This window comes from Heliomicrobium sulfidophilum, assembly GCF_057715735.1.
The window spans coordinates 401,631-459,301 of record NZ_JBVTZZ010000005.1 but is presented as its reverse complement, the minus strand read 5'-3'; the positions used below and the strand labels follow the sequence as shown (position 1 = coordinate 459,301).

The window sequence follows — 57,671 nt, the reverse complement described above, 5'->3', positions numbered from 1 at the left end:
TCCCGGGTCATCCTCGGGACGGCGGCGATCAAAAACCCCAACCTGCTCTCGACCGCCTGCAAGGAGTACGGCCAACGCATCGTCCTCGGCCTCGACGCCCGCGACGGCAAGGTGGCCACTGACGGCTGGGCCGGCACTTCTCAGGTGACGGCGCTGGAGTTGGCATTGGAGATGAAAGGGAGGGGCGTGCGCCGCGTCGTCTATACAGACATCTCCAAGGACGGCACCCTGGCCGGCCCGAACCTGGCGGCAACGGCGGAACTGGCCCGTGCAACGGGGCTGAAGGTCATCGCGTCGGGCGGGTTTGCCACCATCGATGATGTGAAGGCGGCCGCCGCCCTGGAAGGGGACGGCATCGAAGGCGCCATCCTGGGCAAATCGATCTACACCGGCTCCATCGATGTGGTGGAGGCCATCCGTGTCGCCAGGGAGGGAAGATCATGCTAGCCAAACGGATCATCCCTTGCCTCGATGTCCACGGCGGCCGCGTCGTCAAAGGGACCAACTTCGTCAACCTGCGCGACGCCGGCGATCCCGTCGAACTGGCCGCCGCCTATGACAAGGAAGGTGCCGACGAGGTGGTCTTCCTCGATATCACCGCCTCTTCCGACGGCCGGGCGATCATGCTCGACGTGGTCCGCCGCACCGCTGAGGAGGTCTTCATCCCCTTCACCGTCGGCGGCGGCCTCCGCTCTGTCGAGGACATCCGGGAGATGCTCAAAGCGGGGGCTGACAAGATCTCCTTAAACACCTCGGCTGTCCAGACGCCGAAGCTGATCGGCGACGGCGCCTGGAAGTTCGGCTCCCAGTGCATCGTCGTCGCCATCGACGCCCGCCGCCGCCGCGACGCCGAAGGCAACCTGGTGGAGGGCTGGGAAGTCTACACCCATGGCGGCCGCAAGCCCACCGGCATCGATGTGCTCGAATGGGCGCGCCGTGTCGAGGAACTGGGCGCCGGCGAGATCCTGCTCACCAGCATGGACAAGGACGGCACCAAGGACGGCTATGACATCCCTTTGACGCGGGCCGTCAGCGAAGCCGTCACCATCCCCGTCATCGCCTCCGGCGGTGTGGGGAACTTAGACCATATCGTGGAAGGCTTGACAGCGGGCAAGGCTGACGCCGCCCTGGCCGCCTCGATCTTCCACTACAAGGAATACACCATCCGCGAGACGAAGGAATACTTGCGGGAGAGGGGAGTGCATGTGCGGAAATGGCGGGACTAAACGTTGCCCCTTCCTTTATCGATGAACTGAAGTTTGACGCCCATGGCCTGATCCCGGCTGTCATCCAGGACGCTGCTTCGGGCCGCGTTCTGATGGTGGCCTACATGAACCGAGAATCCATAGAAAAGACCCTGGAGACGGGCCAGACCCATTTTTACAGCCGCAGCCGCAAGGAACTGTGGCACAAAGGGGCCACCTCAGGCCACTTCCAGCAGGTAACCGCTGTCGAGTATGACTGTGACCGCGACTGCCTGCTCTGGCAGGTGGAGCAGGTCGGGGCGGCCTGCCATGAAGGGTCTTTCTCCTGCTTCCGGGGGATTGGGGAAGCGGCGGGGAAATCGGTTGTTGACAGCGCCGAAGGTGTGGCTGGTGCGGGCGGCAGCGGGATCGGCGCTATCCTCGAAGACTTGGCTGCCGTCATCGCCTCCCGCCAAAAGGAGATGCCCGAAGGATCCTATACCACCTACCTCTTCACCAAGGGGCAGGACAAAATCCTGAAGAAGGTCGGGGAAGAGGCGGCTGAGGTGATCATCGCTTCCAAGAACAATGCGCGGGGCGAGATTGTCTATGAGGCTTCGGATTTGATTTATCATCTGCTAGTGCTGTTAAGGAACCATCAGATTGAGTTAGACGAAATCGCTGAGGAATTACAGCGCCGAAGATAATTAGTTTATTACGATAGAAACATTGTTTAGAACTATTAGACGACGCTAGATTATATCTGAAGCGTCGTCTGCCTTTTTATTTGAGATGATTAGCGCTAGAGCAATTCGTTCATTATTTAGGAACAAAATCAAAATATTAGAAGGTATTTTTGTTTAGACATTGAATAGCTCTCACAACTCTGTTTGACGATGTATTCCTTTTTCACTCGTTTTGGTGCATTGGGTTGCGTCATGTTCCTTCCCGGTGTACAGTTATTCGAGGAGGTGGACCAAAATGAATCTAATACAAACAAACACGCACCGTCCCTCGGTTATCGAAAAACCGGGTGTATCGAAGGACACCTTCGTCCGGGGCTTTGCCAAAGGGCTAAAGACCCTTTGGCTGATGTCCAAATTCATGTTACCTCTCATCATCCTCGTGACTGTTCTTGGCAAAACACCGTGGCTTGGAATGCTGGGGAATGCCTTCGCTCCCGTCCTTGCATTAATTGGCCTGCCGGGAGAAGCATCAGTGGGCATCCTGCTCGGAATGGCAACGAACCTTTACGCCGCCATCGGCGCGGTAGCGCCGCTCAACCTGACGGTGAAGCAGGCGACGATTTTCGGCTTTTTCCTCTTGATTTCTCACGGTCTGCTGATTGAGGGGGCCATCACCAAGAACTTCGGCGCGCCCGCCTGGAAGCTGACGGGCTTGCGCTTATTGACATCATTCCTGTTCGCTTTCCTGCTGAATGTGCTTTGGCCGAGCTAGAAGCGCGTCGATTATTTCCATAGAAAACGAGTGACTAGCCCAGACGAAGCCAAACGGAGGAATGACCCATGGACATCGGCGCCACATTGCTTCAGGGGGCGCAAAACGCTTTTTATCAGGTCGGAAAAATGGCCTTGATCCTGATCCCGATCATTATCTTTCTGGAGATCCTCCGCGATTTGCACATCGTCCAGAAGGGATCTCGTCTGTTCGCGCCTCTGATGCGGATCTTCCGCCTGCCTGGCGAGGCCGCTGTTGCCATCGTCGTCGGTCTGGTCTTCGGCATCCTTTACGGCGCCGGTGTCCTCATTCAGGCGGGGAAGGATGGGTCGCTCAACGCCAAGGAGATGACCGTCATCGGCCTCTTTCTCTCCTTAAACCATGCGATCATCGAGGACCCGCTGCTCTTCACCATGATCGGCGCCGACTATCTGCTCTTGCAGGCGTTGCGCCTGGTCGCGTCGGTGGTGATCACGGCGCTCTTCGCCATGTGGATCTTGCCGCCCCTTTCCGTTCCGGTGCGTCAAGCGGCTCAATCAAACTCGTAAAAACTGCCCATACTAGTTTCATCACAACACATCGTTGGGATGAGGCGAGGAGGGGAGTTTGTGGCCAGAGCCAGAGTCGTTACGATCGATCAGGCTGTCAAGGAACTGTCCGGCGTCATCAAGCAGTTGGAAGAGGGCGCTTTTCGGATTGGCGACGCGGAAATCGAGGTTCCCAAGCAGATCCTGTTGCAGACCAAGTTTGATCGCGGCGAACACCAGGGGATGAGCATCCGCCTGTCCTGGGACATCATCGAGGAAGAGGAAGCCATCGAGGAGGATCCTGAAGATACCGAATGGCACGGGGAATTCCGGCACTGACGGGCGGTTCTTAATATCGCCGATACAGGCCGGTACAAACAAAAGGGCAGTTATCCGCAAAAATAGGCTCTAAATAGGCTCCATAAAAAAATCCCTGACGTATTGCGCGTCAGGGATTTTACGGATTGTGTTTCCTGGGCGGGCTGCAGGTCCCTTTCGACTACTTGCCCGATCCTTGCGCAGCATTGGCCCCAAAACCGGCGCCTGAACCAACGCCCATGCCGACGCCGAAACCTTGACCGGCGCCGAAACCGTTACCTTGCCCGGAACCTCGACCGCCGGCGCCCCGGCCCGCGCCGTTTCCGATACCCAGACCGGCCCCTGCGCCATTCATTCCGAATGACCCCTGCCCTCCCAGGGCTGCGGTACCACTGCTGAGCCGGCAGTTCTGGCCGGGTATCCGGTCAGCAAAACCTTCTTGCAGGCGAGTCAAGAAGCGGGTGTCCATCTGGTCGGTGATGGTTTTCGCCTGGTCCGCTGTGAGCTGGCCGTAGTCAGCGTACTGTTGGACCGCCTGCTTGCGCAAAGCGTGCATCTGGGTGCGAAGGGCCGTCATTTCACTCGTCTGCTCTGGTGTCAACGAGACCCCGGCGGCTGAAGCGATACCGGCAGCGCTCAACAGGAGTGTTCCGGCCAGGCCGGCGATGAGCCACTTTTTCTTGAGGTTATCCATTGTCTTTTCCATTTTCATTCGACTCCTTTCAGAATACGGGTTGCATCCTCTTTGTGGTTTCAGTATACCCCCCGGTGGTGTCATTTCCGCGACAGCACGGTGACGGGGAGGTCACATCTCTGTGACAGTTTTGTTACCAAAACCCTGTTGCCGAAGCCCCGTTACCGAAGCCCCGTTACCGAAGCCCCGTTACCGAAGCCCCGTTACCGAAGCCCCGTTACCGAAGCCCTATAGCCGAAAGCCCTGATGAAAGGCGGAATCCCCTTGACGCTGGACAATAAAAAAGCCCCCCAACTCTGGGGGGACAAGCGCTATCATTCCTGGAACCATCACCTGCGCGCCCGCTTCGGCGAGAAGGTGATGAAAGTGTCCTTGAACGCCGGACTGACCTGTCCCAACCGCGACGGGACGGCGGGCTCAGGCGGTTGTGTTTTTTGCTGCCCCCAGGGTTCGGGGGCTTGCGCCGGCGATCCCTCCGAGGCGATCCGCGATCAGTTCCGGCAGGTCCGGGAACGGCTGAAAAACAAGTGGTCTCAGGGCAAGTACATCGCCTATTTCCAAGCCTTTTCCAATACATACGGCGATCCCCGGCTGCTTCGCCAACTCTACGAAGAGGCGCTGGCCCAGGAGGGCGTCGTCGGGCTTTCCCTGTCGACCCGGCCTGACTGCCTGCCCGATGATGTGCTCGACCTGTTGGCGGAACTGAACGGACGAACCTATCTTTGGGTGGAGTTGGGGTTGCAGAGCATCCACGACGACACCTTGCGGCGGATCAACCGGGGCCATGACGCGGCAACCTTTTATCAAGCCTTGGAAAAGCTGCGCGCGCGCGGCATCCGCGTCTGTGTTCACATCATCTACGGTCTCCCCGGCGAAGGGGAGGAGGCGATGCTGGAGACGGGAAGGGCCGTGGCCGCCATGGATGTGCAGGGCGTCAAGTTCCACTCCCTTCACGTGATGAAAGGCACCCGTCTCGCCGAATGGCATGCGGCGGGAGAGGCGCCTCTCTTGGACCGGGACAGCTATATCCGGCTCGTCGTAGACACTTTGGAGATCCTGCCGCCGGAGATGGTCATTCAACGGCTAACGGGAGACGCGCCTTCGGAGTTGCTTGTGGCGCCCCAGTGGATCACCCGCAAATGGGGAACTCTACAGGGGATTGATCGGTTGCTGGAGGAGCGAGATAGCTGGCAGGGGAAGCGCTATCATCCTTAATAGCATCCATTCCTGTATCCCTGTCTTCCTTTCTGTATCCATCGCCTCATCGCTCTATGCTAAATATATCCAAAATTCTTTCTTGAATTTATCCCTCGATTCCTTCATCAATTGCGCCCTGATCCTCAGAAGCGCTCACCCGGTCCAGCCGCTTCATCGCCAGCCGGATATAGTCCTCGTTCGTCTCAAAACCGATGAAGCGCCGCCCGAGCCGGCGGGCCACGGCGGCCGTCGTGCCTGAGCCCATGAAGGGATCGAGCACCAGCGCGCCGGGATGACTGCTGGCCAGGACGCACCGCTCGACGAGTTTTTCCGGCTTCTGGGTGGGGTGAGGCGTGTTCTCCGGCATGGACCAGAAAGGCACTGTCAGATCGGTCCAGATGTTGGGCGGGCAGGTCATGCGGAAGCGTTCGCCTGTTTCCGTCTCCACCCAGTCCTTCGGCTTTCCTTCCGCCGTCGTATAGGGCGCGATGATCTCCTTGCGAAACTTCACATCCTCCAGATTGAAGATGCATTGCTTGCTGTCAACGACGGCAAACCAGATGTCCTCCATGTTGTTTTTCCAGTTCTTGGCGGCGCCGCGGCCCTTTTCCCGGCGCCAGGTGATCCGGTTCAAGACCTCAAAGGATTCGGAGAGCTGTTCTTGGAGGCGCCCCGAGTACTCCCAGTCGCAGCAGACATAGATGGCGCCATGGGGCTTCAATAACCGAGCCGCCTCGGCGAGCCAGGCGCGGTTCCATTTCAGATAGTCCTGAATGTTCTTCCAGGGGTTGGTGCGCTTCCCGGAGCCGTAATCTTTTTTCAAGCCAAAATAGGGCGGGTCGGCGAAGATGAGATCGATCGACTGATCTGGCAGGAGCGACATGCCGACCAGCGCGTCGCCACAGTAAATCTGGTCGACTTGCTGGCGGACAGTGGGGTCAAGGCTCAGTTCATCGATGGATGGGATCTTGCTATATCGCGCCCAGTCCTCGGGTTCGAGAAAAAGGGTGCGGTTTCTAGGCGCATTCGAGTTGCGCATGAGAGGATGGGGCAGTTCTTTGGCGCTTTTCTTGCTATGTTCCCGTGTCATTTTTCTCCTCCAAGGTCTTCCGTTCTCTTCCCACAGGGTGAGTTGCTGAGACGCTATTTCGCCGCCCCGCGAAGCTTTTCCTCTCACGCAGGAAATTTCCGTTTTTTTGACGAAAAGAAACCGATGAATGCGTTTTTGATTAGTGCGTTCTGAAGCGTTCTGACACAGGTCTTCGAAAGAATCTAGCGAAAAAGCGAAGCAATCCAGTCACAGCGATGCAAAGGGATAGAATTTAGCGCTAACCGCCGAAAGAAGGATTCTCATTGACCGTCCACCAGATTCGCATCCTCGTCACCTACTTGTCCGGCGTGTTTCTAGGAGCTCTTGATCAGGGCATCATCGGGCCGGCGCTGACGACGATTGTCCGCGACTTTAATATATCGCCCAAATGGGGCGTCTGGGCCGTCACCGTCTACACGCTCGTCTACGCCGTTTCGATGCCGATCACGGCCAAGCTGGCCGACCGCTACGGCCGGAGGCGCATCTTCATGACCGGCATGGCGCTTTTTGCCCTCGGTTCGCTCTTCAGCGCCTTGTCGGGCAACCTCTACCAACTGCTCGTCGGCCGGGCGGTGCAGGCCCTAGGTGGCGGCGGCATCCTGCCGGTGGCCGTGGCGGAGATCGGCCTCGCCTTTCCGAAAGAACAGCGGGGGAGGGCGCTCGGCCTCTACGGGGCCACCTGGGGCATCGCCTCCATCGTAGCGCCGATTTTAGGCGGCGTCGTCATCCAATACCTGTCCTGGCCCTGGTTGTTTCTGATCAACATCCCGGCGGCGGCGCTGATCGTCCTGATGGCGATCAGTGTGCCCGAAGATGTGGAGCCTCAGGTGAAGGCTATGGACTGGCGGGGGGCACTGCTCGTCGGGGCCGTCATCTTCTGTTTTATGCTGGGGCTCACCCATATTCAGGGGCAAAAAGGCTGGTCCGGCGTGTGGATGCCCAACGTCTATCTCTTTCTGCTGGGCGGTTTGCTCCTGATTCCGCTCCTCTTCCGGATCGAAGGGCAGGCGGAAGATCCCGTCGTCAACCCCGCTTACTTCCAAAATCCCCGGCTGGTGACCATCTTCCTGCTGGCGGCGCTGTCCGGCATGGTCATGCTGACGGTCCTCTTCGTGCCCGCCTATGTGGAATATGTCCTCCACTACCCGCCGGGGAAAGCTTCTTACATGGTCGTCCCGCTGGCGCTGGCCAGCGTCGTCACGTCGCCCCTCGGCGGCTTTATTGTCGACCGCTTCGGCGCTTCCCGGACCCTGTCTCTCGGTTTTGGCGCCACCGCCGTTGGTGCGGTCCTCCTCGCCTGCTTGGTCGAGCGGATCGGATCGCCGGCAGATGTCACGACAGGCCATATGTTGATTGTCACCTTCGGTTTTATCCTGCTCGGCGGCGGCTTGGGCCTCATCGTCGGCTCGCCGCTGAATGTGCTCGTCATGGGCGAAGTGGACAAGCGGGAGGTGTCCAGCGGTCTGGCCGTGATGACCGTCATCCGCTCGCTCGGCAACACCTTGGGGCCCGTCGTGATGGGCGGCCTGCTGGCGACGGCGACGAGCCTTGGACGGCCGAGGGATGGTTTTGTCGATATTTTCACGGTACTTTTCGTCATTGCTTCGCTCGGGTTGCTGTTGACGACGCGGTTGCGAGAGAAGTGAAAAAAAGCGGCCCCCAGCCAGGGACCGCTTTTTCTTATGCCTGCATCATGATGCTGTTCATCCAAATGGGGCTGCTCCGGTCACCGGACGTTCGGTATCGAGCGGAGCCGGTCGTATTCGCGCATCACTTCGTCGGCCAGGGCCGGATCGGTTTTGCGCAGGTTGAGGAGGAAGAGGACGGGGTTTCCCCGGTAGGCAAACAGGTCGCCATGGCTCGTCAGGGCGTACTCAAGACCGAGCCGGGCGACGTTGAGTTCGCACTCTTCCTGATGTCCGTTGCCGCATTGACAGCAGCGGGATAGGAAGAGCGCCAGCAGTTCGACCGCCTCATGGCGGCTGACGGAACTCGCTTCCCCCTGCGAAGCCAGTTTCACCCGGTTGCGTCGGCTTTCGAACTTGGCATGCTCGGAGAGCTTGCGGATCAGTCCGGTGACACACTGCTGAGGGTTGCAATGCTGGCAGGCTTCGAGAGAGAGGCATTGGGAAGAGAGGTGGGACGAGAGACTGGGGTGGATGGGACAGGACTGGTTCGTCGGGGTGGATGTCGTTTCTTGGGCCACAACGATCACCTCCCAGACACGCTCATGCGTGAATCCTTAATAATACCTTAGCATAAATAAGAGCATGTTACAATGTCTTAACAAATAATTCATCATATGGATTATTTGATGGTAATACAAGGAATGCCTTCCAGTTATAGAAAAATATCGTCGGGTGAAGCCGCGAACAGGTGGAACGAAAGCGCTCCCACGATCGTCTCAGAGGTGCAGAACAATCGATGGGAAAGGTGGAGAGTCCCTTGGCGGGCATTGTGAACAAGTCAAAGCGTTGGATGAGCCAGTTCCTTGTGGCTGCGCTCTTCAGCAGCGTCCTGATGGCAGGGTGCCAGGCCCTTGCCGCCGGTGACGGGGCAGCCGCTCAGGAAGACCTGCCGGTCGTCGGCTCCTATGGGAACTTGAAGCGGCTGATCGAGGAGGCCGCAGTGAACTCTGGCCGATACGGCGGGTACCTCGAAAAGGCGAACGGATCGATGGTGAAAACTGCACGCCCGGCAGCCCTAGCGGATGTGCCGGTGGAACGAAAAGCCGCCACATCAGCGCCCACTTCGCCGCCCCGGGCCTCCGCCTCCGATACGGCGAATAGCCCGGCGCCAGCCAGCGCGGCGCCGAAGGCCGACACAGCGCGGGATCATTCGACGACCAATGTGCAGGTCGAGGGCGTCGATGAGGCCGACATCGTCAAGACCGACGGCGAGCACATCTACCAGGTCAACCGGCAGCGCGTCATTATCGCCAAAGCCTACCCAGCTGGCGAGATGGCCATCGCCTCGGTGATTCAATTCGAAGACACTTTCTTTGCCCCTCAGGAGATCTATGTGGACGCCAACCGCCTCGTCGTCATCGGCAGCAGCCGCGACGAACTGTCGCCGGTCGTCTACGATGAGCCAGTCGCCAAGAAAAGAGCCATGATCGCGCCCCCTCACTACTACCCCTACCAGGGCACAGTCAAGGCGCTCGTCTATGACATCGCCGACAAAGCCCATCCGCAGAAGGTTCGGGAGACGACGGTACAGGGCAGCTACGTGTCGTCCCGCAAGATCGGCTCGTCCCTCTATCTGATTGCCAACCGCTATGTCGGTGTCAACCTCCCGGAAAAGGAGATACCCGACGTTGTTCCTTGGTACAAAGACACGGCAACGGGGGCCGACAAAGCGCGCATCGGCTATGATCAGATCCGTTGTTTCCCTGACTTTACGGAACCAAACTATCTGATCGTGGCCGGTTTGAATGTGGAGAACCCGAAGGAAGCGCCCCACTTCTCAACATACCTGGGCGCCGGTGATACGGTCTACGCCTCGACAGAAAACCTCTATGTGGCTTTGCATACCTACCGCGGACCTATCTACCGGATCATGGGCGGCGACGGCGTCTGGCCGCAGACAGTGCCGGAAGAAAAAACGGGCATCTTCAAATTTGCCCTCGAAGGTGCCAAGACCCGCTACGTGGGCAAGGGTGAGGTACTTGGTCGGGCCTTGAACCAGTTTTCCATGGATGAGCAGGACGGCTTCTTCCGCATCGCCACCACTGTGGGCAATCCCTGGGCAGAGGGCGAGGAAACGTCAAAAAACAACCTCTACGTCCTTGACGAAACCCTGAAGCCGGCCGGCAAGCTGGAAGGCATCGCGCCGGGCGAGCAGATCTATTCGGTCCGCTTCATGGGCGACCGGGCCTATATGGTCACCTTCCGGACCGTCGATCCCCTCTTTGTCATCGATTTGAAGGACCCGAAGGCGCCCCGCATCCTGGGCAAACTGAAGATCCCCGGCTACAGCAACTACCTGCACCCTTATGACGAGAACCACATCATTGGCTTCGGCAAGGACACGATCGAACAGTCGGTCACCGATGACGCCGGCCAAGTCATCGGCACGAACGCCTACTACCAGGGGATGAAGATGGCCATCTTCGACGTCTCTGATGTGGAACATCCTGTGGAACAGCACGTCGCCTATATCGGCGACCGGGGCACCGACTCGGAACTGCTCCACAACCACCGGGCGCTCCTCTTTAGCAAAGAGAAAAACCTGCTCGCCTTCCCCGTCCAATTGATGGAAGTGGACAAAAACGACAGCGCCTCCGGCAAAAAACCGTCCCCTGTGCCCGCCTACGGTTCCTTCGCCTTCCAGGGCGCCTATGTGTACTCTATCGGTCTGGAAAAGGGCTTCGAATTGCGCGGGCGGATCACTCATCTGAGCGACGAGGACTACCAGAAGGCCGGCCAGTACTACTATGACAATGAAAAATTCGTCAGCCGCATCCTCTACATCGGCGATTCCCTCTACACCCTGTCCAACCGCATGATCAAGGCCCATGGCATGGACGCCCTTGACGAGCGGGGGACCCTGGCGATTCCCGGCGAATAAGGCTGCAAGCCACCCCGGATACTAAGATCCGGGAGGTGTTTTGCCAGTGACAAAGGACTTGGATCCATTTGAACTGCCGAAGGGCAAGCTGGATGCGCTGCCCGACCCGGCCAAGGGAGAGACGCCGGGCGTCATCTCGGCCGGCACATCAGGTTTCAGCGGGGAGGGCAACTTCGGCTTCGGCATCCCCCATATGAAGGCGCGGGCCATTCCGGGACAGGATGCGGAAGGGCCGACGACCCGCAACGCCATGAACGACGCCGAAGCGCGAGCCGAAGCGGAACTAGGTGCCGACTTCATGCCCCGCGCCCGCAACAACCTGGAGACCATCCCGGCCCAGAAAGCGGATCTGGAGACCTTCGACGCCGTCGTCAAGGAGCACGAGACGGAGGAAGGCTTTCACAACAAGATCACCGTTGACGGGATGGGGGATAAGGACAAATTTAAATAAGGTTAGTACAAATTCAAAAGCCTCTGTTTATAGGACAGGGGCTTTTGAATGGAAAAATACTATGCATAAACAAATTAAAGATGATATAATATGATAAAAAACGGAGTAGCGAATAAATCTTGAATGGAGTGTGTGGGAAGAAATAGGCTTCCTAACTGTAACGTCAGTTTTCCGGTGTCATTAACAAAGGTAACTAGGGAGCTTCAGTTCTGTCGAAGTACAATTGTGAGAATGCACGAACAAATAAAAAGTAAGATAAACATGACGATATCGCTTTGTTTTTGCTATAATGATATAAAAGAAATGAGACCAGTTTGATTTTCTGTCTTTTGTGTAATTAATGAAAATTTGCTCTCTATCTTACAGTAACCGTGCATATCAAACCAATCGGGAAAGGAATGTGGTTATGCTTGAGTATATCCATATGAAAAATGTGGGTCCTGCGCAAGTGATGGAGATGAACCTTGCGCCCCGACTAAACATTATAACGGGAGATAATGGGCTTGGAAAAAGTTTTTTATTAGATATTGCTTGGTGGTCATTGACTCGACGGTGGCCGGCGGAGATCAACCCCAAACTAGCTTCCGGACTCATAGCGCGCCCAAAAGAAAAAGGCATTGCAACAATCGCTTTTGCTTTTACCGGAAGTTCGAAGCGTGGTGAGTACACTAGCACATTTGATCGTTCGCAACAGGCCTGGACTGGCCGGGTAGGTAGACCCGCAAATCCAGGCCTAGTGTTGTATGCGCAGGTTGATGGTAGTTTCTCTGTTTGGGACCCCGCCCGAAATTATTGGCGTGATAAGAAAAATACTGAAGGCGCCGGACGTCCCCCAGCCTATGTGTTTAGCCCACGCGAGGTATGGGACGGATTAAAAGGGGAACAGGGCGTTCTGTGTAATGGACTCATTAATGATTGGGCTAGTTGGCAAAAGGAGCGGGGGGAAGCTTATCAGTATCTCTTAAATGTACTGGAAGCGTTATCACCCGGTGAAGGGGAAAAGCTCACTCCTGGTGATTTAACTCGGATTAGTCTGGACGATGTCCGGGATATTCCCACGCTACGTTTGCCTTACGAAAAAGATGTTCCCGTACTTCATGTATCTGCTGGTATGCGCCGAATTATTGCCCTCGCTTACTTTTTAGTGTGGTGTTGGTTGGAGCATGTACGCGCAAGTAAACTTCTGGCTCAGCAAACTACAGATCAAGTTATATTTCTGATAGATGAAATTGAGGCCCACCTTCATCCTCGATGGCAACGAGCGATCGTTCGAGCATTGCTCGGAGTTGTTTCAAAATTAGCTCCGCAAGCGAATGTGCAGTTAATTGCCGTAACACATTCACCGCTTGTGCTCGCGTCAATAGAACCCCTGTTTGACGATCAACGTGATGCGTGGTTTGACCTTGACCTTATGGATGAAGAAGAGGAAGAACGAAATGTTGTTCTTGAGAGAAAAACGTGGATCCGTCAGGGAGATGTATCCCATTGGTTGATGAGTGAAGCTTTTGATCTAAGGAGCGCTAGGTCATTAGAGGCGGAAAAAGCGATAGAAGAGGCATCTATAGCATTGAGAGACGATCATTTTGATAAAGACAAAGCAAAAGAAATCGAACGTAAATTGCGCACTGTGTTGGGCGAAATGGATCCTTTTTGGATGCGTTGGCGTTATATTGGAGAAAAACGGGGGTGGCATAGTTGATCCCGGTCGAACGAAAACCTGAGCCTCATCCAAAGTTTGAAGAATTGGTTAGACGACCGGGCCGTGTTTGGATTGCAAAAAAAGGGTGGGACATGGAGGGAACTATACCTGATGACGAAGCTATTGAACCCTATTGGAGGGCTTGCCTTGATGATTTATATATAGCATATGATCGAGTATGTGCTTATGCGTGCGTTTTTTTCGAGCGTGAACTCGGCGGTTGTTCTGTAGACCATTTCGTCGCAAAATCTCGGTCACTTAAGTTAGCTTATGAGTGGGATACTTATCGCCTTTCGTCAACAACATTGAATGCTCGAAAACGTGATTATGAAGATGTACTTGATCCGTTTACACTTCCACCCGGAACATTCCGACTAGAGTTGGTGACTGGAGCAATATTCCCTAATCCAGAAATGCCCCAAGACCTTAAGGAAGCTGCTCAAAAGACGATTAATCGCCTCAAGTTGGACAGTCCGGGTTTAAGGGAAATGCGTGCGAGGCATTATCAAGAATACCGACAGAATGATTACAATTCTGATTTTTTGAGACGTCGATCCCCATTTGTTTGGGCGGAAGCGAATCGACAGGGATTGTTATAAGGTTATACAATGATAATAAATCCCCTTATCCCTCAATTGTATTAGATAAATACAAAATCGCTCTCTTGGCTATCGCTTTAGATCAAGGATAGCAAGAGGGCGATTTTTTGTTTACCCCCGCCCCCCCAGAATCTGCCGGCAGCGGCTCAGGCGGGACCGGTAATACTTGATCACTTCCAGATTCGGATCTGATTTTTGGATCTCTTCGTCCAGCAGGCGTTGATAGTTTTTCAGGCTGTTCATGGCCTGTATCTTCTCAAAAGCCGAATAGACCGGATTGTACCGCATGCCTTGTCTCTCCTCCTGTCACCTTCACTGCGCCTAGTTTTCCCTAGGGGTCCAGCTTTTTAAACCGCCGTTGCTACAGCCTTTTTTCACAGCCGTCCATTTTGTGGTACAATAAAAACCATGTTGGAGGGCATCCAGAAGGGGGAAAGCAATTGTCGACCGATTTTTTACACTCCCTGAATCCGGTTCAACGCGAGGCCGTCCTGCACCAGGAGGGGCCTCTTTTGATTCTTGCCGGGGCAGGTTCCGGGAAGACCCGTGTCTTGACTCACCGCATCGGCCACCTGATCGAACAGTGCCGGGTGAGTCCCTTTCATATACTGGCCATCACCTTTACCAACAAGGCGGCCGCCGAGATGCGGGAACGGTTGGACCGGCTCATCGGATCACGGGCCCATGATGTCTGGGTGTCCACCTTTCACTCCACCTGCATGCGCATCCTGCGCAAAGACGGGGAAAAGCTCGGCTATGATCGAAGCTTCGTCATCTATGACAGCGACGATCAGCAGCGCCTGCTCAAGGAGTGCCTGAGAGAGCTCAACATCGACGAAAAGCGCTTCAAGCCACAGGCGGTGGGCGCCGCCATCAGTTCGGCCAAGAACGTTCTCATGGGTCCCGTCGCTTATGAAAGGCAGGCCTATGATTATTTTGCGCAAATCACTGCTAAAACGTACCATATTTACCAAAAGAAATTGCAAGCCAACAACGCCATGGACTTTGACGATCTCCTCGCCAACGGTGTCCGCCTTTTTCAGGAGTTTCCCCATGTCCTCGACTACTACCAGGACCGTTTCCAGTACATCCACGTGGACGAGTACCAGGATACGAACCATGCCCAGTACATCCTGGTGAAGCTGCTCGCCGAAAAGTACCGCAACCTCTGCGTCGTCGGCGATGACGACCAGAGCATCTACGGCTGGCGGGGCGCCGACATTCAGAACATCCTCGACTTTGAGCGCGATTACCCTGAGGCGGTCGTCCTCAAGCTGGAGCAAAACTACCGCTCCACCGCCAAGATCCTCGACGCGGCCAACGCCGTCGTGCGCAACAACCGGGGGCGCAAGGCGAAAAAACTCTGGACCCAGAACAACGCCGGCGAGCCCATCGTCTCCTATCAGGGCGAGACGGAACATGACGAGGCGCGTTACATCGTCAAGACGATCAATCGCCTCTCTGAGGCGGAAGGCCGGCCCTACCGGGACTTCGCCATCTTGTACCGAACGAACGCCCAGTCGCGGGTGCTGGAAGAACACTTCATGTACGCCGGCATCCCCTACCGCATCTTCGGCGGCCTGCGCTTTTACGAGCGCAAGGAGATCAAGGACATCGTGGCCTACCTGCGCTTCATCTCTAACCCGGCCGACGCCATCAGCTTCCGGCGTGTCGTCAACGTGCCCAAGCGGGGCATCGGCGACGCGACGGTGCAAAAGCTGCTCGACCATGCCGGCAGTGAGGGCTGGACCGCCGGGGAGGCTTTGGCGCGGTCCGGCGAAGTTCCGGGGCTGTCCCGGGCCGCCAAGGCGCTGGCCGCCTTCGGCCAAATGGTCGAGGAATTGCGCCGAGAGTCGTCGTCGCTGCTCGTCACCCAGATCGTCGAAGCCATCCTGGACCGGACAGGCTATGTGCGCGAGTTGGAGGCTGAGCAGACAGAAGAGGCGAAGGGCCGCATCGAGAACATCAAGGAATTCCTCTCCGTCACCCAGGAGTTTGACCGGACGGCCGATGAAAAAACGCTCGATGAGTTCCTGGCCGGTGTCTCCCTAGTGTCGGATACAGACAATTATAATGAAGACGAGGATGCCGTCGTTTTGATGACGATGCACTCGGCCAAGGGGTTGGAGTTTCCCGTCGTCTTTGTGGCGGGGATGGAAGAGGGGGTCTTTCCCCACAGCCGCGTCCAGTTTGAGGAGGCCCAGGTGGAGGAGGAGCGCCGCCTCTGCTATGTGGCGATCACGCGGGCGCGGGAGCGCCTCTACCTGGCCCGCGCATGGAGGCGGACCCTTTTCGGCAATACTGTCTCTAACGGTCCTTCCCGGTTTTTGGAAGAAATCCCGCCGTCTCTGCTTGTAGAAGAAGAAGACCGGCCGATCCGGGAGTCGCCCTTTGGCGGATCTGCCTCCGGTTTTACTGACATCAGAGGGGGCTCTTCCTTCGGAGGGGGCTCTTCCTTTGGAAAAGATACATCGTCGGGTAGCAGCCATCGCATGAGCTACTTTGAACCGGCTTCGGTAAAGGCCGGGGCAGGGGGGAGGAGCGGCACAGGCGGCTCCGGTGCTGCAACGGGCGGCGCTGGAGCGGGTCGCTCTGGTGTGCCCGCAGGCGCGAATGCCGCTCCAGCAGGCTCCGGCGGCGGCGCCCCTGCTCCTACTGGCGCAGCCGGCGCGGCTGGCGCTTCCGGTTCAGGCGCTCCTGGTTCAGGCGGCGTCGAGTACAACGTGGGCGACAAGGTCCAACACGGCAAATTCGGCCTCGGCATCGTCGTCAAAACATCGGGAAGCGGCGAAAATCAGGAGCTTTCCGTCGCCTTTCCCCAGCAGGGGATCAAAAAATTGCTTGTCAAGTATGCCGGGTTAAAACGGGTGTAACAAACGGGGAAAAACTGTGGAGGTGTTCCCATGGTCGCCAGAGAGGGCGGCCCCGCCCCGGCCGATGCGGCCAAAGGCATCGCCGAACTGCGGGAGCAGATCCGCCACCATGACTACCTGTATTATGTGCTCGACTCGCCCAAGATCAGCGACGCCGACTATGACCGGCTGATGGGGGAACTTGTCGAGTTGGAACAGGCCCATCCCGAACTGGTCACGGCTGACTCGCCGAGCCAGCGCGTCGGCGGACAGCCCTTGGCGGCTTTTCGCGCCGTCAGCCACCGTGTGCCGCTTCTGTCGCTGGCCAATGCCGTTGACGACCGGGACCTGCGCGAGTTCGACCGTCGCGCCCGCGAACGGGCCGACCGTCCCCTTACATATGTGGTAGAGCCCAAGATCGATGGCCTCACTGTCGTACTCTCCTATGAAGAGGGCCGCTTTGTCCGGGCCGCCACACGGGGGGACGGCGTGACAGGGGAAGACATCACAGAGAACATCAAGACGGTTCGCGCCGTGCCCCTCCGGCTGAAGAGCGACCTGGCCGTCTTAGAGGTGCGCGGCGAGGCCTACCTCCCGAAAGAGGCTTTCGCCAGGCTGAATGAGGAACGGGAAGAGGCGGGCGAACCGGCTTTCGCCAACCCGCGCAACGCCGCCGCCGGTTCCTTGCGCCAACTGGACCCCAAGGTGACCGCCTCGCGACCCCTGCGGGCCTACCTATACAACATCCTGCACCTCGAAGGCGAGCGCGTCGGCGAACAGGTGGAAGCGCTGCAAAAGCTGGAGGACTGGGGTTTGCCCGTCAACCCGGTGCGGCGCCATTGCCAGACCATTGACGAAGTCATTGAGCACTGCCAGTACTGGACCGAGCACCGCCATGACCTGCCCTACGAGATCGACGGCATGGTCGTCAAGGTGAACGAACTGGACCAGTACCCCCTCCTGGGCGAGACGGCCAAAAGTCCCCGCTACGCCATCGCCTTCAAGTTTCCCCCGGAACAGGCCGTCACCCGCGTCCGCGATATCACCGTCAAGGTGGGCCGCACCGGCGTGATCACCCCGACAGCGGAGCTGGAGCCGGTGCGCATCGCCGGCACGACTGTCAGCCGGGCCACCTTGCATAACGAAGACATCATCCGCGAACGCGATATCCATATCGGCGACTATGTGGTCATTCAAAAGGCGGGCGACATCATCCCCGAGGTGCTCTCGGTCCTCAAGGAGAAGCGGACCGGCGAGGAGCGGCCTTTCGTCATGCCTGGGACCTGCCCGGAATGCAACAGCCCGGTCAGCCGGCTGGAAGGGGAGGTGGCCATCCGCTGCACCTCATCGGCCTGTCCGGCCCAGGCGAAGGAGGGCTTGATCCACTTCGCCTCCCGCGACGCCATGAACATCGAGGGCCTCGGCCCGGCTGTCGTCAACCTCCTCTGGGAGGCCGACCTCGTCCACGACCCCGCCGACCTCTATGAGTTGACGGCCGAGCAAGTCGCCCCGCTGGAACGGATGGGCAAAAAATCGGCCACCAACCTGATCGCCGCCATCGAAAACAGCAAATCCCGAGGCCTGGCCGCGCTGATCTTCGCCCTGGGCATCCGCCTGGTCGGGCAGACGGCGGCCAAGACCCTCGCCCGCCACTTCGGCTCTATGGAGCGGCTGATGAATGCCACCGTGGAGGAACTGCAAGGGGTGAGCGAGATCGGTCCCAAGATGGCCGAGTCGCTCCAGCGTTGGTTCGCCGTACCGGCCAACCGGCAGGTCATCGCTCGTCTCGCGGAAAAAGGACTGCAGATGGAAGCGGAAACGGCGAGCGCCGGCGTTCCCCAGATTTTCGCCGGCAAGACCGTCGTCCTGACGGGGACGCTGCCGACCCTTGATCGCCGCGAGGCCCAGCAGTTGCTGGAAGAGCGCGGGGCGAAGGTGGCCTCGTCGGTCAGTAAAAAGACGACCATGGTCATCGCCGGCGAAGCTGCCGGATCCAAGCTCGACAAGGCGAAGGAATTAAACATCCCCATCCTCACGGAAGCGGAATTTTTGCAGATGATCGACCTGGGCTAGCAGGGAGGAACTGGCGTGACGGCGAATAGAAAACAGAATGAGGACATTCTGCTCAGAGGCGGCAAGGTGGTCAACGTCTTCACGCTGGAGATCGAAGAGGCGGACATCGCCATCGCCGGCGGGATGATCACCGGCGTCTATCGCCGAGGAGAAGCCCGGGCGGGGGATTTGAACGCTGTGGACTCGACTACGATGGACGCCACCAGTGCGGATTCCACCGCAGTGAACTCCACCGCTGCTAACTCCATTGCGGTGGAATGTAAAGAGGTCATCGACTTGCAGGGCGCCTTCGTCACGCCCGGCCTGATCGACGCCCACATCCACATCGAGAGCACCCTCTTGACGCCGCCTGCCTTCGCCGGCGCCGTCATCCCCCAGGGGACGACGGCCGTCATCGCCGACCCCCATGAGATCGCCAATGTCCTGGGCGTCGACGGCATCTACGCCTTTGCCGGGATGGCTGCCGGACTGCCCCTGGATGTCTATATCATGGTCCCTTCCTGTGTGCCCGCGACGCCCTTGGAGACGAGCGGCGCCGTCTTGGACGCCGAAGCTGTCTCCCGGATTTTTGACGACCTTCCCGGCGCCATCGGCCTTGCCGAGGTGATGAACGTGCCCGGCGTCCTGGCCAGTGACGCCGATCTGTTCCAAAAAATCGCCGCCGCTCGTTCGCGCCGGTTGCCGGTGGACGGGCACGCGCCCGGTTTGGCGGGGGAGGCGCTGCAGGCCTACATCGCCGCCGGCGTCTCTTCTGACCACGAGAGCGTCACCCCTGAAGAAGCCTGGGACAAACTGCGCCGGGGGATGCACCTGCTGATTCGTGAAGGATCGGCGGCCCAAAACCTGGCCGATCTCATATCCTGTATTGTGCCGTCGGTATCGGAAAACATTTCCTTTTGCTGCGATGACCGTCACCCTGAGGACCTCTTGCATGACGGGCACATGAACGCCATCCTGCGCAAGGCCGTCTCCCTCGGCGTACCTCCTGCGCTGGCAGTCAAACTGGCAACATTAACCACCGCCCGCCATTACCGTCTGCCCGGTCTGGGCGCCGTCGCCCCGGGATACCGGGCCGACCTGGCCGTCTTTGACGACCTGGCTGGCTTCCGGGCACAGGCGGTTTTCAAGGATGGCCGGTTGATCGCTTCCGATGGGAAGTTATGCGAGAGACTGGACCGAGGGAGAATTTATGCTCAAACTTGCGCGGACAGCGCTGAAACCACGGAAGAAGTTAACATAAACGTCTGCGAAAAGACCGGTGGAAGCAACTGCGCAGAAGCCTGGGAAGCAACCGCAACAAAGACAGATAGCGTTAAACGTAACCGAAGCTTTGGCTTAGGTTCCGTCTTTCTCCCCGACATGACGGGCCGTCTCGCCCCCGGCTACCATCCAACCGCCAAAGTCCGTGTCATCGTCATCCAACCCGGTCAGATAGTCACCGGTCAGGAGATCGCCTCCGCCGCTGACATCGGCCCGGCAAAAGATATCCTCCCCATGGCCGTCGTCGAGCGCCACGGCAAGCGCGGCGCCATCGGCTGCGGCCTTGTCCGCGGTTTCGGTCTGAAAAAGGGTGCTGTCGCTTCGACCGTCGCCCATGACTCCCACAACCTGATCGTCATCGGCGTCGACGACGCGGAGATGGAATTCGCCTGCCGCATGCTCGCCCAGATGGGCGGCGGCATGATCGCCGTCTCCGGCGGCGAGGTGAAGGCGGCCTTGCCGCTTCCGGTGGCCGGCCTCATGGCCGATGACGATGCGGCGACGGTCGCCGAGCGCCTCCGGGCGCTGCACCAGGCCGTAAGCGACCTCGGCTGCCCATTGCCGGCGCCCATGATGACCTTGTCCTTTTTGGCCTTGCCCGTCATCCCCGAACTGAAGCTGACCGACCGGGGCCTTGTCGATGTCCATCGTTTCTCCGTAGTTCCGGTTCTCTGTTGACGGACCGCTTGTCCCAACAACGCACTATGCTAGATTCAACACTAGGAAAGGCAGGCCGTCGAGCGTGAAGGTTGTTCCAATGTTCCGATTTACCGCCAAAGCGGCGCCTTTTCGGCTCCAGGGCGTCATCTCGATGATGATGGTCTGGGAGACCCGTCGGATCGGCGCACAGGGAATATATGTCCATTTTGTCGTGGCCAATCCTGTCGAATCCCAGATCGACTGGTTTGACCAGGTGCCCTTTGGCCAAGGAGACAGCCTTTTTACCGGTTTGCCTGACCATACGGTCGATCTCACCATCCAGGAGGCCCTGAACCTCTTCGATCAGATCTGGCGCGAACTCGAACAGGCCGACGTAGAGATCCCCACCGAGATCACGGCGCTCCGTAAAACGCTACAAAACCAGGACCCCTTACAGCCCGACGAATGGCACGACCTGATGATGCGTCTTTTTGACCGGCCCTTAAAGCCGCGCGAATTGGTGCACGCCTATTTTCAGGCCAGGGCGGTCGATGACTGGTCCCTCGTCTATTTCCTCCTGCCTCGCCGGGTCCGGCAGCGGGATCGAAACTGGGAGGAATTTTCCCAGCGCATGCTGAAAAAACACGAGGGGGAGAGCGTCCTCCGCGGCGTCGTCGTTGAAGAATCGCCTAGCGTCAAGGGGGTTCACCTGATCGCCGAGTCGCTCATCGGCCGTGATCAGTTTCTCCTCACCTTTCGCGCTCACTTTTACCTCATCCAGGAGGAGGGGCGCTGGGTCATATCGAGCATCCGCCGCGAGCCCTCTCTAAAGGTGCCCTTCGGCCAGGATCCCTTCTTCCAGGGATTTTGGTACTGGCGCGTCTTTCCGACGCGCAACACCGAACTGATCCTGGAAAACCTGCGCAACGAAGACGGTTGCCATGTGGAAGAAGGCGAGCGGGGAACAGCCGTCGTCTACATGAGCTACATGAATGACTCCATCGAGATGGGCGTCGATGTGGCCCGTGACGCCCGCGGCCAGGTCTGGATCGGCCGCCGGGAGATCGTCGTCGGCACCGTATCGGAAGAGCGGCTCAACGCGTTGATTCGAGACCTGCGCCGCAGCCGCCTGATCGGCCACAACCCGGGGCGGGGACCTTACCGCCTGCCCGAGATCGCCAATTACGCCTTCCGCGAAGGCAGCTATACGAACTTCGAAGAACTGCTCGACGCCTGGGAAGTGAAGCTCGACGACCCGCTCATTGGCCCCGAAGGCTGGGGACGGGACACCGATAACGACCCAGTCGCCCGGGCGGTCGCCGAGACGGCCCAGATCGGCTCGTTGCTGACCCAATTTATTCACTGGCGCTTTGCCGAACAGTGGAAGCGTGAGTGGAGCCAGTTTGCCCGCCATACGGACGAACCGGAGACATCCTTTGCCGACCATCCCCTGGGCGCTCTCTTTTGGGAGTGGTTCGTCTTCGACCGTCGCCTCCGCGGCGGCAGCACGACCTTGGACGCTTTCGAGCAGGAGGTGGCCAGCCACCTGCCGCCCACCCTGCGGGAGGCCCTGCAAAACTGGATGAAAAACCGGCCGGGCTTCTACGTGATCCTCTCCCTGGAAGAGAAGGGTTACTGGGTCCGCGATGTCTTCGGCGAAGATCGGTTTTTCATTCGCGACCCTGAGTACAACCCGAAAACGCCGCCCTATGAAGCGGGCTTCCTCCTCTTTTGCCGGCTCATGCCCTGGGAAGAGGACTACCGCTACGGCGGCATCGCCTTTTTCTTCCCCCCCTGGTACCGCTCGCCTGTCGTCAGCTATATCCGTGAGCTGGGCCTCAACACCGGCGCCGAAGTGCCCTTCGAGTGGCTCAGCCTGTGGCGTCGAAAGTCAAGGCAGATCCTCTACTTTGTCATGGAGCTGCGGCGCAAGCAGATTCAACCGAAGCTGATCACCGCCGAGGGACACCGCGCCAGTTCCTGCCGGGCCATCTACCGGATCACCGATCAAGCCGCCTTACAGGTGGCGATTGAAAAGTTGCCTGATCTGTCGGCGCCGGAGCAGGACTGGCAAAAGGGGCAGGGCGACATCTTCCGCTACAAGTGGTTAGAAGCGGGGCTGACGGCCCAACTGATGAATGCCTTGCGCGCCATCGATGTGGAGCATACTGTCGACGGCATCCCCTTGACCGACATCCACTGCCTGAACCCTGGCGGGGAGATGGTGCGGCAGGTGGGCAATCTCACCTTATACCGGCACTACGTCGTCATCGATACAATCTCGAAGGAACGGCTGGAGATCCTGAAGCGGGTGTTGCTGAAGTTTTGCGGCGTCTTCCTCACCCATGAGGAGGATGTCTTCGAGGAGCCCGAAACCCTTGGCTCGAACCTCGTCAAGAATAAGATGAAGTGAAGTTTTTTGATAAGGAAGGTGAAATCGATGGCCCTTACCAAAGCGGAAGTGGAACATGTGGCCAAGCTGGCCCGCCTGGAACTGTCTGAGGCGGACGTGGAACGATACATGACCCAACTCAACGCCATCCTCGATTACGCCCAGCGCCTGCAAGCGCTGGACACGAAAGACGTCCCCCCGACAGCCCACGTCTTCCCGCTCCACAACGTCATGCGCGACGACCGCATCGACCCCTCCATGGATCGGGAAAAGAGCATCGTCAACGCCCCTGAAGAGGAAGACGGCTTTTTCCGCGTTCCCCGGATCGTATAATCTGCCTACGTTTTAATCATTAACCCCCAACCATCGAACATCAGACCCGGAACCGCTCGCCGGAACCGACGAATGGAGGATCCCCGTGAAGCTGTACACGAAAACGGCCCATGAACTTCACGACCTGCTCGTCCGCAAAGAAGTCAGCGCCACCGAACTGGTCAAGACCCAGGCGGAGCAGATGCAGGCCTTGGAACCGAAGATCCGGGCTTTTGTCACCCCCACCGTGGACAAGGCTTTAGAACAAGCCGCCCACGTCGATGCCAAGATCGCCGCCGGCGGAGCCATCGGCCCCCTCGAAGGCATCCCCATGGCCATCAAGGACAACATGTGCACCGACGGTGTGCGCACCACCTGCTCCTCGAAAATCCTCAACAACTTCGTGCCGCCCTATGACGCCACCGTCGTCACCAAGCTGAAAGAAGCCGGCGCCGTCATGATGGGCAAGACCAACCTGGACGAGTTCGCCATGGGTTCTTCCACAGAGAACTCGGGCTTTTTTGCGACCCGCAACCCCTGGGACATCGAGCGGGTGCCCGGCGGCTCCTCGGGCGGTTCCGCCGCCTCCGTCGCTGCCGGACAAGCCGTCTTCTCCCTCGGCTCCGACACAGGCGGCTCCATCCGCCAGCCAGCCGCCTTCTGCGGCGTCGTTGGCTTGAAGCCCACCTATGGCGCCGTGTCCCGCTTCGGCCTCATCGCCTTCGCTTCTTCCCTCGATCAGATCGGTCCCTTCACCCGCGATGTGCGCGACTGCGCCCTTGTTATGAACGCCATCGCCGGTCATGACGCCAAGGACTCCACCTCGGCCCCAGTCGACTATCCCGACTACACGTCGCTCCTTGGCAAATCGATCAAGGGCTGGCGCGTCGGCCTGCCGAAGGAGTACTTCGGCGACGGCATGGACCCTGAGGTTAAGGCGGTCATTGAAAAAGCCGTCAAGACCATCGAGAGCCTTGGCGCCGAAGTGGCCGAATGCTCCCTGCCCCATACGGAGTACGCCCTGCCTGTCTACTACCTGATCGCCCCGGCCGAGGCGTCCTCCAACCTGGCCCGCTATGACGGCGTCCGTTACGGCTACCGCTCCGAGTCGGCCGACGACCTGATCACCATGTTTAAAAAGACCCGCGCCGAAGGCTTCGGCGACGAGGTGAAGCGGCGGATCATGCTGGGCACCTACGCCCTCAGCTCCGGCTACTATGACGCCTACTACCTGAAGGCGCTCAAGGTGCGCACCCTGATCAAAAACGACTTTGACCAGGCCTTTGAGAAGTTCGACGTCATCCTGTCGCCGACGACGCCCTCGGTGGCCTTCAAGTTCGGCGACCGGACCGACAACCCCCTCCAGATGTACCTTTCCGACGTTTACACCCTGTCGGTCAACCTGGCGGGCATCCCCGGCCTCTCGATCAACGCCGGCTTCGCCAACGGCATGCCGGTAGGTCTCCAGATCATCGGCAAGGCCTTCGACGAGGCGCGTCTGCTCCAGATCGCCTATGCCTATGAAGAGGCGACCGGTTGCCACAGCAAAATGCCCGAGTTGGGGGTGTAACCGATGAGCAAGGAAACGATGGAAAGAGATTTCGACTTTGAAATCGTCATGGGCCTGGAGGTCCATGCCGAACTGCACACGAAGAGCAAGATCTTCTGCGGTTGCACGACCGAGTTCGGCGGCGAGCAGAACACCCATGTCTGTCCCGTCTGCCTCGGCCTGCCCGGCGTGCTGCCCGTCCTCAACCGGCAGGTGGTCGACTATGCCATGAAAGCCGGTCTCGCCCTCAACTGCGAGATTGCCGAGTTCTCCAAGTTCGACCGCAAGAACTACTTCTACCCTGACCTGCCGAAGGCGTACCAGATCTCCCAGTATGACCTGCCGATTGCCAAAAATGGCCACATCGAGATCGAGGCGGGCGGCCAGAAGAAACGCATCGGCATCACCCGCGTCCACATGGAAGAGGACGCCGGCAAGCTCGTTCATGCCGGCGCCGTGAACCTCTCTGGCGCCGATTACTCCCTCGCCGATTACAACCGGACCGGCGTACCCCTCATTGAGATCGTCTCCGAGCCGGACATCCGTTCCATCGAAGAGGCCATCGCCTATCTGGAGCAACTGAAGGCGATCCTTGAGTATACCGAAGTTTCCGACTGCAAGATGGAGCAAGGCAGCTTGCGCTGTGACGCCAACGTGTCTTTGCGTCCCTGGGGGCAGAAGGAATTCGGCACCAGGACAGAACTGAAGAACATGAACTCCTTCAAGGCCCTCCAGCGCGCCCTCGAATACGAGATCGAGCGCCAGGCTGAGATCCTGCGCGAAGGCGGCGAAGTCGTTCAGGAGACGCGCATGTGGGATGAGGCGAAGGGCATGACCATCTCCCTGCGTAGCAAGGAAGAGGCCCACGACTACCGCTACTTCCCCGATCCCGACCTGGTTCCCCTCGTCATCTCGCGCGAGTGGGTGGACAAGGTCCGCCAGACCCTGCCTGAACTACCCCAGGCGCGACGGGTGCGCCTCGTCCAGTCCTACGGCCTGCCCCAATATGACGCCGACATCATCGTCGGCTCGAAAGCGATGGCCGACTACTTCGACGCCGCCTGCGCCGCCTACGGCATCGCCGTCCCTGCCGGGACTGAAGCCGACAGCAAGGGCAAGGAGCGGGCCAAGCAGATTTCCAACTACATGATGGGCGAACTGACGCGCTTCCTGAACGCCTCGGAAAAAGGCTTCCAGGACAGCCCCATCAGCCCTGACAACCTGGTCGGCCTCCTGCGACTGCTCGAAGAGAGCACCATCTCGACGAAGATCGCCAAGACCGTCTTCGAGGAGATGTTCGCCACCGGCAAGGCGGCCAAAAGGGTCGTCGAGGAAAAGGGACTCGTCCAGATTTCCGATGAGGGGGCCATCGCCGCCATCATCGGCGAGATTCTCATCGCCAATCCTTCCGTCGTCGCTGATTATAAGGCGGGCAAGGAAAAAGCCATGGGCTTCCTCGTCGGACAGGCCATGAAGGCGACAAAAGGGAAGGCCAATCCGGGTCTGGTGAACAAACTCCTGAAAGAGGAACTGGCGAAGATGTAGCCTTTGAATTCACCTATTGAAGCAAAGCTGAAAGCCTAAAAAGCGGAAAAGCCTCCGGCAGCGACCGTTCAAGCAGTCGCGCCGGAGGCTTTTTGACTTCATGATTTAGAAAAAGATTCGTCAGGGCGCTAACTCGCGTCTGGCGCTATTTTTTTCTTCGTAAAGGTCCTAGGGGCATTGTATAATAATATTGAATATGCGTAAACGAGTGCAAGATGCCCCCGGAGGAAAGAGGAGTTCGCATCATGTGGCAACAGGAAAACATCGCATCGGCTGTGTTAGATGCGCTCACTGCTCATATTGCTGTCATTGACAAAAGGGGAACGATCATCGCCGTCAACCGGGCATGGAGCGAATTTGCGCGCGCCAACGGCGCTGCGGAGGCGCAAACCAGCGTCGGCGCCAATTATTTGGACGCCTGTGACGCCGCCCAGGGCGATGACGCCGACTTGGCCGCTCAGTTTGCCGCCGGGATTCGAGCGGTCATGGCGGGGGAGCTCGCCCAGTTCGCCTTGGAGTACCCCTGCCATTCTCCGGAGGAACAGCGCTGGTTTATCGGAAGGGTAACACCTCTTGACCCGGCCCCAGAGCGGAGAAGGGAAAGGGAACTGGTCATCATCGCCCACGAAACCATCACCGAACGCCGGTTGGCTGAAGAATCCACCCGGCGGCGGGAGACATTGCTCCAGCAGGTGCGAGCGGCTATGCAGCGCAAGACGGAAGAACAGACGATGCTGCTCAACGATATCGACACCCATGTCTGGTATCTGAAAGATCCAGAGACCTTTGGTGCTGTCAACCGCGCCCATGCCGAGTTCTATGGGATGAACCCCGCTGAACTGGATGGGCGTAAAATCTACGAAATGTGCGGGAGCCCTGCTGACGCGGAGGTCTGTGTGGCCGCAAACCGGAAGGTTTTTACGGAAAAGGTTCCTCTTCGCACCCTCGAATGGGTCACAGACGGCCAAGGGCGCCGGCGCCTGTTGGCTGTCAACAAGCGCCCCCGCTTGGACGAGCGGGGCGACGTGGCCTTTGTCGTCTGTTCTGCCGACGATACTACGGAAAAATGGCAGGCCGAAGAGAACCTGCGGTTGAGCGAGGAGCGGTACGCTCTGGCGGTGAAGGGTTCCAATGACGCCATCTGGGACCATGACCTGATCAATGGCCACATCTTCTACTCGCCACGGATTTATGAGATCCTCGGGTACGAACAACAAGGAATACCCGTCGACCGCGAGGGAAGAAAAGTCCTGCTCCATCCAGACGATCTCTCATTGGTACAGCAGGCCATCGAGGCTCACCTGGCCGGCAGGACGCCTCTCTATCAGGTGGAGTACCGGATCAAGGCAAAAAACGGCGAATACAAATGGCTCCTGGCCCGGGGGCTCGCGAACTGGGACGAGTCCGGCCGGCCCGTGCGTGTCGCCGGTTCCTATACGGACATCACGGAGCGCAAGCAGGTCGAGGCGGAACTGCAACAGGCGAAGGAAGCGGCGGAATCGGCCAACCAGGCCAAGAGCGCCTTTTTGGCGATCATGAGCCATGAGATCCGCACACCCATGAGCGGTGTCATCGGTATGACTGAACTGCTGCTCGATACAGAACTGGCGGCAGAACAGGAGAAGCTGGCCCAGACGATCCGGGAATCGGCGAACCTGCTGCTGGCCATTATTAACGATATCCTCGACTTCTCACGCATCGAAGCGGACAGGCTTACCTTGGAATCGGAGATTTTCAACCTGCCGTCGGTGATTCAATCGACGACGGGTCTTTTGGAGATCAAAGCCAAAAAGAAAGGGTTGCAGTTCAACTGTTCCCTCGATCCGGCCTTGCCCCAGTTTCTTTTGGGGGACGCTGTTCGCCTCCGGCAGGTGCTCTTCAATCTTCTAGGCAATGCCATCAAATTCACCGAAGCGGGCTCAGTCACCCTGCAGGTCATCGGGGGGATGGAATCGAGCGAGTTTGTCCAACTCCGCTTCGAGGTGAGCGATACCGGCTTCGGCATTGGGCCGGAAGAGCAAAAAAGACTGTTTCAACCTTTTACCCGCATCGAAAATCAACAGACCCGCCGGCTCGAAGGAACAGGGCTGGGATTGGCGATTGCCGACCGGCTCGTCACGATGATGGGTGGCCGACTGTCTGTCGAAAGCGAGCCGGGGAAAGGTTCCACCTTCTGGTTCACCATCCCCATGCCGATCTTTCAATCGGGAGGATTTCTTCAGGAGCCGCAATTGTCGCCGTCAGCGTTGACAAAGGCGATAGTTCAACCCGCGGCGAGCGGGAGGTCGCTCATCGAGCCGGCTCCCCTCGGTTCAGGTCCATCTTCAGAGCCAGCGTCGACGAGAGAGCCGGTGGCGCCAACGACTCTGACGCAGGCCAGGGAGACTTTTTCAACACAATCCCAACAGGCGATAGCCCGTTCCTTGATTGCAACGAATAAAGCCATGGCGGGATTCAGACCTTCCAAAGCCAACGGGCGATCACCTGCCTTTCTGCCTATCCTGCTCGTGGAGGACAACCCTGTCAACCAAAAACTGATCTGTCTGCAACTGAAATCCATCGGTTATACCGATGTAGATCTGGCGATATCCGGTCATGAGGCCATAGAGCGCACGGGAAAAAGGGAATACGCCCTCATTCTCATGGACTGCCAGATGCCTGGTATGGATGGACTGGAAGCCACCCGCCGGATCCGTCACCGCGAAGAGATGAAGGGACGCCATACGCCCATCATCGCCGTGACGGCCAACGCCATGCTCGGCGACCGGGAGGTGTGCTTGCAGGCCGGGATGGATGACTACCTCAGCAAACCGTTTCGCCTCGACGATCTGCGCCATGCCATCGAGCAGTTCCTCGAAGCCAGCGGATAGGTTGAACCTCCTGACGAAGATAGAGGAAAAAAGGATAGGGAAGAAGAATCTGTTTCCCTATGCATCATCAACGGAGGGAAACAGCCTTGCGTCAGGGAAGCGACTGCTGGCATTTCAAAAGAATCAGCGAAGTTCTAGGATTAACCATGGTCATCCTCCTGCTGCTTGCCGGAACTGGGTACGCCTCTGAACAGATGGTTGACCGCCATCCCTTGGCGCCAGGGGAACATGCCGTCATCATCAACAAGGTCGAGATCCACTACCATGTGGCGGGTGATGGCCCCCTCTGTGTCGTCCACCCCGGCGGACCGGGCTTTGACTGGACCTATGCGCGTATGCCGGAGGTGGAAAAACACTTCCGGATGGTCTACCTGGAACCGGTGGGCACGGGCGCCTCGGGCCGGCTTGAAAAGCCGGAGGACTACACCTTTGAGCGGTACGTGGAAGACCTAGAAGGTCTGCGCCAACATCTCGGCGTAGACAAGATGTACCTCTTGGGCCATTCCCACGGCGGCATGGTGGCCCAGCATTACGCCCTTCGCTACGGCGACCGTTTGCAAGGTCTGATCCTTTACGGAACGACGCCCGTAACGGACGATGCTTTCCGGAAAACAGTGGCCATCAACGTCCTCTGGTTTTACAACCGGCCCTGGTACTGGGAGGCCTTGGCCGGGATGCGGGACGCTGCTCACGTGCAAACCGATGAGGAGGCTACCCGCAACTTCGGCCGCTATGTGGGGCTTTATTTCGCCGATTATGACGCCCACAAGGAAGCGATTGACCAGTTTGCCAAAGGGGTGCGCTGTTCCCTCGCTCCCAACCAGGGCTTTTACCGGCTGATGCCCTTTTTCGACGTCCGTGAACGATTAGGGGAGGTCCCTGTCCCCGTATTGATCTTGGCGGGACGGAAAGACTTTGTTTGTCCCGTCCAATATTCCGCAGAGATGGCGCGCCGCATCCAAGGCGCCCAGTTGGTCATCTTCGAACAGAGCGGCCACCTGGCCCATTTGGAACAGCCGCTGGACTTTGCCCAGGCGATGGCCGATTTTAAGGCCGGACAGGGTATGAGCAGCAGCTACCGATAAAACACAACTGAAAGTAGGCGAAGTGACATGCGCATTGCCATTGTGGGACTGGGTGGTGTCGGCGGATACTTCGGCGGAAAAATCGCCGCCAGCGCGCCTGAAAATGAAGTCTTTTTCATCGTTCGCGGCCGGCACCGGGAAGCCATTGCAACGCAAGGGTTGACCGTCAAAAGCCAGGGGGGCGAGTTTACCGCCAAACCGGCGCTGGCGACCGATAACGCTGCCGAAATCGGCCCCGTCGATTTCGTCCTCTTCTGCGTCAAAACCTACGACCTGGAGACAGCGGCATCGGCGATGATGCCCCTCATCGACGACCAGACGATCATCCTCCCCCTGTTAAACGGCGTCGACCATGCCGAACGATTGCGGGCTCTCTTGCCCCGGGGAAGAGTGCTCAACGGCTGCTGTTACATCTTCTCGCAGATCGAGTCGCCCGGCGTCATCGTCCAATCGGGCGGCACTTGCCGGATCGTCTACGGCGTCGACCGCCAGCCGGCACTTCCAGAGATCCGTCCCGAGGAGATCGAAGCGATCGCCGGCTTGTTCCGCCAGTCCGGCATTTCAGCCAAGTATGCCGACCATGCGGAGGTCGCCGTCTGGAGCAAGTACCTGCTCATCTGTTCGCTGGGCGCGATCACCTCCTACTATCAAGCGCCTGTCGGCGCCATCACCGGCGATCCCGAGCGATTGGCGAAGTTGCGGACGTTGATGGAAGAGGTGGAGGCTGTCGGTCGCGCCCAGGGCATCCAACTTCCCTCATCGATCGTCGAGGATACGATGAAGTCGGTCTTCACCTTCGGTCCCGACAGCACCACCTCGATGCAGCGCGATTTTGAAAAGGGAAACCGGACGGAACTGGAGTCCTTTTCCGGCTATGTCGTCCGGATGGGCGCCAGACTCGACGTGCCGACGCCGGCCCATGGCGAGGTCTATGCCGCCCTTGCCGCCAAAAACGGCTAAGATCGGATAAGGAAAAACGGTTGAAAAAAAGGTTCATGATCAAAGAGGCTGCGCCGCGCCAACCGGTCGGACAGCCTCTTTTTTTATGGAAAGAACAGGAGAACGGTTTTTTCCGTCGAACAAAATATAACGAATATTCGTTAAAACCATTCCCTACTGAATGGGGAATCGTCGAGTGATGAAGCGGTAGAAAGGAGCGTTGAACCCATGGATCACCGGGAAAAGACTGGGGCCGAGATCCTGAACCAAGTCGTTGCCAGCGCCCCCTTTTTTAAAACCATCCTCCCTTTTGACTGCATGTTGGCTGTCACCGACACAGAGCGGTTTCTCTATTACGCCCCCGGCAAGGTCGTCGATGTCAAGATCCGCGTCGGCGAGGCCGTGAAACCGGGTGATGGCATGTATGAGGTGGTTCGGTCCGGGACGCCTCAAGTGAACATCATCCCCAAGGAGACCTTTGGCACATCCTTTAAAGCGGCCACAGCCCCTGTCCGGAATGAACAGGGGCAGATCATCGGCGCTGTAGGCCTGGGAATGAATGTGACGGCTCAACTGGAACTCCAGGACATTGCCCAATCGCTGGCCGCATCCTCCGAAGAGATGACCGCCACCAGCCAGGAGGTGGCCGCTACGGCTGGCAACCTGGCATCCCATCTGTCTGAATTGAAAACCTCCAGTGAAGCCGTGTTGCAGCGCCTGAAAAAGACGGACGATATCCTCAAGTTCATCACCGGCATCGCCAGCAAAACCAACCTGCTCGGCTTGAACGCCTCCATCGAATCGGCCCGGGCGGGGGAACATGGCCGCGGTTTCTCCGTCGTCGCCGGTGAGATCCGCAAGATGTCCATGGACAGCGAACAGTCGGTCAAAGAGATCAAGAACATCCTCTCCGCCATCGCCGAGGAGATCCAAAAGATGGGACAGAAAATCAGCCGGTCCGACGAACTCAGCTCCGTCCAGGCCCAGGCGACCCACCAGATCTCCGAAGCGATGGAGCAACTCGCCCTGGCGGCGGAAAAAATCCAGGCGCTCGCCAAAGACATGTAGTCTTACCGGTGAACGAGCAACCTTGCTTCCACGCGCCCCATCCGGAAACGCTGGAGCAGGTCGATGAAGGGCCGCTGGCGCAGCGGATTTTCCGTAAAATAAAACAGGTGGCTTGAACAGGCGCAATCGGAACAGCCAAAATGGGGCGTCTCCCCTTGGGCGATGGGGCGGAGCGCCTGGGCCAGCTCATGTTCCAAGTCTTCCGTCGTCCGCACGGCCAGGGCGGTGCAGCTTGCCGCCGCATCGCGCAGGTAGTCGATGTGCCAGTGGAACTTTTTGCGCTTGCGGCAATGGCGCTCGATGCGCTGGGTGAGGTTTTTCCGGGCGCTGCCCGTATAGACATAGTAGCCGGGGCGGAATAGGCGTTCCCCCAGGCTGCCAACGGTCAGGCGCGTCTCCGCCGTCACCGCCAGGACGAGGAGGTAGCAGCCCCCGTCCTGGAGCTCCTTTTCGAGAAAGCTCCAAGGGATGGCCACCGGGGCGACGGCGTCGCCGAGGCTCAGGTCATCGCGCCAGGACAGAGAAACCGCTTGCAGCCACAGATCGTTGCGGACAGCCTGGAAGGTCTGGGCGAAGGCAAAATCGGTGTGATAATCGGGCAGGAACCAGCGTGCCCTCGGCCATTGCACAGCGATGAGGACGCCGCAGGCGACCTCCTCCTGTTGAGAGAGGACGGCCAGTTCCTCCAGGTGGCGCCGGCCCCGGTCGGTGACAGCGTCAGGAAACATGGCCATGGCCCCCTCGAAGAGGGTGCACGATTTCACTTCCAGATAAAAGGGCTTGCCCTGCCGTTCCAGAAGAAAATCAAAACGGTGGCGGCCGACTTTCACCTCCGGCCGGATGACGAGAGCGTCTTCCAAGCCCGGAATGCGCCCATCAGCGAGCAGCCGGTGGATCACCTCGTTCGTCTTGTGGGTGTGCAGCATCACCGGCAGGCCCTCGCGCTCAACGGCGACGACCGTATAGGCCGTTCGCCGGCCTTCGGGAGCGACCGATAGATAGAGGTGAACGCCAGGGAAGAACAACTCCCAGAGTCGCCCGGGGTTGGGCAGGTAGGCGCGGACGGTTTCGCCGTCCAGATCGCATTCGACGATAAACCGGTTGGGTCGGCGGAGAAAGGCGGCTGTTTTCACTTCGCCAAAAAATGAGTCGGTCAATGTTTTCCTCCCATCCCGCCGCAAGGTCGGCGCCGCTGTTATTCTATCATTCTATCCTTTGAAAAGGCGAGAAGGAAAGTCTTTTCTCCTGGGCTCCCTTTTAGCCGGTGTGAAAAAAGGGCATGCGCAATCGTCGGCTTCATGGTATTCTTATTCGTGATGACAGCAACAAGGGGGTTGTTCCATGCTCTACGGACTCGTCGCACGTAACCGCAGCTTCCGGCGCTTTCATGAGAGCCACACCATCGGCCGGGAAACGCTTTCCGAACTGATCGAACTCGCCCGCCTGTCCGCCTCGGGGGCGAACCGGCAACCGCTCAAGTACATCCTCTCTTGTGACCGGGAAAAGAACGAAAAGATCTTCCCCACCCTGGCCTGGGCAGGCTATCTGAAAGAATGGCCGGGGCCGGAAGCGGGGGAAAGACCTTCCGCTTATATCGTCATCCTCGGTGACCGGGAGATCAGCCAGAACTACTTCGTCGACCACGGCATCGCCAGCCAGAGCATCCTGCTGGGCGCTGTCGAAAAAGGCCTGGGAGGATGCATCATCGCCTCCATCAAGCGCCAGGAGCTGGCGGAAGCCTTGCAGATCCCGGAGCGTTACGAGATCCTTCTCGTCATTGCCCTAGGCAAGCCGAAAGAGACGGTCGTCATCGAACAGATCGGCGCTGACGGTGATGTGAAATACTGGCGTGACGAAGACGGCACCCACCATGTGCCCAAGCGTCCGCTGAGAGAACTTATCCTGGAGTAAGAGGGCGAAGTTAGATAAGCGAAGGCCAGTCCCCGATAGTCTGCGGGACCGGCCTTTTGCCATCTTTAATGGGTGACAGGATCTTTGGGGTTACCGTCCAAAGAAGGGAGCCGTGGGATAGACATAGCACTGGACGCCTTCAAAAATATAACCTTGGCGGCCCTGACCCAACTCGTTGAAGTTGGTCGTGTAGAAATGATCGCCGAGGGTGGGATTCCAATAACGGTATAAGGGAACGGTGCGGGGACGCTGAGTCGGGAAGACATAGCAGGCGATCCCTTCAAACTGGTACCCCTGGGCGCCGGAACCGAGTTCATTGAAGTTGGTCGTGTAGAAGTGGTCGCCAATGGTGGGGTTCCAGTAACGGTAAAGGGGCGTTGTGCCCGGACGCTGTCTTGCAAAGACGAGGCAGGCGATCCCTTCGAAACGGTACCCGTTGCGTCCAAAGCCAAGTTCATTGAAGTTGATCGTGTAAAAGTGGTCGGTGATGGTCGGATTGTAGTAGCGATAGAAGGGAACGAGGTTGCGTTGGCGAAACTCGCCGAACTCTTCCGGTTCCCCGGGTGTTCCCGGTCCAGGGAAAGGTCCTGGTCCGGGCTGAGGTCCCGGTCCAGGGAAGGGTCCCGGTCCGGGGAAGGGTCCCGGTCCGGGGAAGGGTCCCGGTCCGGGGAAGGGTCCTGGCCCAGGGAAAGGTCCTGGTCCAGGGAAGGGTCCAGGTCCAGGCTGGGGTCTACGGGGTGGCTGTCCGGATTGATGTGAGACCGAATAATGTTCGTCATCGTCATAATACATCGAGGCGACACCTTCCTTGCCAAACAATCGATAATGTTCCCTCATAGAGATATCCGCCCTTGGGAAAGACTCTGGTCTGCCATAACATATGAATGAGAGCAGGAAACGGTGAAATTTTCCTATGGCCACTCGAATGCGGAAGAGAACGAAGCGTCACGCTTGACAAATGCCGGGTTTTCTAGTAGTGTTAAGGTGTAACAAAGTGATTGGGAGTATGGTTTATGTCCGAGGTTGTTCTGAACTAACAACTCCATAAGGTCTGGAAGGGTGTCCCTGGAGAGCTGGTCTGCCAGCCGTGCGATGAACACGTTTACAACGTAACGTGTATCGATGGGTACGGTGTAGTTCCTATTGCTCTTTAAGGGGTTAGGCTGTATGCGCCCTTTCCGATCTGGATAGTTCAGAACAGCGGCATGATAACCAGCCAATCGGAATGCGATTGCCAAAGCATGCCGTGCTGTCTCAGCACGGCATTTTTATATCCTTTTTGAGGAGCGCTCAGAGCCGGTTACGACAGTCAACAGAGGGTGTTTTCCGATTGGATCCACAGTATCCTAAGCGGATCCCCGAGGTAGGCCTGAGTTGGCGCCGGATGAAACATCTGGTGAGAGTGCTTTCTTAATAGGGATTTGATGGCAATGCCAGGAGAAGGTTGTTGGTGAACACCTGTTCATCGACGACCTTTTTATTTTTTAAAAGAACATGCGTCAACGGAGGAGGAGCCTGTGATGAAGTCCCTACAGATGCTCGAATTTGACAAGATCAAAGACCGGATCAAGGAGTTCGCTTTGTCCGACTTGGCCAAAGAGATGATCGACAACCTGACCCCGGCAGGGGAGCGCAAGACGGTGGAGCGGTGGCTCCAGGAGACGACAGAAGCCGAGGAAATTCTGCACCGCCGATCCGGTGTGCCGCTGCACGCGCTGACAGACATGCACAAAATCCTGGATAAACCGGAAAAAGGCTATGTGCTGACACCGCAGGAACTGGCGGGTTTGCACGGATTCTTAAGAGACGGGAACAAATTGAAAAAGCTGATGCAGGAGCTGCGCCATACGGCGCCGATGATCAGCGCCTACGCCCTGTCCATCAGCGAATTGACCGAGGTGATGGAACAAATCGAGCAATGCATCGCCCACGAACAGGTGGACGATCAAGCCAGCGCCGAACTGGCCAAAATCCGGCGGCGCATCGGGGCGGCGGAAGGGCGGTTGAAGGCGCGCCTGGAGAGCATCCTCAAGTCGCCCGAAACGCGCAAGTACCTGCAAGAGGCGCTCGTCACCGTCCGCAACGGCCGCCATGTCATCCCGGTGCGCAGCGAGCGGCGTCATTGTGTGCGAGGGATGGTCCTCGACAGCTCGGCCAGCGGTTCCACCGTATATGTGGAGCCCGAAGGCATCCGGCCCATCCAGGAAGAGATCGCCCTGCTGCGGGCGCAGGAGGAGCAAGAGGTCTTCCGGATCCTGGCGGAATTGACCGCCCTCGTCGCTGCCTGCCGGCAGGAACTGTCCGTCAATGTGGAGGTGATGGCCCAGTATGACTTCGCCTTCACCAAGGCGCGCTACAGCCGCTCCATCAACGGAGCGACAGTTGCCTTGAACACAGACGGGATCATCCGGCTCACCGGTGCCCGCCACCCCCTGATCGGCAGCGCCGCCGTACCTCTCGATTTTTCCATCGGCGAGGGCTACCGGGCGCTCGTCATCACAGGCCCGAACACCGGCGGCAAGACGGTGGCCTTGAAGACGGTGGGTTTATTGACTGTGTTGGCCCAGTCAGGCCTGCATGTGCCGGCCGATCCGGGAAGCACCATCGCCCTCTTTCGCAAGGTCCTCGTCGACATCGGCGACGGCCAGAGCATCGAACAGTCGCTGAGCACCTTTTCCTCGCACATCTGCAACATCATCGACATCGTCGCGGACACCGGTCCGGACAGCCTTGTCATTCTCGACGAACTGGGCGCCGGCACGGACCCCTCTGAGGGGATGGGCCTGGCCGTCGCCCTCCTGGAGGAGATCTACCGCAAGGGGGCGACGATCATCGGCACGACCCACTACAGCGAGATCAAGGAATTCGCCGCCACACAGCCCGGGTTCAAAAACGGCTGCATGGCCTTTGACATCAACACCCTGAGACCGCTCTACCGGTTGACCATCGGCCGCCCCGGCGAGAGCAACGCCCTCCGGATCGCCTTGCGATTGGGCCTGGACCGGCGCATCGTCGAGCGCGCCCATGAGGTGACCTACAAGGAGAAACAGGCTTATCCGGAGAGGTGGGAGATGAGCATCGCGAAGGAGGGGCACGACGTTGACGTTGCCAGTGGGGCAGATGAGACAAACAGTGCAGACGATGCCCGCGTTGGCAGTGATCTGAATCGTACAAACGATGAGAACGGCATAAGCGATGCAAAGGGCATAAACGACGCAAATGATGAAACCGGCGCAAAAGGGGCGCAAACTCAGGAGCGTAGTAAGGATGTCTCGAACGGAAAAAGGATGGCAGCCGAAAAAACAGCGCATAAGCCGACCTTCCAGTTGGGCGACGCTGTCCACATCTCCACCTTGGACGGCGTCGGGATTGTCTGCGAACGGATGAACCACCGCGGCGAAGTGGGCGTCATGTACAAGAAGAAAAAGCTCATGATCAACCATAAGCGGCTCTCCCTCCGGATCGAGGCGACCCAGCTCTATCCCGAAAACTACGACTTGGACATCGTCTTCGAGAGCAAAGAGGACCGGAAAAAACGCCACCTGATGAGCCGGAAGCATGCGGAAGGCGTGGTTATTGTAAAGCCGGGTGATGGTGGGGGAAGATAAGCGGATAATAAAACGAAAAAGAGCAGAAAAAAGCAATGAAATGAGGAAAACCCGCTGTCGCATAGGCGCAGCGGGTTTCTTCACATCCGGCGTAAACCTTGACGTATCGGCCAAGTTTGATCATAAACCTGGTTTCCTAACTCGTTTCTCCTCCAGCCCCTTGGGATCTATACAAAAGCCAGCACCTGGGACATGATCGCCGTGACGAACGTCAACAGCGCCGAGAGCACAAAGGCCGTCTTGATCACTTCACTCTCGATGCCGAGGGCATCAATCGTAGCGGCGGCGTTTTGCAGCTTCGCCGGCGAGATGACGCTCGCCAGACCGCCGCCGATGGCGGTGGCGGCGATGACAATGAGGGGGTCCACGTTCAACAGTTTCGACGTAAGCAGGTGGTACTTGGTGAACATGGCGATCGTCGAGGCTTCGCTGCCGCTGACAAAACCGCCGAAGAGGCCCAAATAGCCGCTGACGAAGGGATAAAGGGCGCCGAAGGTGGACGCAGAGACCTTGGCGAGGATAGAGATCATGTTCGTAGCGGGATCGGCGATCTTCCAGGCGCCGTCCACCTGTTGCATGCCCGAATTGTTCATCACAAAGGCGATGGCGAAGAAGACGGCGGCGGCCAGCGTGGGACGCGGCGCCCGTTGAAGCCATTTGGAGACCGTCTCTGTCAGAGTCTCCCGTACCGGCTTCAGCCAGATCATGGACAGGGCGGTGCTGATGAGCACCCAGGTGTAGGCGTTCCAGAGCATGCGCGTCTTGATCACCTGTCCGGGAATGATCGAAACCGGCATGGCCCAATCGGCGAAGAGCAGTTTAAAGAGGGGCGGGAAGAAGTTCGTCAGGAACAAAATCGCGCAGAGGATCAGCCAAGGCGACAGCGCCACCGGCAGGGACATCTGCCTTTCCACAGCCCGGTCCGCCTCGGTCAGGCTGGAACGGTCGATGATCGGCCGCCCCGTCACCTTGAGGTAGAGGAGCATGGACAAGATGGTGAAGAAGCCGGCGATCACGCCGGTCAGCACGACACCGGAAGCGAAAAAGGGGATGTAGCTGATGGCGACGGCTGTCCCGCCGTTGGTCATGCCGGCGATCAGGCAGGGCAGGAAGCCCTTGCGAACGAGTTCCCAGCGCCCGACGATCCAGAGCATGCCGAAACCGATCAGTGTTGAAATCACGGGAAGGAACTTGGAAAAGACCTGAGCTGACTGGACGAGCGACGTGCCCGTCAGGTCGGCGAAGACGACGAGGGGAGCGCCGAGCAGCGCATAGGTGCAGAGGGCGTCAAAGCCAATGGCCGGCAGGGCCACGGCGACGAAGGTCGAGTAGCCGAGCGCCACCAGGATCGGCGGCAGGATCGACACGGGCGTGGCGCCGATGGAGACGAGGAGCGTGCCGGCGCCCACGTTAAGGAGCATGATCTGCACGGCCTTGTCCTGGGGGGCCAGGGTCTTGACGAAGACGACGATGCGTCTTAGGGCGCCCGTCCGTTCCATAAAGGTGATCTGCAGGATCGAGGTGAGCACCATCAGGGAAACAGGGAACGAGGAGACGACGCCGGCGAGGCTGGCGCGCAATCCCGCCTCCCAACTGGTGGAGAAAAAAACACAGGCGATCAACAGGGTGAGCAACCATCCTACCATGCCGCTGAGGTCTGCCGCCATCCGGCGCCAAGTCATCAACAGGACGATGACTGCGATCGGAAGCAACGTCAAAACAAGAGATAGCGCCAAAACTACCGTCCTCCCATACTACACATATTTTTTGAGCCGATTATACCACAATGGGGACAGCGGTTCGGAAAAAAGTTCAATAAAGGCAATGATTTTTTTCGCCACTATCCAATTGACAAGGCGCAAAAAGAAGGATAATATTTAGATAGTTAGACAAACGTCTAAATAAAACCGACAGGGGAGGCTGCGAATGAACCAAGTTTTTTCCGCTTTGTCTGACCCAACAAGGCGCGCCATTCTCCACCTGCTCCGGGAAGGGGAGAAAAACGCGGGAGAACTGGCGGCCCCTTTCAACATCTCCAAACCGACCGTCTCCCATCACCTGCAGGTGCTAAAGGGCGCCGGCCTCGTCCTTGATGAGCGGCGGGGGCAGCAGATCTACTACAGCCTGAATACGACTGTCTTCCATGATGTCCTGACCTGGCTAATGGCGATGACTGGTCGGGATGAGACAAAGTCGCAGCAAAACGATGTTGTTGAAAAGGAGAGCGCGCGATGAAAAAAGAAACATCCTTTTGGATCAATGTCACCCTCTGGCTGGCCACCGCAGCCGTGTCTTTGTGGGCTTACCCCCAACTGCCTGAACAGGTTCCGATCCACTGGAACTATCACGGCGAAGCCGATCGCTACGGCAGCCCTTTCGAATTGGTGGTCGTGGGGCCGGTCATCACCTTGCTGGTCCTTGTGCTGTCCCAGGTGTCGCGCCGCGTCGACCCGCTGAAAGGCAACTACGGAAAGTTTTCCTCTTCCTATGAAACAGTGATCACGAGCCTGCTGGCCTTCATGTTTTTTCTTCAGGTAACCGTCATCGCCAACGCGCTCGGCTGGACCGTAAAAGTGGGGAAAGTGGTGCCCATCGCCGTCGGCGTCCTGTTCATCATCCTGGGCAACGTGATGCCCCGGGTAAAGCAAAACTACTTAATGGGCTTTCGTGTACCCTGGACCCTGGCCGACCCGCAGATCTGGAACAAGACGCAGCGTGTCGGCGGCTATACGATGGTCCTGGGCGGTCTGGTGATCATGCTGCTCGGGCTGTTCTCGCCGCGGTTGCCGGAAGCGGTAGCCATCGCCCTGCTGCTGTCGAGCATCATCGCCATCATCATCGTCCCCGCCGTCTACGCCTGGTGGCTGTATCAGAAGGGCGGGACAAGGACGGTGGGGTAGTGGGTTAAGTCATGGGCGTTCAGCGGTTTGGTAGTTTAGTAATGGGTCGGGCAATGGCATGGTAATGGGTTGAGCAACGTCGACATTTGTGGAGAAACAGAGGATTTCTCTTGCGTACGTTGAAGAAAACGGCAGGAGGGACCATCGATGTTCGGTTTTGGCATAAAAAATAAAACCGTTAAGGAATTGCGCAAAAATCAAGGGTTGACAGCCAAGGAACTGGCGCAGCGGCTGAAACTGGATCCTATCGATATTCTGCGCATCGAGGACGTGAAGTTGAAGGAATTGCCAGAACTTTTGCAGTCGAGGATCACCCCGATTTTACGGGGGGATGATATGGATAAGATGAAATGGCTATAACAGCCACAGGCAAGCGCTCCGGAGGGTATCCGGGGCGTTTTTTTGCATAAAAAAACGGTTTTAGTGTCAGAAGGATTCAACATTCAGAAAATCGACCGCTTACGACATTTTTCGCTAAAGGAATATGATTGCTCGATGTGGTATAAAAAGTGGGTGAAAAAACTTGAACGAAATCCATAAATAGTGATACCAACGGGCTCAGGGAGGTGTATTGGTTGAAGTATTACGCCCATTCCTTGTCAGACAAACCAGACAAACCTGAAGAAAAATGGCAGACGCTTCATGCGCACTTGCTTCAAACAGCAGAACGGGCGGCTCAGTTTGCCGAGCGGTTTAACGCGGGTTCCTGGGGTGAAGCGGCTGGACTGCTTCACGACATCGGCAAATACACCCGGGAATTTCAAAAACGGTTGCGTGGCAATCCTGGCGCAGTGGATCATTCCACCGCAGGGGCGCAATTGGCAACACATTGTTATCCTATTGGCCAAGCTCGAATACTGGCCTATACATCAGCCGGTCATCATGCCGGGCTGCCGGATGGTGGATTGCCGAGCGCAGGCATGGATAATGTGGAAGGCACTCTCTTCAGACGGCTCGCAAACCGGGAAACAAAGGATTACAGCGCTTTCAACTCGGAAATCACCCTGGTTCCGGCGGCAAGGCTAGTTCGAATGCCGATTACGCCCATGAAAACGCAACAGGGTGTCAGTCTCTCCATGTTTATCCGCATGCTCTTCTCCTGCCTGGTCGATGCCGACTATCTGGATACGGAAGGGTTTATGCAGCCGGAACTGGCCGCGTTGCGTGTTCCAGGAGAAAGCCTGGTCGTGTTGCTTGACAAGCTAGAAAAACACCTTACAGAAAAATGCCAAAAGGCCGAGAAGACGGTCGTCAACGAGGCCCGCGCCGATATCCTCCGCCAGTGCCGCGAAAAGGCGGAACTGGCGCCTGGGCTTTTTACACTGACTGTGCCGACGGGTGGCGGGAAAACCTTGTCGGCTATGGACTTCGCCCTGCGGCATGCGGTGAAAAACGGCCTCGACCGCGTGATCTGCGTGATCCCCTTTACCAGCATCATCGAGCAGAATGCCGCCCAGTATCGGGAGATTTTCGGTGATGACAATGTGCTGGAGCATCACAGCACCTACCAGCCCGAACACCATTGTCCCAAGGCAGAATATGAGGCGGATATGGAGGACGACACAGCCCTGCGCTGGAAACTGGCGACGGAAAACTGGGGCAAGCCGATCGTTGTGACAACCAACGTGCAGTTTTTTGAATCGTTCTACGCCAATCGGAGTTCCCGTTGCCGCAAGTTGCACAACATGGCGCGCAGCGTGATCATCCTCGACGAAGCGCAGATGCTCCCTGACCGTTTTCTAAAACCCTGTCTCGCGGCGTTGACGGAACTGGTGCGCAATTACGGGGCGACGGTCGTCCTCTGTACGGCAACGCAACCGGCGCTGAACGGGTTTTTGCCGCCGGAGGTAAAATTGCAGGAAATCATCGAACAACCCCAGCGGCTGTATGAGCAGTTGCGGCGGGTGACGGTGCGAAAGGCCGGCAAACTGAACGATGATGCGTTGATGGATCAACTGGCGCCGCACAGCCAAGTGCTGTGCATCGTCAACACCCGGCGCCACGCGCGGAGTCTTTACGAACGTCTCCGAGAAAACGCGAGGATGGACACAGGCAAGGAGATGAGCGTTGGCGACCGAATGGGCACAGGCGAAGGGTGCTGGCACCTGAGCGCGCTCATGTGTCCCAAGCATCGCACGCAAAAGCTGATCGAAATTCGAGAGGCGCTAAAACAAAGTCGTCCCTGCAAAGTCATTTCCACCCCTCTGATCGAGGCGGGAGTGGATGTGGACTTCCCTGTCGTCTATCGCGCTTTTGCTGGTCTCGACTCCATCGCCCAGGCTACCGGCCGGTGCAACCGCGAGGGAAAAAGAAAAAACGGGGAGGTGGTCGTCTTTTCGCCTGAAAAAGATCCCCCAAAAGGCTGGTTCGCCCGCATGGCCAAGCTGGGAGAAATGGCGTGGCGCGCGATGGAGGACCCCCTATCCCTGAAGGCGATTGAACGGTTTTTTACCTATCGTTTCGAGATTGACGCTGAAAAACTGGACGAGAAGCGGATTCTTACGCAGCTTCAAGAGGGATTCAAAACAGTCGCCTTCCCCTTCAAAGAGATCGCTGAACAGTTCCGCCTCATTGAAGATGAACAAGTGTCGGTGGTGATCCCCTTCGATGACGAGGCAAGCCGCCTGATTGAAGAGGTGGCGCAAGGCAGGATAACAGTCGCCATCCGCCGCCGGTTGCAGGCATATACCGTCGGCGTCTACCGCTTCGATTGGTTGAACTACTGCAAAACCAGCGCGGTGCAGACAGCGGGCGGGCTGATCCAGGTGTTGGTCGATAAAAGCTACTATGATGACGAAGTGGGGCTTTTGCCTTGTGATGGGAGGGGAGCGCCGACAGATCTGTTGTTGATTTCCGATTAACAGCATCCGGTTTGTCACGCATTTTGTTCATAGGCGCATTTAGTGAATATGTATTTGGTGCATAAAGGAGGGAATGCATTGGGCTATGGGATCAAACTGAGGGTGTGGGGCGATTACGCCTGCTTTACCCGCCCGGAGATGAAAGCGGAAAGGGTCAGTTACGATGTCATTACCCCTTCTGCCGCCCGCGGCGTCTTGGAGGCGATCCACTGGAAACCGGCCATCCGCTGGGTGGTGGACCGCATCCGTGTTTTGAACGAGATCCGCTTCGAGAACTTCCGGCGCAACGAGGTGGGCAGCAAAATCTCCGCAGCCAACATCAAGAAGGCGATGAACGGGAATGCCGTCGCGCTTTATCAATCCGTCGAAGAGGACCGGCAGCAGCGGGCCGCCTTGTTGTTGCGCAACGTGGCCTATGTGATCGAGGCCCACTTTGAGGCGACGGACAGGTGGGGGGAGCGCGATACGCCCGAAAAACACTACAACATGTTTCTTCGCCGGGCGAGGGAAGGCCAGTGTTACCACCGCCCCTACCTGGGCTGCCGGGAGTTTCCCGCCCAATTTGAACTGCTCGAAGGGGAGGCGCCTGCTTCTTCTCTCCAGGGAGAGCGGGATCTCGGCTGGATGCTCTATGACATCGACTATGCCGACGGAATGACGCCTATCTTTTACCGCCCTACCATGCGAGACGGCATTATTGATGTCGGATCGGTCGTGCAGGGAGGTGGCGCTCGGTGATCTTGAAGGCGCTCTACGACTACTACGAACGTATGGCCGCCGATCCCGATTCGGGAATGCCCAAAACAGGCTATAGCAAAGCCAAGGTCTTTTTCGCCTTGAACCTATCCCCTTCTGGCGAGTTGTTGGACGTGATCCCTCTTTATGACATGGTAAAAAACAAAAAAGTGGCCCGTGAGATGGATGTGCCGGAGCAAATCAAACGCTCGTCCGGCATCGCGCCCAACTTTCTCTGCGACAACAGCGCCTATGTGCTAGGGATTGATGAGAAAGGAAAACCGGAACGGGCGGTCAAGGCCTTTGAGGCTTTCTGCGAACTGCATGAAGACGTGCTGGTGGGAGTAGACGACGAAGGTGCTCAGGCGGTGCTCGCTTTTTTGCGCCGGCGCGAGCCCGGCGTCATCGATGAACCGCAATGGGTCGACGTGCGCAAAGAGATTTTGGAGGGAGGCAACCTCGTCTTTCGCCTGGACAGGAGCCCCGGCTACATCCATGACCGTCCAGCCGTATATTATGCCTGGACCGGATATGCCGCAAAAATGGAATCAAGTGAAAAGGGGCAGTGCTTGGTCACCGGTGAATGGGGTCCCGTGGCCCGGCTCCATCCGGCGATCAAAGGGGTGTGGGGCGCTCAAACAGCCGGCGCGTCGCTGGTTTCCTTTAACAAGGATTCCTTCGAGTCTTACGGCAAAGAGCAGAGCATCAACTCCCCCGTTGCCTCCCATGTGGCGTCTGGATACGGCGCCGCCCTCAACTACCTGCTCAGCAGTAAACGCCATAGGGTGCAGATCGGCGACGCGGCAACCGTCTTTTGGGCAGATAGAGATGCGATGATGGAGGAAAGCGCCGTCATGACCCTCTTCGACCCTGCCGAACTTGACGATAACGTAACGTTAGGGGAAGGCAGGTGCAATGACCCGCTGTCGGCCGAGTGGGTGCGCCAGGTCTTGCGAAACATCCGAGAAGGAAAACAAATGCAGGTGAGGGATGGCGCGCTGGATCCATCGGTGCAGTTTTACATACTAGGGGTTTCTCCGAATGCCGCGCGGTTGTCGGTGCGGTTCTGGCATGTGGACACCTTCGGGTCTCTGGTGGCGCGCTTCGGTCAACACTTTAGCGATATGGCAATTCAACGACCAACAGGGGGGCATTGGCCGGAATTTCCCGCCATCTGGAGGATCTTGCTCGAAACGGCGGTCCAGGGCGAACGCAAAAATGTGCCGCCTCTATTGAGTGGAGCGCTGTTCCGGTCCATCCTGCTGGGAACTGTCTATCCAAAGGCGTTGATCCAGGCGATCCTGGTGCGCATTCGGGCAGATCACGAGGTGAACCCTGTGCGCGCCGGTATAATCAAGGCGCACCTGCTGCGCATCACTCGAATCTACGGCTCAATCAAAGGGGAGGAGGCATTGACCATGGCGCTCAATGACCAGTCCACACATCCCGGCTACCTGCTGGGGCGGTTGTTCGCCCTGTTAGAAAAGGTGCAGCAGGAAGCGCTACCGGGAATCAACGCGACCATCCGAGATCGCTATTTCGGCGCAGCTTCGGCCACGCCGGCCTCAGTCTTTCCGCTGTTGCTTCGTAATGCACAGCACCATCTTGCTAAGATCGAATTCAGCATTTATTTAGAAAAGAAGCTTCAGGAGATCATGGCTGGATTGTCTGCCTTTCCGGCCCACCTGAACCTAAACGATCAAGGATTTTTCATGCTAGGTTATTACCACCAGCGGCAAAGCTTCTATACGAAAAAGAACGAGAGGGAGGAATAACCCATGACCGAGCCGATTCGCAATCGCTATGAGTTCGTCCTGTTCTTTGAAGTCGAAAACGGAAACCCCAACGGCGACCCCGACGCCGGCAACCTGCCCCGCATCGATCCGGAAACGGGTCTCGGGATCGTCTCCGACGTGTGCCTGAAGCGAAAAATCCGCAATTATGTCGAGATCGCCAAGGGTGGTCAGGCGGGCTACAACATTTATGTCCGGGAAGGCGCTGTGTTGAACAAGCAGCACCTGATTGCCTATGAGGCGCTCGGCATCAAATCGGAACCGAAAAAGCTGCCGAAGGACCAAGAGCAGGCAAAAAAACTGACGGCCTTTATGTGCGCCAACTTTTTTGACATTCGCACTTTCGGTGCGGTGATGACGACAGAAGTCAACTGCGGTCAGGTGCGCGGCCCCGTGCAGATCGCTTTTTCACGCAGCATCGATCCTATCGTCCAGCAAGAAGTTACCATCACCCGCATGGCGGTGACCAACGCCAACGATGCGGAAAAAGAGCGGGCCATGGGTCGAAAGCACATCGTGCCCTATGCCCTCTACCGCGCCGAAGGGTACATATCGGCCCATTTGGCGGAAAAAACGGGTTTCTCCGAGGAGGACCTGGCGCTCCTGTGGCAAGCGCTGATGGAGATGTTTGAGCACGATCATTCGGCGGCGCGCGGCAAGATGTCGTCCCGCAAGCTGTTTGTCTTCCAGCACGAAACGACCCTGGGCAACGCGCCCGCCCACAAACTCTTTGACTGTGTTCAGGCGGAACGGATCGACAAAACCCGGCCGGCTCGCGCCTTCGCTGATTATCACGTCGAGTTGCATCATGATCAGTTGCCGGACAATGTGAAGGTATTGGAACTGCTGTGAGCGGTCGGTTGTACGGCGAAGAGGAACTGCTGGCCCTATCCGGATTGCAGCACATGGCCTTTTGCGAACGCCAGTGGGCGCTGATTCATCTGGAGCAGCAATGGAAAGAAAACGTGCAAACCATGGAGGGGCGCATCCTCCATGAACGTGTCCATGATCCGTTGCTGTTCGAGAAGCGCGGCGACCGGATCACGGCCCGCGCCGTGCCGCTGGTGTCGCGTCGCCTGGGTATCTACGGTGTGGCTGATGTGATCGAATACCAGCGCGTCGCCGAGACTACGGTCGATACCCAAGAAATCGTGTCAAATCATGCAACAGAGGCATATACAGGGGAATTGCCTAGTGTGGTAACGGTAGCGGGGAAGGATGGCTTGTGGCGTCCATGCCCGGTTGAGTACAAACGGGGACGGCCAAAAAAGGACAATCGGGACCGGGTGCAGCTTTGCGCGCAGGCATTGTGCCTGGAAGAGATGTTCGGCATTCGCATCGCCGCCGGGTATCTGTATTATGGTGAGATCCGTCGGCGGGAAGCTGTTGAACTGGATGAGAGCTTGCGCAACGAGGTGGCGGGGTTGGCGCTGCGGATGCATGAATTGTACCAACTCGGAGCCACACCGCCGCCGCTGACCCGGCAAGGCCCATGCAAACTATGTTCTCTCCGGGACGCTTGCATGCCGCGTTTGCCCAAAACTGGCCAGGTGGCTGATTACATGCGACGCGTCCTGAAAGAGATTCACGTGTAGCGGGAGGGCGTTGCGATGAGAAAGCTGTTAAACACGATCTATGTGACGGTGTCCGACGCATATCTTGCTCGTGACGGAGAGAATGTGGTCGTCCGGTCTGGTGAAGAGGAGAGATTCCGTGTTCCGATCCATAACCTGGAAGGGATCATCACCTTCGGGTATACTGGTGCAAGTCCTGCGTTGATGGGGTTATGTGCAGAGCGGGGAGTGGCACTCTCTTTTTTGACGGAGCATGGGCGATTTCTGGCGAGGGTGACAGGCGGTGTTTCGGGCAATGTGCTCCTGCGTCGCAAACAATACCGAATGGCGGATGATGAAGAGGCTTCTCTTACGATTTCAGGTTACATGGTGACCGGAAAGATCGTCAATGCTCGAACGGTGCTCCAGCGCGGATTGCGGGACCACGAAGGGCGCATCCGGGGAGAATTTGTCCAACGCGCGGTAAGCTCACTGGCAGATATTGCAAAACAGATCCCTGGAGCAGGTTCTCTGAACCGCCTTCGCGGTCTCGAAGGCGACGCGGCCAAAATATACTTTGACGCCCTGGACGAGATGATCCTTGAACAAAAAGAAACATTTTATATGCGCGGGCGCAGCCGGAGGCCGCCGTTGGACTGTTTTAACGCGCTGCTGTCTTTTCTCTACACGCTGCTGGCCCATGACGTCGAAGCCGCCCTGGAAACAGTGGGATTGGATCCGGCGGTCGGGTTCCTCCATCGAGACCGGCCCGGCCGCGCCAGTCTGGCCCTGGACTTGATGGAGGAGTTGCGGCCGTACTTGGCGGACCGGATGGTTTTGTCGCTGATCAATCGCAAACAGGTGGACGCCAAAAGTTTTTATCAGAAGGAAAACAGTGCAGTCTACCTGGATGCCGAGGCGCGAAAGACGGTGTTGACGGCCTGGCAAAAACGCAAAGCCGAAGAGATCACCCATCCCTTTCTGGGAGAAAAAATCCCGATCGGTCTCATCCCTTACGTCCAGTCGATGCTGTTGGCGCGATATCTCCGAGGTGACCTGGATGGGTACCCGCCCTTTGTGTGGCGATAGAGATAGAGGTGTACGGTTATGATGGTGCTTATCACCTATGATGTCGATACGACGGACTCAGCCGGTCAAAAGAGGCTTCGCCAAATTGCTAAGCAATGTGTCAACTACGGGCAACGGGTGCAAAAATCTGTATTTGAGTGCCTGCTGACTCCCGAGCAGTATGTACAGTTGCGTCATCGCTTGGAGCAAATCATGGATCCAGAAACAGACAGTATTCGTTTTTATATGTTGGGAAGCAACTGGAGAAAGCGAGTCGACCATGTTGGCGCTCATGCGTCTTATGACCCGGAAGGGCCAATGATCATCTGATTTTTCTGCGCGAACCCAAAGCGATCATAAAAATCCGGCAGGTTCGCGATGGTTATCATGTAGGGGTTGAATACCGTTAATGTTCATTTAAACGTCTATTGGTTTCATGCTACGATCAAGTTTCGCGGAAAAAGGTTACGCAAATGGCTAGGGAATAAGGTTATTACAGTATAGAGGTCGCACCCTGTGCGGGTGCGTGGATTGAAACCTCGCTTCTTTGATATAATAGGTTTAGATAGAAAGGTCGCACCCTGTGCGGGTGCGTGGATTGAAACATGTTCAACCGCCCGGCTAGCGCCCAGACCGACGGTCGCACCCTGTGCGGGTGCGTGGATTGAAACAAGGCAGGAAAAGCGCTCACCGAAGCCAAGCCGTCAACAGGTCGCACCCTGTGCGGGTGCGTGGATTGAAACAAGGCAGGAAAAGCGCTCACCGAAGCCGTCAACGGTCGCACCCTGTGCGGGTGCGTGGATTGAAACGTGACTCTTGGTGCATCGGTCTTTGACGCTCTCGTCGCACCCTGTGCGGGTGCGTGGATTGAAACCTCGTAGAGAACTGCGCACCGACAGCGCGGGTGGGCAGTCGCACCCTGTGCGGGTGCGTGGATTGAAACGATAATCCAATCCTGTACCACCCCGTTTTTCCTGGTCGCACCCTGTGCGGGTGCGTGGATTGAAACAGGCAAATAAGCAGCGTAATAAGCGACCACTCCAAGTCGCACCCTGTGCGGGTGCGTGGATTGAAACACACAGTCGGTCGACGGTTGCATCAGCTGTTATCGTCGCACCCTGTGCGGGTGCGTGGATTGAAACCTATGACCAGCTGGTTATCTCTATTGCTGCAAAGTCGCACCCTGTGCGGGTGCGTGGATTGAAACATGACCGAGCAGGGGGTGAAGAATCTGTATTAGAGGGTCGCACCCTGTGCGGGTGCGTGGATTGAAACAAAATCGCCTTTGACGGCAGTGCCACTAGCGTAACGTCGCACCCTGTGCGGGTGCGTGGATTGAAACATGCCGGGGTTATTCTTAAGGAGGCTGGCCTTTACGTCGCACCCTGTGCGGGTGCGTGGATTGAAACACCACTTTGTTATCATTAAGCTGAGGGGCGAAGATGTCGCACCCTGTGCGGGTGCGTGGATTGAAACCTGAACTACTCGGTCATTGTTATCCATTGTTATCGTCGCACCCTGTGCGGGTGCGTGGATTGAAACTTTGGCTGCGGTCGCCGTAGAAATGTGCGCTTTGCCCGTCGCACCCTGTGCGGGTGCGTGGATTGAAACCTCTTTACCTCGATAGAAACGGGAGAGAAGCTCGTCGCACCCTGTGCGGGTGCGTGGATTGAAACCGCCGGTTTCCAATGCGCTTATCCTCTGGATTGACGTCGCACCCTGTGCGGGTGCGTGGATTGAAACAGGACATTGCTCTCGCTGTCTGCGTTTCGCTCGTGTCGCACCCTGTGCGGGTGCGTGGATTGAAACAGGAGGCTCTACGACAGGCACATCTCTTTATATGGGTCGCACCCTGTGCGGGTGCGTGGATTGAAACTTTGAAACGTATCTCATCGCTGTTGTTGTCGCTCAAAGTCGCACCCTGTGCGGGTGCGTGGATTGAAACTACCTAAAGCACCTTGGAAGGCTGCCGGAGGACGGTCGCACCCTGTGCGGGTGCGTGGATTGAAACTTAGTGCCGGCAGCGAAAATGATATCGCCGCCCGGCGTCGCACCCTGTGCGGGTGCGTGGATTGAAACCCCATCATCCTGGGGATCGATCCGGTGCCGGTCGTCGTCGCACCCTGTGCGGGTGCGTGGATTGAAACTCTTATGCCAATAGCGATTGCCCCATTAGGTACCGTCGCACCCTGTGCGGGTGCGTGGATTGAAACCAGCGGGTCACCATAGACGGCCGCGGCGGCATCCTCGTCGCACCCTGTGCGGGTGCGTGGATTGAAACGGACTTCAAGCTCGCCAAGGAAGGCGCCGATGACGTCGCACCCTGTGCGGGTGCGTGGATTGAAACAGAAATTGGGCGTGGAGAGTGTCGCCCAGGCTCGTCGCACCCTGTGCGGGTGCGTGGATTGAAACCTCCGGCTCCGGCTGCTGGCCGGAATGTCTCCGCGTCGCACCCTGTGCGGGTGCGTGGATTGAAACACTGATCTTGTGCCGACCGTTATCCCATAAGACCGTCGCACCCTGTGCGGGTGCGTGGATTGAAACACTCCCATCCCGATCATAGTGGCCACTGTCTCGAGTCGCACCCTGTGCGGGTGCGTGGATTGAAACACCGGCTGGCCGCCGCCGGTTACATCAAGATTGAGTCGCACCCTGTGCGGGTGCGTGGATTGAAACGGTCTTTCGCTGGATGATACACCGGATCGTCAGAAAAGTCGCACCCTGTGCGGGTGCGTGGATTGAAACTTTAACTTTCTCATTTTATCCTCCCCCGTCCGTGTCGCACCCTGTGCGGGTGCGTGGATTGAAACATCAGGCAGCACCGGTGGATCAACGAGGGTATACGTCGCACCCTGTGCGGGTGCGTGGATTGAAACTTTCCAGACGGCCTATCATGGCCGATGCTTCCCGTCGCACCCTGTGCGGGTGCGTGGATTGAAACTTTTTAGGGTAGAGGTTTGTAAACCTTTCCGCGTCGTCGCACCCTGTGCGGGTGCGTGGATTGAAACGAGTGCTGCGTTCCCGTTTTTTTCGTTAGTGGCCGTCGCACCCTGTGCGGGTGCGTGGATTGAAACGCTGGTTTGCATCTTTATTATACCAAATGGTACAGTCGCACCCTGTGCGGGTGCGTGGATTGAAACAGATCGGGGCGGAGTTTCAGAAATTGGGCGTGGAGAGTCGCACCCTGTGCGGGTGCGTGGATTGAAACGAAAACAGCGAGCCGGAACCGGTCGGTGCTCCTCGTCGCACCCTGTGCGGGTGCGTGGATTGAAACAGATCGGGGCGGAGTTTCAGAAATTGGGCGTGGAGTCGCACCCTGTGCGGGTGCGTGGATTGAAACCCTCCGGGGGTTCCCCCCGGCCCCCCTGCCCGGGTCGCACCCTGTGCGGGTGCGTGGATTGAAACAGGAAACCGGCCTCCAGGCGCTTGAGGTCGTTTGTCGCACCCTGTGCGGGTGCGTGGATTGAAACTTGCTCATCGTTACAAATAGTTAAGCCAACCGCAACGTCGCACCCTGTGCGGGTGCGTGGATTGAAACGCTCCTCCTGGCAAAAGAGGAAGCAGTCGCCCTCAAGCGTCGCACCCTGTGCGGGTGCGTGGATTGAAACCATGCTGGACAAGTGGGGCTTGTCCGTGTGGTGGGTCGCACCCTGTGCGGGTGCGTGGATTGAAACATCAGTTTGTTCCCCATGTCGCACCCTGTGCGGGTGCGTGGATTGAAACTTAAATCTTTTGACTGCCCAACATACGCAACTGATGTCGCACCCTGTGCGGGTGCGTGGATTGAAACCCATCCATTGTAGTCCGTCTTGGCCAGATTCAAGTCGCACCCTGTGCGGGTGCGTGGATTGAAACATGCCGGCCTCGATCAGGCTTTTTTCGGTGTGGCGTCGCACCCTGTGCGGGTGCGTGGATTGAAACTCACCGCATCGTTTTTGATTTGAAATACCCTTTGGTCGCACCCTGTGCGGGTGCGTGGATTGAAACCTGGCCCGGTTCCCGCAGCACAAGGACGCCACAAGTCGCACCCTGTGCGGGTGCGTGGATTGAAACCATCGAGGATAGTGCGGGTTGGTAAGTCGCTCTCAAGTCGCACCCTGTGCGGGTGCGTGGATTGAAACGATGAGGTGGAGGCGCAGGGCGTACTGCATCCAGCGCGTCGCACCCTGTGCGGGTGCGTGGATTGAAACTGGTTCATCCTTGGTGTGTTCCTTGATGAGCTCTGTCGCACCCTGTGCGGGTGCGTGGATTGAAACATGTAGAGGTTGCGGGACCGTTGGCGCAGGGTGTCGTCGCACCCTGTGCGGGTGCGTGGATTGAAACCAAAATACTCACCCTTTATTGTGGGTTTGGCCCGGTCGCACCCTGTGCGGGTGCGTGGATTGAAACGACCATGCCTTTTGGATGACCGGATCAGAGAAAAAGTCGCACCCTGTGCGGGTGCGTGGATTGAAACACTGACGGTATCCACCTTGTCGCCGGCCTCCTCGTCGCACCCTGTGCGGGTGCGTGGATTGAAACCCGGTTGGTGGCGGTGCATCCGCCCATATGGGTGCAGTCGCACCCTGTGCGGGTGCGTGGATTGAAACTGATCAGCGAATCCGGTATCGCGTTTCCGATAGCGTCGCACCCTGTGCGGGTGCGTGGATTGAAACTATGTGGGCGCCGGCCAGGGATATCGCAGTCGCCCGTCGCACCCTGTGCGGGTGCGTGGATTGAAACAACTGTGCCGACGATGCGCTTTTCCGCGTCAGACGTCGCACCCTGTGCGGGTGCGTGGATTGAAACTTGCCGAATACAGCCTCTGCGGCCTCTAGCAGGCGTCGCACCCTGTGCGGGTGCGTGGATTGAAACAGCGGGATGTGGTTGTCGCGCTCGACCATGGATAGTCGCACCCTGTGCGGGTGCGTGGATTGAAACCATCGCTTTTGCGTCGATTCCGGCATTTCCGGCGCGTCGCACCCTGTGCGGGTGCGTGGATTGAAACTATTTCGAGGTGCTTTACTCCAATTGCTTCGGTGTCGCACCCTGTGCGGGTGCGTGGATTGAAACGATAATTACATCAGGCTGAATAATACCGTGTTTGTCGCACCCTGTGCGGGTGCGTGGATTGAAACTTGCCAGATGGTGTATTTGACGAGGCCCAGGTTGGCGTCGCACCCTGTGCGGGTGCGTGGATTGAAACATGCAGCCTTTTCGTGCAATCAGCCACCCTCTAGTGTCGCACCCTGTGCGGGTGCGTGGATTGAAACTCTTTCATACCGTCACACATTCGAGCGCCGCTGGCCAGTCGCACCCTGTGCGGGTGCGTGGATTGAAACCTGATGTCGCTGCCTATATCGAAACCGTCCGACCGGTCGCACCCTGTGCGGGTGCGTGGATTGAAACTTGACCGCCAGCGTCTCTTTGTCCTGGTTGAACCGTCGCACCCTGTGCGGGTGCGTGGATTGAAACATCTTGGCTACGGCTGCTCTCACCCTTGCCTGTTGTCGCACCCTGTGCGGGTGCGTGGATTGAAACGATACTGTATCGGTAACCCTATTCCTCCGCCCACGTCGCACCCTGTGCGGGTGCGTGGATTGAAACAAACCAGGTCGAACCGTCTTTGACCTCGGTGAAAAGTCGCACCCTGTGCGGGTGCGTGGATTGAAACGGTCGCTACGTCCCATGTGCCATCGCCTTTTGACAGTCGCACCCTGTGCGGGTGCGTGGATTGAAACCGCCATCTTCGTGCCAAGTTTATAGCCAATTTCGCGTCGCACCCTGTGCGGGTGCGTGGATTGAAACCACATTGGCCGGGATGTAGCGCGTCTCATCGTCGTCGCACCCTGTGCGGGTGCGTGGATTGAAACCCCCTTGGCCGAATCGTACCACAAAAAAAAGTTAGTCGCACCCTGTGCGGGTGCGTGGATTGAAACGTCGTGAAATTCGTCTTTGAATTTCGGTCCCCACGTCGCACCCTGTGCGGGTGCGTGGATTGAAACGGTTGGATCGGGGTGGAAAGCGTATCCGCAGTAGGTCGCACCCTGTGCGGGTGCGTGGATTGAAACATTTGACCAGACACAAGCAGCGCCTTCTCGGTCGTCGCACCCTGTGCGGGTGCGTGGATTGAAACGTCAGCTTGGCTTTCTTGATCCGCATGGCTTCGGCGTCGCACCCTGTGCGGGTGCGTGGATTGAAACAACCAGATCTGGTCCGGCGCCCTTGGCCTGGCCGTCGTCGCACCCTGTGCGGGTGCGTGGATTGAAACGGACTTGTTACGGTGGCCGGGCAGGACTATCAGATGTCGCACCCTGTGCGGGTGCGTGGATTGAAACGTCCAGTTCGTAGCGCCAGTCGGTGATGTCGCCAGGTCGCACCCTGTGCGGGTGCGTGGATTGAAACTCTCGTACTGACGGAAAAACTCAGGCGACAGTGACGTCGCACCCTGTGCGGGTGCGTGGATTGAAACAGGGATGGGCGGAGGTAGGGGCGGGCGGGGATGCGGTCGCACCCTGTGCGGGTGCGTGGATTGAAACCAAGGCAATCACCCCCTATTTCACCGACCTCGCTCGTCGCACCCTGTGCGGGTGCGTGGATTGAAACGTTGGATCGGGGATTTCTTCGAGGATACGAAGGCGTCGCACCCTGTGCGGGTGCGTGGATTGAAACTTGTGCGCACCCATACGTCGTACTGCTGCCCTGGGTCGCACCCTGTGCGGGTGCGTGGATTGAAACGGAATATCTAGTAGTAACGCGCCAGATTCTGACCGTCGCACCCTGTGCGGGTGCGTGGATTGAAACTGTCGCCAATATCCAGTTTAGCGACGATCTGAATGTCGCACCCTGTGCGGGTGCGTGGATTGAAACATCATCGACCGGGGCGGCGACTGGCTGCGCGTTGGTCGCACCCTGTGCGGGTGCGTGGATTGAAACTCGTGTTTGGGAAAAAATCGGTGCTCCGTTATGCGTCGCACCCTGTGCGGGTGCGTGGATTGAAACACCTCTCGCGGCCAGGGAAAATCCGATGTCGCCGCGTCGCACCCTGTGCGGGTGCGTGGATTGAAACGACCAATCGTGACTCTTGGAGGCTGACCAGCACCGTCGCACCCTGTGCGGGTGCGTGGATTGAAACGGCACGGAAATAGAGCAGCCTGCCGGTATCTTGTGTCGCACCCTGTGCGGGTGCGTGGATTGAAACATTTTACATTCCCCTTTCATTCGTCGCAGGTGATGTCGCACCCTGTGCGGGTGCGTGGATTGAAACATTCTTCGCGTGATATGTTTTTCGATGCGCTTCCGTCGCACCCTGTGCGGGTGCGTGGATTGAAACACAAAAACACCTCCAGTTTGTAACGTCGATAAGCGGTCGCACCCTGTGCGGGTGCGTGGATTGAAACAAAGGCGAAGTTGCCTACAGCCGCGACATCTACCCGTCGCACCCTGTGCGGGTGCGTGGATTGAAACCATCATGCAACCCTCCGAACATCGTCGGCGCTGAGTCGCACCCTGTGCGGGTGCGTGGATTGAAACGGAGATGAGCGTCAACCCTGGTACGGGAAAGCTGGAGTCGCACCCTGTGCGGGTGCGTGGATTGAAACCATATAAGCCGGATAGTAAAATGCCGTTTAATAAAGTCGCACCCTGTGCGGGTGCGTGGATTGAAACTTCGTCAACCTCTATGATGGTGCCGTCTAGCATGTCGCACCCTGTGCGGGTGCGTGGATTGAAACTCGGTCATGATGCCCAGCGCCGTCGCTAGTTCCTGTCGCACCCTGTGCGGGTGCGTGGATTGAAACTCAAACTCTCGATATTCGTGTTCCCTGTATTCAAGTCGCACCCTGTGCGGGTGCGTGGATTGAAACTGCCGCCGCGCTACATGGATATTGCCAAGCCAGCGTCGCACCCTGTGCGGGTGCGTGGATTGAAACAGGCAGATCACGGCGAATCTCGATGACGGGCTTGCCGTCGCACCCTGTGCGGGTGCGTGGATTGAAACAATGATACTCACTTCGTCCGGCCCAAGCCGAACCTGTCGCACCCTGTGCGGGTGCGTGGATTGAAACGCCCCACTTCTTTCTCGGTGTTCCGTCGTGGTAAAGTCGCACCCTGTGCGGGTGCGTGGATTGAAACGGGTGCGGCGGCAATGAGGTGGTTTCCGGTAAAGGGTCGCACCCTGTGCGGGTGCGTGGATTGAAACCATTCCTACCTTTATTTTCGGTCCAACACCTCATAGTCGCACCCTGTGCGGGTGCGTGGATTGAAACCATTTCCCCGGCCCACTCCCGCCGGCCGCCGGACGTCGCACCCTGTGCGGGTGCGTGGATTGAAACGCCTCCCGAGACGTGATGGAAATCGAGAGAAACGGTCGCACCCTGTGCGGGTGCGTGGATTGAAACTGTGCCGCCGGTAGCCAGCCGAGCGCCGAGTTGACCGTCGCACCCTGTGCGGGTGCGTGGATTGAAACAGGCCGTTGCGGAATCTGGCGTTGGCAGGAACCTCGAAGCTTTCTCCCGCTTCGAAGACGACCCAATCTTCCCGACCGGGGAGGAGCGCTGCTAGTTTGCCGCCCAGGACTTCCATAATCTCTTTTTCTGCCGTTCCGAACTCATATTCACCGGGCATGATGATCCCGAGGGTTTTCCGCTCTCCATCGGGAAAAATGATCGTTCGGCTGCTTACTTTTCCGTTGAAGTAGATATTCGCTTTTTTTACGACAGTGACACCGGTAAATCTGTCCATGCGTGACCTCCCGTTTATTTCATCGCCTATACACTACTACAAGCGTAAGCATACATCAATAACGACAGCGTCTGCTGTAGAATTTTTTTATTCGTTCCTTTTATCAAATGACGGAACATGGCTGGTAAATTATCCGTTTTTTGTTGAATGC

Annotated in this window: 42 protein-coding genes, 1 pseudogene and 2 CRISPR repeat arrays (1 of these 45 only partly in view); of the genes and pseudogenes, 35 read left to right on the top strand and 8 right to left on the bottom strand. The window is 57.8% G+C overall.

The genetic code is table 11. From position 1 onward, the window contains the following. From hisA to AC0CW1_RS07880, 6 genes are all read left to right on the top strand, one after another. Positions 1-447, top strand: the 3' portion of a protein-coding gene (hisA, locus tag AC0CW1_RS07905; protein ID WP_488182522.1) for a 1-(5-phosphoribosyl)-5-[(5-phosphoribosylamino)methylideneamino]imidazole-4-carboxamide isomerase. 291 nt of this gene lie to the left of the window's left edge; only the last 447 of its 738 coding nucleotides appear in the window; the start codon falls outside the window, past its left edge; it ends in the stop codon at positions 445-447. After that, positions 441-1,226, top strand: a complete 786-nt coding sequence (gene hisF / locus AC0CW1_RS07900; RefSeq protein WP_488182521.1) for an imidazole glycerol phosphate synthase subunit HisF — start codon at positions 441-443, stop codon at positions 1,224-1,226. The genes hisA and hisF overlap by 7 nt, the downstream gene beginning before the upstream one ends. Continuing rightward, entirely contained in the window at positions 1,214-1,891 is a 678-nt protein-coding gene (hisIE, locus tag AC0CW1_RS07895; protein WP_488182520.1) for a bifunctional phosphoribosyl-AMP cyclohydrolase/phosphoribosyl-ATP diphosphatase HisIE, read from the top strand. The genes hisF and hisIE overlap by 13 nt, the downstream gene beginning before the upstream one ends. A 274-nt stretch (positions 1,892-2,165) precedes the next feature. Further along, a complete protein-coding gene (locus AC0CW1_RS07890) occupies positions 2,166-2,642 on the top strand; it encodes a nucleoside recognition domain-containing protein (protein ID WP_488182519.1) in 477 nt (158 codons plus the stop codon). Between the two features lie 68 nt (positions 2,643-2,710). Continuing rightward, on the top strand, positions 2,711-3,190 hold the full coding sequence (locus AC0CW1_RS07885) for a nucleoside recognition domain-containing protein (RefSeq protein WP_488182518.1): 480 nt from the start codon (positions 2,711-2,713) through the stop codon (positions 3,188-3,190). A gap of 60 nt (positions 3,191-3,250) precedes the next feature. After that, the gene (locus tag AC0CW1_RS07880) at positions 3,251-3,508 is read left to right on the top strand and encodes a hypothetical protein (RefSeq protein WP_488182517.1); all 258 of its coding nucleotides are present in this window, start codon (positions 3,251-3,253) and stop codon (positions 3,506-3,508) included. Positions 3,509-3,668: 160 nt separating this feature from the next. Here the strand turns inward: AC0CW1_RS07880 and AC0CW1_RS07875 are convergent, their stop codons facing one another. Beyond that, complete coding sequence (locus tag AC0CW1_RS07875) at positions 3,669-4,193, bottom strand: YckD family protein (protein WP_488182516.1); 525 nt, start codon at positions 4,191-4,193, stop codon at positions 3,669-3,671. A gap of 252 nt (positions 4,194-4,445) precedes the next feature. On the opposite strand from AC0CW1_RS07875, the gene mnmL reads away from it, so the two are divergent. Further along, entirely contained in the window at positions 4,446-5,396 is a 951-nt protein-coding gene (mnmL, locus tag AC0CW1_RS07870; RefSeq protein ID WP_488182515.1) for a tRNA modification radical SAM protein MnmL/YtqA, read from the top strand. Positions 5,397-5,484: 88 nt separating this feature from the next. On the opposite strand, the gene AC0CW1_RS07865 is transcribed toward mnmL, so the two are convergent. Then, positions 5,485-6,468, bottom strand: coding sequence for a DNA-methyltransferase (locus tag AC0CW1_RS07865; RefSeq protein WP_488182514.1), 984 nt, complete (start codon positions 6,466-6,468; stop codon positions 5,485-5,487). 263 nt (positions 6,469-6,731) lie between these two features. Between AC0CW1_RS07865 and AC0CW1_RS07860 the strand changes: the two genes are divergently transcribed. Continuing rightward, the gene (locus tag AC0CW1_RS07860; RefSeq protein ID WP_488182513.1) at positions 6,732-8,114 is read left to right on the top strand and encodes an MFS transporter; all 1,383 of its coding nucleotides are present in this window, start codon (positions 6,732-6,734) and stop codon (positions 8,112-8,114) included. A gap of 80 nt (positions 8,115-8,194) precedes the next feature. Here the strand turns inward: AC0CW1_RS07860 and AC0CW1_RS07855 are convergent, their stop codons facing one another. Beyond that, a complete protein-coding gene (locus AC0CW1_RS07855; RefSeq protein ID WP_488182512.1) occupies positions 8,195-8,674 on the bottom strand; it encodes a hypothetical protein in 480 nt (159 codons plus the stop codon). A gap of 239 nt (positions 8,675-8,913) precedes the next feature. Here AC0CW1_RS07855 and AC0CW1_RS07850 point away from each other — a divergent pair, with 239 nt between their 5' ends. From AC0CW1_RS07850 to AC0CW1_RS07835, 4 genes are all read left to right on the top strand, one after another. After that, the gene (locus tag AC0CW1_RS07850) at positions 8,914-11,037 is read left to right on the top strand and encodes a beta-propeller domain-containing protein (protein ID WP_488182511.1); all 2,124 of its coding nucleotides are present in this window, start codon (positions 8,914-8,916) and stop codon (positions 11,035-11,037) included. 46 nt (positions 11,038-11,083) lie between these two features. Then, positions 11,084-11,488 (top strand): hypothetical protein, encoded by a 405-nt coding sequence (locus AC0CW1_RS07845; RefSeq protein ID WP_488182510.1) that lies wholly within the window; start codon positions 11,084-11,086, stop codon positions 11,486-11,488. 406 nt (positions 11,489-11,894) lie between these two features. Next, a complete protein-coding gene (locus AC0CW1_RS07840; protein WP_488182509.1) occupies positions 11,895-13,187 on the top strand; it encodes an AAA family ATPase in 1,293 nt (430 codons plus the stop codon). After that, positions 13,184-13,786 carry an HNH endonuclease family protein gene (locus AC0CW1_RS07835; protein WP_488182508.1) on the top strand — a complete coding sequence of 201 codons (603 nt, stop codon included), beginning with the start codon at positions 13,184-13,186 and terminating at the stop codon, positions 13,784-13,786. Before AC0CW1_RS07840 ends, AC0CW1_RS07835 begins: the two co-directional genes overlap by 4 nt. 111 nt (positions 13,787-13,897) lie before the next feature. Here the strand turns inward: AC0CW1_RS07835 and AC0CW1_RS07830 are convergent, their stop codons facing one another. Beyond that, complete coding sequence (locus AC0CW1_RS07830) at positions 13,898-14,074, bottom strand: hypothetical protein (protein ID WP_488182507.1); 177 nt, start codon at positions 14,072-14,074, stop codon at positions 13,898-13,900. Positions 14,075-14,226: 152 nt separating this feature from the next. On the opposite strand from AC0CW1_RS07830, the gene pcrA reads away from it, so the two are divergent. From pcrA to AC0CW1_RS07775, 11 genes are all read left to right on the top strand, one after another. Next, positions 14,227-16,659, top strand: coding sequence for a DNA helicase PcrA (gene pcrA, locus AC0CW1_RS07825; RefSeq protein ID WP_488182506.1), 2,433 nt, complete (start codon positions 14,227-14,229; stop codon positions 16,657-16,659). Between the two features lie 30 nt (positions 16,660-16,689). Continuing rightward, a complete protein-coding gene (gene ligA / locus AC0CW1_RS07820) occupies positions 16,690-18,711 on the top strand; it encodes an NAD-dependent DNA ligase LigA (protein ID WP_488182505.1) in 2,022 nt (673 codons plus the stop codon). A 15-nt stretch (positions 18,712-18,726) separates the two neighbouring features. Beyond that, a complete protein-coding gene (locus AC0CW1_RS07815) occupies positions 18,727-20,649 on the top strand; it encodes an adenine deaminase (RefSeq protein ID WP_488182504.1) in 1,923 nt (640 codons plus the stop codon). 79 nt (positions 20,650-20,728) lie between these two features. Then, positions 20,729-23,023, top strand: a complete 2,295-nt coding sequence (locus tag AC0CW1_RS07810; protein ID WP_488182503.1) for a hypothetical protein — start codon at positions 20,729-20,731, stop codon at positions 23,021-23,023. Positions 23,024-23,050: 27 nt separating this feature from the next. Next, entirely contained in the window at positions 23,051-23,335 is a 285-nt protein-coding gene (gene gatC / locus AC0CW1_RS07805) for an Asp-tRNA(Asn)/Glu-tRNA(Gln) amidotransferase subunit GatC (RefSeq protein WP_488182502.1), read from the top strand. Positions 23,336-23,420: 85 nt separating this feature from the next. Further along, the gene (gene gatA, locus AC0CW1_RS07800; RefSeq protein WP_488182501.1) at positions 23,421-24,884 is read left to right on the top strand and encodes an Asp-tRNA(Asn)/Glu-tRNA(Gln) amidotransferase subunit GatA; all 1,464 of its coding nucleotides are present in this window, start codon (positions 23,421-23,423) and stop codon (positions 24,882-24,884) included. Positions 24,885-24,887: 3 nt separating this feature from the next. Then, positions 24,888-26,408, top strand: coding sequence for an Asp-tRNA(Asn)/Glu-tRNA(Gln) amidotransferase subunit GatB (gene gatB / locus AC0CW1_RS07795; RefSeq protein ID WP_488182500.1), 1,521 nt, complete (start codon positions 24,888-24,890; stop codon positions 26,406-26,408). 245 nt (positions 26,409-26,653) lie between these two features. Beyond that, on the top strand, positions 26,654-29,278 hold the full coding sequence (locus tag AC0CW1_RS07790; RefSeq protein WP_488182499.1) for a PAS domain S-box protein: 2,625 nt from the start codon (positions 26,654-26,656) through the stop codon (positions 29,276-29,278). A gap of 86 nt (positions 29,279-29,364) precedes the next feature. Next, a complete protein-coding gene (locus AC0CW1_RS07785; RefSeq protein ID WP_488182498.1) occupies positions 29,365-30,363 on the top strand; it encodes an alpha/beta fold hydrolase in 999 nt (332 codons plus the stop codon). A gap of 27 nt (positions 30,364-30,390) precedes the next feature. Beyond that, entirely contained in the window at positions 30,391-31,323 is a 933-nt protein-coding gene (locus tag AC0CW1_RS07780; protein ID WP_488182497.1) for a ketopantoate reductase family protein, read from the top strand. Between the two features lie 207 nt (positions 31,324-31,530). Continuing rightward, positions 31,531-32,370 carry a methyl-accepting chemotaxis protein gene (locus tag AC0CW1_RS07775; protein WP_488182496.1) on the top strand — a complete coding sequence of 280 codons (840 nt, stop codon included), beginning with the start codon at positions 31,531-31,533 and terminating at the stop codon, positions 32,368-32,370. 2 nt (positions 32,371-32,372) lie between these two features. Here the strand turns inward: AC0CW1_RS07775 and sfsA are convergent, their stop codons facing one another. After that, positions 32,373-33,527, bottom strand: a complete 1,155-nt coding sequence (gene sfsA, locus AC0CW1_RS07770) for a DNA/RNA nuclease SfsA (RefSeq protein ID WP_488182495.1) — start codon at positions 33,525-33,527, stop codon at positions 32,373-32,375. A 184-nt stretch (positions 33,528-33,711) separates the two neighbouring features. Here sfsA and AC0CW1_RS07765 point away from each other — a divergent pair, with 184 nt between their 5' ends. After that, a complete protein-coding gene (locus tag AC0CW1_RS07765; RefSeq protein ID WP_488182494.1) occupies positions 33,712-34,281 on the top strand; it encodes a nitroreductase family protein in 570 nt (189 codons plus the stop codon). 90 nt (positions 34,282-34,371) lie between these two features. On the opposite strand, the gene AC0CW1_RS07760 is transcribed toward AC0CW1_RS07765, so the two are convergent. Beyond that, on the bottom strand, positions 34,372-35,118 hold the full coding sequence (locus tag AC0CW1_RS07760) for a hypothetical protein (protein WP_488182493.1): 747 nt from the start codon (positions 35,116-35,118) through the stop codon (positions 34,372-34,374). A gap of 683 nt (positions 35,119-35,801) precedes the next feature. Here AC0CW1_RS07760 and AC0CW1_RS07755 point away from each other — a divergent pair. Further along, positions 35,802-37,889 (top strand): endonuclease MutS2, encoded by a 2,088-nt coding sequence (locus tag AC0CW1_RS07755; protein ID WP_488182492.1) that lies wholly within the window; start codon positions 35,802-35,804, stop codon positions 37,887-37,889. A 167-nt stretch (positions 37,890-38,056) separates the two neighbouring features. Here AC0CW1_RS07755 and AC0CW1_RS07750 read toward each other — a convergent pair whose 3' ends face one another. After that, entirely contained in the window at positions 38,057-39,625 is a 1,569-nt protein-coding gene (locus tag AC0CW1_RS07750; RefSeq protein ID WP_488182491.1) for an L-lactate permease, read from the bottom strand. Between the two features lie 190 nt (positions 39,626-39,815). On the opposite strand from AC0CW1_RS07750, the gene AC0CW1_RS07745 reads away from it, so the two are divergent. From AC0CW1_RS07745 to cas2, 10 genes are all read left to right on the top strand, one after another. Continuing rightward, positions 39,816-40,124 (top strand): autorepressor SdpR family transcription factor, encoded by a 309-nt coding sequence (locus AC0CW1_RS07745; RefSeq protein ID WP_488182490.1) that lies wholly within the window; start codon positions 39,816-39,818, stop codon positions 40,122-40,124. After that, entirely contained in the window at positions 40,121-40,789 is a 669-nt protein-coding gene (locus tag AC0CW1_RS07740) for an SdpI family protein (RefSeq protein WP_488182489.1), read from the top strand. Before AC0CW1_RS07745 ends, AC0CW1_RS07740 begins: the two co-directional genes overlap by 4 nt. A gap of 147 nt (positions 40,790-40,936) precedes the next feature. Next, complete coding sequence (locus AC0CW1_RS07735; protein ID WP_488182488.1) at positions 40,937-41,149, top strand: helix-turn-helix domain-containing protein; 213 nt, start codon at positions 40,937-40,939, stop codon at positions 41,147-41,149. Positions 41,150-41,364: 215 nt separating this feature from the next. Continuing rightward, a complete protein-coding gene (gene cas3, locus AC0CW1_RS07730) occupies positions 41,365-43,650 on the top strand; it encodes a CRISPR-associated helicase Cas3' (protein ID WP_488182487.1) in 2,286 nt (761 codons plus the stop codon). 78 nt (positions 43,651-43,728) lie between these two features. Beyond that, positions 43,729-44,388, top strand: a complete 660-nt coding sequence (gene cas5c / locus AC0CW1_RS07725; RefSeq protein ID WP_488182486.1) for a type I-C CRISPR-associated protein Cas5c — start codon at positions 43,729-43,731, stop codon at positions 44,386-44,388. Beyond that, the gene (gene cas8c / locus AC0CW1_RS07720) at positions 44,385-46,160 is read left to right on the top strand and encodes a type I-C CRISPR-associated protein Cas8c/Csd1 (protein ID WP_488182485.1); all 1,776 of its coding nucleotides are present in this window, start codon (positions 44,385-44,387) and stop codon (positions 46,158-46,160) included. The genes cas5c and cas8c overlap by 4 nt, the downstream gene beginning before the upstream one ends. Before the next feature lie 3 nt (positions 46,161-46,163). Beyond that, entirely contained in the window at positions 46,164-47,030 is an 867-nt protein-coding gene (gene cas7c / locus AC0CW1_RS07715) for a type I-C CRISPR-associated protein Cas7/Csd2 (protein ID WP_488182484.1), read from the top strand. Next, positions 47,027-47,773, top strand: a complete 747-nt coding sequence (cas4, locus tag AC0CW1_RS07710) for a CRISPR-associated protein Cas4 (RefSeq protein WP_488182483.1) — start codon at positions 47,027-47,029, stop codon at positions 47,771-47,773. Before cas7c ends, cas4 begins: the two co-directional genes overlap by 4 nt. Positions 47,774-47,788: 15 nt before the next feature. After that, positions 47,789-48,820, top strand: a complete 1,032-nt coding sequence (gene cas1c, locus AC0CW1_RS07705) for a type I-C CRISPR-associated endonuclease Cas1c (RefSeq protein ID WP_488182482.1) — start codon at positions 47,789-47,791, stop codon at positions 48,818-48,820. Between the two features lie 18 nt (positions 48,821-48,838). After that, positions 48,839-49,129, top strand: a complete 291-nt coding sequence (gene cas2 / locus AC0CW1_RS07700; RefSeq protein ID WP_488182481.1) for a CRISPR-associated endonuclease Cas2 — start codon at positions 48,839-48,841, stop codon at positions 49,127-49,129. A 176-nt stretch (positions 49,130-49,305) separates the two neighbouring features. After that, positions 49,306-52,407: a CRISPR direct-repeat array (repeat unit 32 nt; unit sequence GTCGCACCCTGTGCGGGTGCGTGGATTGAAAC). An 82-nt stretch (positions 52,408-52,489) separates the two neighbouring features. Further along, positions 52,490-57,245: direct repeats of the CRISPR family, unit length 32 nt; unit sequence GTCGCACCCTGTGCGGGTGCGTGGATTGAAAC. An 11-nt stretch (positions 57,246-57,256) separates the two neighbouring features. On the opposite strand, the pseudogene ppnP reads toward cas2, so the two are convergent. After that, positions 57,257-57,520 (bottom strand): annotated as a pseudogene (gene ppnP / locus AC0CW1_RS07695) (pyrimidine/purine nucleoside phosphorylase); the annotation flags it as partial. Positions 57,521-57,671: the final 151 nt, after the last annotated feature.

What these genes read in the sequence shown, in the direction of transcription:
- hisF (WP_488182521.1), top strand. Translation starts at nt 441, where the DNA reads ATGCTAGCCAAACGGATCATCCCTTGCCTCGATGTCCACGGCGGCCGC.
- hisIE (WP_488182520.1), top strand. Translation starts at nt 1,214, where the DNA reads ATGGCGGGACTAAACGTTGCCCCTTCCTTTATCGATGAACTGAAGTTT.
- AC0CW1_RS07890 (WP_488182519.1), top strand. Translation starts at nt 2,166, where the DNA reads ATGAATCTAATACAAACAAACACGCACCGTCCCTCGGTTATCGAAAAA.
- AC0CW1_RS07885 (WP_488182518.1), top strand. Translation starts at nt 2,711, where the DNA reads ATGGACATCGGCGCCACATTGCTTCAGGGGGCGCAAAACGCTTTTTAT.
- AC0CW1_RS07875 (WP_488182516.1), bottom strand. Translation starts at nt 4,193, where the DNA reads ATGGAAAAGACAATGGATAACCTCAAGAAAAAGTGGCTCATCGCCGGC.
- AC0CW1_RS07865 (WP_488182514.1), bottom strand. Translation starts at nt 6,468, where the DNA reads ATGACACGGGAACATAGCAAGAAAAGCGCCAAAGAACTGCCCCATCCT.
- AC0CW1_RS07840 (WP_488182509.1), top strand. Translation starts at nt 11,895, where the DNA reads ATGCTTGAGTATATCCATATGAAAAATGTGGGTCCTGCGCAAGTGATG.
- AC0CW1_RS07830 (WP_488182507.1), bottom strand. Translation starts at nt 14,074, where the DNA reads ATGCGGTACAATCCGGTCTATTCGGCTTTTGAGAAGATACAGGCCATG.
- ligA (WP_488182505.1), top strand. Translation starts at nt 16,690, where the DNA reads ATGGTCGCCAGAGAGGGCGGCCCCGCCCCGGCCGATGCGGCCAAAGGC.
- AC0CW1_RS07810 (WP_488182503.1), top strand. Translation starts at nt 20,729, where the DNA reads ATGTTCCGATTTACCGCCAAAGCGGCGCCTTTTCGGCTCCAGGGCGTC.
- gatC (WP_488182502.1), top strand. Translation starts at nt 23,051, where the DNA reads ATGGCCCTTACCAAAGCGGAAGTGGAACATGTGGCCAAGCTGGCCCGC.
- gatB (WP_488182500.1), top strand. Translation starts at nt 24,888, where the DNA reads ATGAGCAAGGAAACGATGGAAAGAGATTTCGACTTTGAAATCGTCATG.
- AC0CW1_RS07790 (WP_488182499.1), top strand. Translation starts at nt 26,654, where the DNA reads ATGTGGCAACAGGAAAACATCGCATCGGCTGTGTTAGATGCGCTCACT.
- AC0CW1_RS07780 (WP_488182497.1), top strand. Translation starts at nt 30,391, where the DNA reads ATGCGCATTGCCATTGTGGGACTGGGTGGTGTCGGCGGATACTTCGGC.
- AC0CW1_RS07775 (WP_488182496.1), top strand. Translation starts at nt 31,531, where the DNA reads ATGGATCACCGGGAAAAGACTGGGGCCGAGATCCTGAACCAAGTCGTT.
- AC0CW1_RS07765 (WP_488182494.1), top strand. Translation starts at nt 33,712, where the DNA reads ATGCTCTACGGACTCGTCGCACGTAACCGCAGCTTCCGGCGCTTTCAT.
- AC0CW1_RS07760 (WP_488182493.1), bottom strand. Translation starts at nt 35,118, where the DNA reads ATGAGGGAACATTATCGATTGTTTGGCAAGGAAGGTGTCGCCTCGATG.
- AC0CW1_RS07755 (WP_488182492.1), top strand. Translation starts at nt 35,802, where the DNA reads ATGAAGTCCCTACAGATGCTCGAATTTGACAAGATCAAAGACCGGATC.
- AC0CW1_RS07745 (WP_488182490.1), top strand. Translation starts at nt 39,816, where the DNA reads ATGAACCAAGTTTTTTCCGCTTTGTCTGACCCAACAAGGCGCGCCATT.
- AC0CW1_RS07740 (WP_488182489.1), top strand. Translation starts at nt 40,121, where the DNA reads ATGAAAAAAGAAACATCCTTTTGGATCAATGTCACCCTCTGGCTGGCC.
- AC0CW1_RS07735 (WP_488182488.1), top strand. Translation starts at nt 40,937, where the DNA reads ATGTTCGGTTTTGGCATAAAAAATAAAACCGTTAAGGAATTGCGCAAA.
- cas7c (WP_488182484.1), top strand. Translation starts at nt 46,164, where the DNA reads ATGACCGAGCCGATTCGCAATCGCTATGAGTTCGTCCTGTTCTTTGAA.
- cas1c (WP_488182482.1), top strand. Translation starts at nt 47,789, where the DNA reads ATGAGAAAGCTGTTAAACACGATCTATGTGACGGTGTCCGACGCATAT.
- cas2 (WP_488182481.1), top strand. Translation starts at nt 48,839, where the DNA reads ATGATGGTGCTTATCACCTATGATGTCGATACGACGGACTCAGCCGGT.